The organism is Mammaliicoccus sp. F-M27, assembly GCF_022387115.1.
Lineage (GTDB): Bacteria > Bacillota > Bacilli > Staphylococcales > Staphylococcaceae > Mammaliicoccus > Mammaliicoccus vitulinus.
Genome location: NZ_JAJNIE010000002.1, coordinates 173014 through 230684 on the forward strand (window position 1 = coordinate 173014; position 57671 = coordinate 230684).

Consider the following 57671-nt stretch of genomic DNA (forward strand, 5'->3'; position numbering starts at 1 on the left):
CTATAATTTTAGTGATTATGTGTGAATTTGGCTTTTATAGCCGTTGTTTAATATAACATATCTTATAACGTTCATCAAGTATTTTATTTATTTAAACCTAATTCTTCTAGGAAACGTTCTTTTTTAATTCTAATGAATGTTCCTTTCATACCTAAAGAACGAGATTCGATAACGCCAGCACTTTCTAATTTTCTTAATGCATTTACAATTACAGATCTAGTAATACCAACTCTATCAGCAACTTTAGATGCTACTAATAAACCTTCTGATGCACCAAGTTCTTCGAAAATATGTTCGATCGCTTCTCTCTCTGAATAAGAAAGTGAGTTAATAGCCATTGTAATAGCCGCTTTATCTCTAGCTTCTTGTTCAATTTCATTATGTTTTTCTCTTAAAATTTCCATGCCAATTACAGTTGCTGCATATTCACCTAATACAAGATCATTATCATTGAAATCTTGAGTAACACGACCTACTACTAGCGTTCCTAAACGTTCACCGCCACCTAATATTGGGAAAATTGTCGTTCGGCTATCTACGAATAACTCTTTATTTTCTGGTGGAAATACAGTTAAAATATCCTCAATACTAATGTTAGATTGAGTTTGTTGAACATGCATTAATTGATCTGTATATTCTCTTGGAATATGTCTGTCTTCTAGCATTTTAATAATTCGGTCGTTACTCAATAATTCGTTTAAGCTTGAACCTAAAATTTTACCTCTTCTTGACACTATGAATACGTTCGTTACAGTTACATCACTGATTGTTTTCGCCATATCTTTAAAGTCTACAGCTATACCTTTATGTTTTTGTAGTAATGTATTTAGTTCTCTCGTCTTTGTTAATAAACTCATTTAATTGTTCTCCTTTTTTTATAAAATAAACGCACTTAAATCTTTATTTGTAGCAATTGATTCTAATTTTTGATTAACGTATTCTGGTGTAATGTCCACTACTGCATTTGGCATATTTGAAGCTTCGAATGAAAGGTCTTCAAGCATTTTTTCAAGTATAGTATGCAGCCTTCTCGCACCAATATTGTCTGTTTCTTGATTCACTTGAAATGCGATTTCAGCTAATCTATTGATAGCTTCGTCAGTAAAGTTAATTGTGACCATTTCAGTTTCAAGGAGTGCTTTATATTGATCAAGAAGTGATTGTTTTGGTTCTTTTAATATTTTGACAAAATCTTCAGTTGTTAAACTATCTAATTCAACACGAATTGGAAATCTTCCTTGTAATTCAGGAATCAAGTCGCTTGGCTTAGACATATGGAATGCACCTGCACCGATAAATAAAATGTGCTCAGTGTTAATAGAACCATATTTAGTTTGTACAACACTGCCTTCTACAATTGGAAGAATATCTCTTTGAACACCTTGACGTGAAACATCTTGTCCACTGTTACTATTACTAGCAGCTATTTTATCTATTTCATCGATAAATACCATACCCATTTGTTCTGTAAGTTGTATCGCTTCTTCGTTTACAGACTCTTGATCAATTAATTCATTTGCTATTTGATCTGTCAAAATTTTTCTTGCAGTTTTGACTGGAAGGCTTCGTTCTAGTTTTTTCTTCGGCATCATTTGACTCAACATATCTTGCATTTGAGGATTGTTTTCCATGCCCATCATACCTAATGATTGTTGCTCTTGTTCTACTTTAATTTTAACGATTTCTTCTTCTAGCTCACCATTCATTAATTGTTTCTTAATATCTTCACGTTTTGTTTTAATTTCTTCAGTCGGTGATTCTTCCACTTCATCCTGTTGGTTAAAGTTTGGGAATTGACCTCCAAATAAAGACTCTAATGGGTTATTCCCATTGCTTTGAGCTTTTTTCTTCATACTTGGGACTAACAATTTAACTAACTTTTCATTTGCTTTCTGACTCGCGTCATCATGCACAAATTTTTTCTTTTCTTCCTTTACGATTCGACGACCTACTTCAACTAAGTCACGAATCATACTTTCAACATCTCTACCTACATATCCAACTTCTGTGAATTTTGTCGCTTCTACTTTAACAAAAGGTGCACCTACTAATTTCGCCATTCTTCTAGCTATTTCAGTCTTACCGACACCTGTAGGTCCAATCATAAGAATATTTTTAGGAATAATTTCATTTCTAAGTTGATCATCTAATTGACTTCTTCTATATCGGTTTCTAAGTGCAATAGCTACTTTACGTTTAGCATCTTGCTGACCGATAATATGATCATTTAATCGATCAACAATGTCATGCGGTGTCATTTTTAATTGATTTTGTGACAACCTTGAACCCTCCATTTATATTTCTTCAACTTTTATTTCGTGATTTGTGAACACACAAATATCTGCAGCAGTATTCAATGAAGCTTCCGCTATCTCTTTAGCTGATAAATGTGGTGCATATGACTTAAGCGCTCTTCCAGCACTCAATGCATAATTACCACCAGAACCAATCGCAATTATACCATCGTCTGGTTCAATAACTTCACCTGTACCACTTATAACGAGTAAATCCGCTTCATTCATAACAATTAACATCGCTTCAAGTTGACGTAACATTTTATCTCCACGCCATTCTTGAGCAAGTTCTACGGCAGCTCTCGTCAAATTACCACTATATTCTTGTAATTTAACTTCAAATTTTTCAAATAATGTGAACGCGTCTGCAACGCTACCAGCAAAACCAGCTATAACTTTATCATGATAAAGTCTTCTCACTTTTCTAGCTGTTTGTTTCATGATGACTTGTTCACCTAGTGTAACTTGGCCATCACCCGCCATTGCAGAATGGCCATTATGTTTTATAGCAAATATTGTTGTTGCGTGTAATGATGAACTCATTATCAATTCTCCTTTACGCACGTGGATGTGCGGATAAATATACTTTTCTTAACTGATCTTTTGTTACGTGTGTATATTGACTTGTTGTTGATAAACTTTCATGTCCTAATAAACTTTGAACACTTCTCAAATCAGCACCTTGATTCAATAAATGAGTAGCAAATGTATGTCTCAATTTATGGGGATGAATATGATATACCCCTTGAGTTCTCTTTACTATCTCATTTAGTGCATAACGTACACCACGTTCTGTGATCGGTTGACCTCTCATATTTACAATTAAATAGTCATGGTCTATTTTCAATTGACTTCTGAAGCTTTCGATATAATCCGTTATAGCACTTTGGCAATATTCTCCAAAAGGAACAATCCTCTCTTTATTACCTTTACCTAAAACTTTAACAAATGAGTAAGTTAAATCTATATCATTCATTTTTATATGAACTAATTCTGAAACACGTATGCCTGTTGCATAAAGCAACTCCAAAATAACGCGATCTCGAATATTCGTTCGCTTACCATCGTCTAGCGTTTCAAATAATTTTTCCATCTCTTCTTCATAGAAAAAACTCGGTAAATGATGTTCTTTTTTAGGATGAACAAGTTGAATAAATGGATTTTGAATATCACCATCTATGCTCATCCAATATTGATATAAAGATCTTAATGTCGAAATTTTGCGTGATACACTTGTTCGCTTATGTCCTTTATCATACAAAAACGCAAGGTATCTTCTTGCATCTTTATATTCAAAGGATTCTAAAGATAAATGTTCTGATTGTAAAAATGCATTAAATTCATTTAAATCAAGTTGATATGCATTTAATGTATGGGTGGAAAAATGTTTTTCATACGTTAACATATCAACAAATTGCTGCTCAACTGTATGTACCATTACTCATTCCTCCCAATTTATCTGAATTGTATCACAATTCTAATAAATCTTAAAATAATTTACTATAACATGACTTTAAATGAATTTAAGTGTTTAAGTGCACGATTTGCTAGTTTCTCAAATCGTTCTTTTTTATCTTTAATTCGTTTTTCTAATGTAGGTACTAATCCAAAGTTAGCATTCATTGGTTGGAAATTTTTATGATTGGCATGTGTTATATAATAAGCCATACTTCCAATAATCGTTTCTCTAGGGAATACGATAGGTTCTAAACCAGAAACTAATTTACTCGCATTTATACCAGCAATTAAACCACTAGCAGCACTTTCTACATAGCCTTCAACACCTGTCATTTGGCCAGCAAAAAATAAATCATCTCTTGATTTTAATTGATACGTTTCTTTTAATGCATTTGGTGAATTGATAAATGTGTTTCTATGCATAACACCATAACGAACAATATCAACATTTTCTAGACCAGGGATAAGTGAAATCACTTCTTTTTGAGCACCCCATTTTAAATGCGTTTGGAACCCAACAATATTATATAAAGTGCCCGCCGCATCATCTTGTCGTAATTGAACAACTGCATATGGTCTTTCACCAGTTTTCGGATCTTCTAAACCTACAGGCTTCATTGGTCCGAATAATAACGTTTTCTTCCCTCTTTCAGCCATTACTTCAAATGGCATACACCCTTCAAAATAAATCTCTTTTTCGAATTCTTTTAAAGGCACAACTTCTGCTTTAATTAAAGCATCATAAAATGTATTGAATTCTTCTTCAGTCATAGGACAGTTCAAATATGCTGCATCACCTTTATCATAACGTGATTTTAAATATACTTTATCCATATTTATGGATTCTTTTTCAATAATTGGTGCTGCTGCATCATAAAAGTATAATTGCTCTTCACCAGTTATATCCATTATTTGCTTAGTTAAACTTTCTGTTGTTAATGGACCAGTCGCTATAATTGTAGGTCCATCTGGTATTTCAGTAATTTCTTCATTTTTCACTGTTATATTTGGATGATTCTTTAAAGTGTCCGTAATATATCCCGCAAAATCATGTCTATCTACTGCAAGTGCCCCTCCCGCAGGAACACGAGCATTATCTGCAGCTCGAATAATGAGTGAATCAAGTTGTCTCATTTCTTCTTTTAAAACACCTACTGCATTTGTTAACTGATCTCCTCTTAAAGAATTCGAACATACGAGCTCAGCAAATTTATCTGTATGGTGTGCTGGCGTTTGTTTAACCGGTCTCATTTCATATAAATTAACATGTAATCCTCTCTTGGCTATTTGATACGCCGCTTCGGATCCTGCTAATCCAGCACCTATAACATTAATTGAAGTCATTTAATATGCCTCCTTAACTTTTCCAAATTTCACTCCACATTGAATTGTATAACAAATCTGAATTTAATCAAATGATAAAGTGATGTTAATTTTTAAAAATTAGTGACGTTTTACTTTTAAATCATGAAATCAAAAAACAAGTGCAAAAAGTTATCTACTAAAATAACTTTTTGCACTTTATATTTTTATTTTTGTTCTTGCTCTTTATAATCACAATTTGGACATATAACTTGAGCAGATTTTCCTTTTTTACGTTCAACTAGTACAGTCTCACATTTCGGACAAGAACGATCTAACGGTTTATCCCATGATGTGTAATCACATTCAGGATATTGTGAACAACCATAGAAAATTCTATTTTTCTTAGATTTACGTTCTACAACTTCGCCTTCTTTACATTTAGGACACTTAACACCAATTGTTTTAATGATAGCTTTTGTATTTCTACAGTCAGGGAAGTTTGAACAAGCCATAAACTTACCATATCGGCCCATTTTATAAACCATTGGCGAACCACATAGTTCACAGTCTTCACCAGCTGGTTCATCTTTAATTTCAATTTTTTCCATTTCTTCTTCTGCTCTTGCTACATCGATTTTGAAATTCTCATAAAACATGTCTATTACTTTTTTCCACTCAATTTCACCATCAGCAACTCTATCTAACAGTGTTTCCATGTTAACTGTAAAATCAACATCTATAATTTCAGGGAAATATTCTTTAACAGACTCATGTACGATTTCACCTAATTCAGTAGGTACAAATCTCTTTTGGTCCACTTTTACATAGTTTCTTTTTTGAATTGTATCGATTGTTGGTGCATAAGTTGATGGTCTACCAATTTTAAGTTCTTCTAAAGTCTTAACTAAACGCGCCTCAGTATATCGTGGAGGTGGTTGCGTATAGTGTTGCTTTGGATCAATTTTTTCTGCAGTGACAACGTCACCTTCTTCTAAAGGAGGCAATTTACCTTCTTTTTCTTCATCTGTATCATCTTTAGCTTCAACATAAACTTTCATGAAACCTTTAAATTTGATTGTTTGACCATTTGCTCTAAATTTCAAATCACCTTGAGTGATATCAGCCGCAACTGTGTCTGCGATTGCTGGAGCCATTTGACTCGCCATGAAACGTTCCCAAATCAGTTTATATAAACGATATTGATCTCTAGATAAAAATGCTTTCATTTGATCCGGTGTACGATCAACACTAGTTGGTCTAACGGCTTCATGGGCATCTTGTGCACCTTGTTTACCTTTTGCTTCTTTAGCTTTCGATAAATATTCTTTACCATATTGATTTTCAATAAACGTTGCTGCTTCAGCTTTAGCACTATCTGCAATACGAGTAGAGTCTGTTCTCATATAAGTAATTAAACCGACTGTACCTTGTCTTTTTAAATCAATACCTTCGTATAATTGTTGTGCAAGCATCATTGTTTTTCTCGCTTTAAAGTTCAACTTACGAGAAGCTTCTTGTTGTAATGAAGAAGTTGTAAATGATTTAGCCGGATGTCTAAGTTTTTCTTTTTTGGTAACTTGAGTAACCTCAAATTTGTCTCCGTCTAATTGTGTTGTTATTTTTTGCACATCATTCTCTGTTTTCAATTTAACTGGCTTGCTTTTTTCATGTAAAAACTTCGCATTGAATGATTTCGTTTTATGTTTAAACAAACCTTCAATTGTCCAGTATTCTTCTGGTTTAAAATCATTAATTTCATTTTCACGGTCTATAACTAACCTTAACGCTACTGATTGAACACGTCCTGCTGATAAGCCTTTTTTAACTTTTTTCCATAAAACAGGAGAAATGTTATATCCGACTAGTCTATCTAATATACGACGTGCCTGTTGAGCATCTACTAACTCATGTTCAATTTCTCTAGGATGCTTAAAACTATCTTTCACTGCATCTTTTGTAATTTCATTAAATACTACTCTTGTTTTTTTAGTTTTATCTATATCTAATATATGTGCTAAATGCCACGCAATTGCTTCGCCTTCGCGGTCTGGGTCACTTGCAAGATAAACGTTTGTTGCTTTTTTAGCATAACGTTTTAAATCTTTAACGACTGGTCCTTTTCCACGAATAGTTATATATCTAGGTTCATAATTATTTTCAACATCAACGCCCATTTGACTACGAGGTAAATCTCTTACATGCCCCATAGAAGCAACGACTTTATATTTTTTTCCTAAATATTTTTCAATGGTTTTAGCTTTTGCAGGCGATTCAACTATGACAAGATTTTCTGCCAAAGTAAGTCCCCCTTGCTTATTCTATTGATTACAAGTGTAAATGATAAACCGACAAATTCAGCTTTGTCAATTAAAACATTTTATAAAATTCTTTTTTCACATACTAACTGTATCATAATCCTCTATAATATCTTGCGCGTTTTGCACAAGCTTTGCACCTTCTTTAATTCTTTTATTTCCACCCTTACTTAACGTTTGAAAAATTGTCCCAGGACAACAATAAACATTTCGATTTTGTTCCAAAGCTAAATCAATTGTAATTAAAGAGCCACTACGTTCATCAGCTTCTGTAACAAGAACACCTTGAGATAATCCGCTAATAAGCCGATTTCTTTCAGGAAAATGCCACTTTTGTACTTTAGTAGTTGGATAATATTCTGATATGACAAGATGATTTTCCCTCATTAATTCATTGATATATCTCGTAGCTTTAGGGTAATGGTAATCTAGTCCAAAAGCAGCCACACCAATCGTTAAACCACCATGCTCTATCGTTTTTAAATGTGCAAAATAATCAGCGCCCATAGCCATACCTGAAACAACAACTATATTTTCATTTATAAGCTTTGGTATGATCGCATGACAAATTTGTTCAGAATACGTTGTAGCCTTCCTTGAACCGACTATAGCCAATTTTCTCTCATTATTCAATATTGACAAATCACCAATACCAAATAAAGCTAAAGGAAAATCATAAATTTCCTTTAAAAGCCTTGGATAAGCTTCATCATCGCTAAATAAAAGTTTTATATTTCTATGATGTAATGCTGCAAGAATTTTATCAATATCACTACATTCATATTTACTATACATTTCTACCATATTGTTATAATTAAATCCACTTTTATAGATAAACTCAAGAAATTCATTACGAGAATCGACAAAATGTAATGTTTGATCATACCTTAACATTTTATGCATGTGATTTGTCGTATAACCCGCATAGACTAGCCTTAATACAGTTTGTTGATAATGATTCATTAAAATACACTCCCTTATAGTGTAGATTTTCGGTGATAAATAAGCATGATAAATGACTTGTTGTAGATGTTATGAATATAAAGGGCAGTAACGAATGCTTTTAATTTTTCTGATGCGCAATAAACATAATTCGTACTAATTTCTTCATTATTATATTGTACTTTCTTCAAATAATATGACTGTTCTTTATATGTCATTTATACAAATTAATATCTTATTTGGATTGAATTGGGATTATTTTAGAAGTTTATGTGATTTTGATTTAATAAGAGGTTTTAAAGGTGTTGAATTTGAGGTTCTTTTGGAAAAAATTAAGAGTTGCAGTATATCTCTCGCTCTTAATTGTAAATATTTTACAATTATTATAAAGCATAAATGTAATTTAGTCTATAAAAAACCACTAACAAATCATTATATTTGTTAGTGGTAAAAATAAAATTGAAACGACAAATAAGCACAGTGTCTTCAACTCGTAAAAACACTGTACTTATTCTTATAAATGATTTTATTTAATTGTTAAGCATTTTTCATATAAACCGTCTTCTTTTTTAATACGGTTAATTAATGTTTCAGCAATAACAGATGGTGTATCTGCTGTTTCTACGCCACAATCATTAAGTGTTTTAATTTTTTCAGATGCAGTACCTTTACCGCCTGAAATAATTGCACCAGCATGACCCATACGTTTTCCTGGAGGCGCTGTTTGACCACCAATGAAACCAATTACAGGTTTAGTCATATTAGCTTTGATCCATTCAGCAGCTTCTTCTTCTGCTGTACCACCAATTTCACCAATCATAACAACTGCATAAGTGTCTTCATCTTCATTGAATTCTTTTAATACATCAATAAAGTCAGTTCCGTTTACAGGGTCTCCGCCAATACCAACTGCTGTTGTTTGACCAATACCTGCTTGCGTTAATTGATGAACCGCTTCATAAGTCAATGTACCAGAACGTGAAACGACACCGACATGACCTTTTTTATGGATGTAACCAGGCATAATACCGATTTTACACTCATCAGCAGTTATAACACCTGGACAGTTTGGTCCTACTAAACGTGTCTTTTTGCCTTCTAAATATCTTTTAACTTTAATCATATCAATAACTGGAATATGTTCTGTAATACAAATTGCTAAATCTAATTCAGCATCTGCACATTCAACAATTGCATCTGCAGCAAATGGTGCTGGAACATAAATTACTGATACAGTTGCGCCAGTTTCAGCAACTGCTTCTTCTATTGTATTAAATACTGGTACGCCTTCTACTACTTGGCCACCTTTACCAGGTGTTACCCCAGCAACGATTTGAGTACCATATTCTAACATTTGTTTCGTATGGAAAAGTGCTGTTGCACCAGTAATACCTTGAACTAATACTTTTGTATTTTTATCGATGTATACACTCACGTAAGTCTCCGCCTTTCTTATCGTTCTTGAACTAATTTAACAATTTTTTGAGCACCATCAGCCATGATTGATGCTGGTTCGATTGCTAAACCAGATTCTTTTAAGATTTGTTTACCTTTTTCAACATTAGTACCTTCTAGTCTAACAACTAAAGGCATATCTAATGAAACTTCTTTAACAGCTGCTACAATACCTTCTGCAATAACATCACATTTCATGATTCCACCGAAGATATTTACAAAAATACCTTCTACTTGTGAATCACCTAAAATGATTTTGAATGCTTCAGTAACTTTTTCTTTTGTAGCACCGCCCCCTACGTCAAGGAAGTTAGCCGGATTTCCGCCGAAGTGATTAATCGTATCCATCGTAGCCATAGCTAAACCAGCTCCGTTTACCATACAACCAATATTTCCATCTAAAGCGATATATGATAAGTCATATTTAGATGCTTCGATTTCTTTTTCATCTTCTTCTTCTAAGTCACGCATTTCAACGATATCTTTATGTCTAAATAAAGCATTATCATCAAAGTTCACTTTTGCATCAAGTGCTAAAACTTCACCTGCACTCGTTGTAACAAGTGGATTGATTTCAACAATTGAACAATCTTTTTCTACAAACACATTATATAAAGACATCATTAATTTAACAGCTTTATTTACTGATTCTTTAGGGATGTTAATATTAAATGCAATTCTTCTAGCTTGATAAGGCATTAATCCTGTTACAGGATCAATTACTTCTTTGAAGATTTTTTCTGGTGTTGCTGCTGCAACTTCTTCAATTTCAGTTCCGCCTTCTTCTGAAGCCATTAAAGTAATTCTGTCTGTTGCTCTATCAATTACAAACCCAATGTAATATTCTTTTTGAATATCGCATCCTTCTTCAATTAAAAGACGTTTAATTTCTTTACCTTCTGGACCAGTTTGGTGTGTAACAAGTACTTTGCCCAATAATTCTTTAGCGTACTCACGAACTTCATCAATTGATTTAGCAATTTTAACTCCGCCAGCTTTACCACGGCCACCAGCATGGATTTGTGCTTTAACTACATATACATTTGAATCTAATTCTTTTGCTTTTTCTACTGCTTCAGCAGGTGAAAAAGCCACTGAACCATTAGGTACAGCTACGCCCATAGAGCGAAAAATCTCTTTACCTTGATACTCATGGATATTCATTCTCCATCCTCCTATTACATACAATAATGTTTGCTTACTTCTTAATTATAGAAAATGAAAGCGTTATTGTAAACAAGTAGAGTCCAATTTCCAGAATTGTTAGACTAATATTTCACTTTTGATTTGATTGGCTCGAAAGATTTTCGATGAATTGGTGTAATTCCACAATTTTCAATACCTTCAAGATGGGTTTTAGTACCATATCCTTTATTTTTGTCGAAATCGTATCCAGGATACTCTAAATTAAATTCAGTCATCAGTTTATCTCGATATTCTTTAGCAATAACACTTGCCGCTGCTATTGAAACACTGTTCAAATCACCTTTAATAATTGAAGTCTGCGGTATATCGTTTGAAAGTCTCATCGCATCGATTAATAAATGATCAGGTTTATAATTCAATTGATCTATCGCTCTTTGCATAGCCACTTTAGTCGCTTCATAAATATTTAATTCATCAATTTCTTCAACTGATGCAATACCTATTCCTACAGACAACGCTTTATTATAAATTTCCTGTTCGAAAAACGAACGTTTACTTTGTGATAAAGCTTTGGAATCGGTAATGCCTAAATAATGATGGCCACATTCCAATATTACTGCACTCGCTACAACTGGACCAGCTAACGGTCCTCTACCTACTTCATCTATTCCACAAATAAGTGCATCTTGATTTTCACTTAATATTCGATTCTCATATTGGTTCATTTTTTCGTATTTCAAATTCAGTTCTTCTATCTTTTCTAACTGTTTTATCCTTTTACTTAAAGCGCTTTGAACGCCTTTTCTTTCATCTTCGTTATAGATTGAGCCATTTATTGCATCAATAGTTGCATATTGTTGAATCTCAGATGTTATTTCTTTAATGCTCTTTTGTTTCATATAGGCCATCCTTCATTTCATCATAAACATCAAAACAATAATTACCTATTTTTGCATTTCTTAAATCTCTAATAATCAGTTCTGTTACAGCTTCATAATCGATTTCATTTCCTCGTTTCAACATACCTCTTCTTTTGCCAATTTGATCAAACAAATCGATAACTTCATCTTCTTCATTTAATTCTATTTGATAAAATTGTTTTAATTTATCAGGATCATGATCTAAAAGGAAATTCAAGCCATATATCGCAACTTCATCTAAATGAACGATGCTATCTTTTATTGCTCCAGTTAAACTTAGTTTTTTACCGATCGCTTGATCTTCAAATTTCGGCCATAAAATACCTGGTGTATCTAAAAGTTCTAACTCTTTACCAACTTTAATCCATTGTTGTTTTTTTGTTACACCTGGTGTATTTCCTGTTTTAGCAATCGCTTTTTTGGCTAATTTATTAATAAGGGTAGATTTTCCAACATTAGGAATACCTACTATCATAGCTCTAATAGCACGCGGACGTAGTCCTTTACTCTTTTCTCTATCAAATTTTTCTTTAGTTGCAGCTTGTGCCGCTTTCATAAGTTCGCCTAAATGTTTACCATGTTTTGAATCTATTTGTACTGGATAGAAACCTTGATTTCTAAAGTATTGCGTCCATTTATCTGTTTCACTTTGTTTCGACATATCTTTTTTATTTAGTATAACCACACGCGGTTTTTGTTTGATAATGTCATCAATCATTGGATTTCTAGAAGATAGAGGTAAACGAGCATCTACAAGCTCAAAAACTACATCTACCATTTTTAATTGTTCAGTTACTTCTCTTCTCGCTTTGGCCATATGACCAGGGAACCATTGAATTGTCATTTATATTTATCCTTTCTTATCTAAAACTTATGAAATATGATATATTTACCATATCTATATAGGAGGTTTGTTATGCTCATATCAATAATAGTTCCTCTTTATAATGAGGAAACTAACATCTCTATTTTACATGAAAAAGTATCGAACGTCTTTTTAAATTTATCACATCAATTTGAAATAATTTTTATTAACGATGGATCGACTGATCAATCACTTAATGTTTTAAAATCTTTATCAGAAAGAGATGAGCATGTTAAATACATTTCCTTTTCTAATAACTTCGGCAAAGAGTCGGCCATGTATTGTGGTTTAGAATATTGTAATGGAGATGCTGTTATTATTATGGATTCAGATTTGCAGCATCCGCCTGAAATAATTCCTAAGATGATTCAACTACACGAAGATGGCTATAATCAAGTAGTCGCATTAAGAAATCGTCAGAATGAATCATTTATTAAAAAGATTCCTGCTAAAGTTTTTTATAAACTATCTCGATATATGATTGATGTAAAATTAAAAAGCGGTGAAGGAGACTTCCGATTAATTTCAAAAGAAGTCGTAAATTCCATTTTAAAAATGACAGAATATAACAGATTCTCTAAAGGAATTTTCGAATGGGTTGGTTTTAGTAAAACAACCATTACATTTGAACATCAAGAAAGAAATGATGGTCATTCAAAATTTTCTATTTTTAAATTAATTGATTATGCTATAGATGGCATCATTAGTTTTAATAATAAACCACTTCGATTATGCTTTTATTTTGGTGGGATTACGATGTTTGTATGCCTTTTATATATTTTTATAACATTTATTAATATCCTTCTACACGGCATAACAGAACCTGGTTATTTTACGATTATTTCAGCTATTTTATTTTTAGGCGGACTACAATTATTTAGTCTTGGTGTGATCGGTGAATATATCGGTCGCATATATTATGAAACGAAAGATAGACCGAAATATATTATTGAACAAACAAATTTAAAAGCGCATAAATAATTAAATATTGATATAGGTGAAATAGATGATAAACAAATTTAAACAATACTTACATAACAAACATGCAATCAAATATATTTTCCTATTCCTTATTTTAGCTATCTTAGGTCATAGCTATGTTCTTTATAGATATCTTAAAGATGGCATTATTTTCACTGGCCCTAATGATGGTATTGAACAAATGCTACCTATACAAATGTATTTATACGAACATTGGACGAGTGGTTCATTTTTCTATTCAACTGATTTAGGTCTCGGTGGAGATATGTTTATGGATTTTTCATATTACTTCTCTACGAATATTTTATTTATTATGAACGTTATTTTAATTTGGATAGGGTCATTTATTTTTAATTTTAATACTGAGCATATGCTTTTTTGGGCTCAAAATGCAATTTTCATATCCATAGTAAAATCGTTTTTAATTATGATGTTTACATTTCTATTATTTAAAAAATTAGGATTAAATCAATTATCTTCAATTGTTGCAGCATTTTTATTTGCGGTTTCACCTATTTATTTCAGATTTACAGTATACTGGCCTTTTTTTAGTGATGTATTTATGCTTTTACCTCTTTTGCTGTTAAGTATTGAAAGGTTTTTAAAAGATAAAAAAATAGGCCTACTCATTATAATCGTGGCCATAACGTTCATTAATAATTTCTACTTTGCTTATTATCAGTTATTAACAGGTCTCATTTACTTTCTATATCGATTTATATTTACGCACAAAGATGATATTATCCCAAGAATGCAACAGTTAAAGGTTCTTGTAACTGCTAGTATACTTGGTTTAGGCAGTAGTTTATTTATATTTTTCCATTCTGCTCGTAGTTTTATTGGCAATAATAGAGAAATTTATCAAGGTAAAATTCCTTTACTGTCAGACTTTACGAAACATGATAATATTTTTTACGACAATTATTTAATCGTTGTGTTATTCATTACGATTCAAGCATTGCTTACATATAAATTATATAAACATTATTATTATAGGTTATTCAGCATATTGACGTTCGTATTAATTATTTCAAGCTTTATTCCTTATGTTGATAGTATATTTAATGGGTTTTCTGCACCTCAAAAGAGATGGCATTACTTATTGACCTTTTTCTCAAGTGGTTTAATCGCTTGTTATGTTTATTATTTTAAATCCATACCTGTTAAACAATACATCCTAACTTCATTACCTGCTTTTATCGTGATATTTACAAGTTATTTCATAACTAACGATTACGTGATATGGATTTGGATGGTTCCCCTTTTATTTGTAATGGGTCTGCTCGTTTTAACTTTAAAAGTCAACCGTTCAAAACTGCTCATTGCATCGTATGCTTTAATGATTTTATTTTTATCATTTTTTGTATCAAAAGAACATAGTAAAAACCAAATTTATCACGATGATCATGAACGTAGAGCAAACGACTTTTATATGCAGGCAAGTACTTTTGATAGCGGGCTTCAACGTAATCATGTATCCACTTTAAAAAATCAAACTGATGCTGACGAAAGAATTTCTTGGAGAGTGTTAACACAAGATAATACACCAATGTATCAACACTTTAAAGGCATGAGTTTATATTCCAGTATTTTTGATGGTCAATTAAATCAATATTTGTTTAAAGACGCTAAAGTCAATTTACAAAACGAGTCTTTAAGTAGATACAGCAATTTTCAAGGCAGATCGAACTTATACAGTTTATGGTCTACAAAATACATGATGAAAAAGAGTTATCAAAAAGAATCTCCGGCAAACTTCAAAATAAAAAGTGATGATGGTAAATATCAAATTTTAGAAAACGAACAAATGTTACCTGCTGTCAAAGTGACTGATCAATATTATGATGAACGCACCATCAACAATCCTTTAGATTTGGAACATGCAATGATTAAAGGCGTTGTATCTTCTGATCATTCAAAAGAATATTCGCGTATAAATAAGGCACTGAATTTATTAAACGAAACAACTATTACAGCACGAAACGCAAATTATCATAACGATACATTATCGGTGCCTAACAACGGTGACGGTATTACAATAACATTACCTAAAGAAATGACAAGCAAGTACGAGGACATGTATTTAATGATGCATTTAGAACGCGCATTACCTCAATCTAACTTTACGGTTCAAGTAAATGACTATGATAATCATCGCTTGTTTGAAGATTCTAAATATCGAATGAATCAAGACGATTTACTTTATCGTATACCTGTACCGAAAGACGGTAAAATATTTATCGCATTGACAAATGGTAAATACAAATTAAAATTACAAGGTTTGTACGGAGAAAATTATGATACTTTGAAACAAGCTGATAAACAGAAAGATTACACATATCAAGAAAAGAATGGCAAAATTGATATACATTTAAAAGCGCATAAAGCAGGAACTACTGTAATCAATATGCCTTATAGAGATGGTTTAAAAGCCAAAGTTGATGGCAAAAAAACGTCTGTTAACAAAGTCAATCATATTATGACTGGTATAGATGTAGATAAGCAGGATAAACATATAGAAATAACTTATAAACCACCCTATTTTGTAACGATGATCATCGTCTCAATTCTATTTATAAGTTTAAGCATTTTATTCACAAGAAAAATCAACAACAATCCACCCCATCTTGATTAAAATAAAATCATCCAATCCGCAAATGATTCCAACGGATTGGATGATTTATTTTAAGTTAGGATTTATACCCTAAACTCTTATTAATATACGCCTTATAAATGAATGTTAAAGTTTAACAATTTATGAGTTTGGGAATAAGTAAGTGTTTACATAACATACAAATACGAGGTATCGAATATGGCAAAGCAATTTAAACACATTTTTTATTTATTACTTCTATCGATAATCCTGTCAGTTTTATATTACATACCGACTATATATAGATTTATAAAATTTGGTGATTTATATACGAGTGTTGGAGATGGATTAAAACAAATGATCCCTTTTCAAATGTATCTTATCCAACATGCTAAACAATTTACGATGTTTTATGATATAGGATTTGGACTTGGTGGTGATTATTTTTCTAACTTAAGCTATTATTATTCAACTTCTCCATTTGCATGGATTAGCATTTGTTTTGTCTTAATCTATCAGTTTTTTGCTGGTTCTGATCAATTGTTTAATATAGTAGTCGCTAACCAAATTGTAATCGCTATATTCAAATGTACATGCATCTTAGTTGTGACTTATTTTTTATTTTTAAAATACAACATCAATAAATCGTACGCATTTATCGGAAGCATGCTCTATGCTTGCTCAACGGTTTATTATTACTTCACGTTTACTTGGTCCTTTTTTAGTGATGTCATGTTCTATTTACCACTTGCTTTATTAGGTATAGAACGTCTCTTTACTCAGAAGAAAATAACTGTGCTCATACTCGCAATTGCGATTACGATTACGTCTAATTTTTATTTTACATATTATGAATTTATTATTTTAGCTTGCTATGCTATTTATAGAATGATTTTTAACTATAAAGATGACTTGTTATCAATTAAACAAAAATTCTTTTATTTAATCGTTTGTATTTTTATTGGATTTTTAATTGGAAATTTTGGTTTCGTTCAAGGCGTCATGTCTTATATCGATAACGATAGAAGTTTGATTAATAATCACATTGATTCAGTTATCCCATTTAAAAAACAATATAACATGTTGTATGGTGGATTTTATATTACGATATCATTTTTATCCGTAGTTGCTTTATTTTTAAAACCATTATATACAAAGTATTACTTTAAATTATTTGCTACATTCACAATTCTATCTTTAATTGGATCTTTATCACCTTATATGGACTCATTTTTTAATGGTTTTTCAATGCCTGAAAGAAGATGGGTATATGCAATGGCATTAATAACTGCTGGCCTTACAGTGATGCTTATACAGCATATTCATATGGTCACAGTAAAACAGTTTATTATGGCATCGATATTACCGATATTATTTATAGCTATTTCAGCAATTTGGCAGCAATCTTTTTATAGTTGGGTGATTTTCATACCAATATTGTTTATTTTATTATTGTTTAAAATAAAATACCCAATTAAGCATTTGAATATCGCTATCTGTTGTGTCCTTATTGCTTATCAGTTTACGCTTATACAAAATTACCAAGATAAAGTGCTTAAAAAGTATACACCGAATATTAATACAGTTAAAAAATCCAATATTTATTCACAAAAATTAGCTTCGGAAATTGAAAATTTAAAAGAAAATCAAGTTGATGATTTACGCAGAATTGATATGTTAAGACCTATCTCTATTAATTCACCCATGTATTATCATTTTAATGGAACGAAGCTTTATAGCAGTATTTACAGTGCAGAAATATCGAAATTTTATGAAAAAGATTTACTTATTAGCATGCCAAGAAATAGCAATAGTTATTATGCGAGCTTATCGGAAAGAGCTAACTTAAACAGTTTATTCAATGTAGACTATACTATAAAATCTAAAGATGACTTACACTATCCAGCCCTTTCAAAAAGGATAGATTCTTTTAAAGATCAAGGCGAGTATTTCCATGTATACGAAAATACAGAGAAATTGCCTAGTGCTAGAGTCGTCAAAAATACTTATCACAATACACAATTAAACTCACCAATAGAAAAAGAACATGCCATGTTAAATGGCGTTATTACAAATGATCAAAAATCAAATCAGCAAGTGAAACCAGCTAAAGACATACTCAAGTCTGCTCATATTTCATACAATGATGCATCTTACAACGGCAAACAATTAACTGTTACTAAAAATGGCGGTGGCTTAACAATCGATTTACCGAACAATACAGCTGACAAATATCAAACACTATATTTAATGATGGACGCCAAAATCATTAAGCCTAAAGATGTGAATTACTATATTTCAACAAATGAAAATAAAATTTTTAGATACAGATTGAATTATCCTTATATAAGACCTCATCACACTACAACAGCTAATATAAAATCTGCAAACACAGTACATGTAAAGTTGAAAAAAGGATCGTATCGTTTTAATTTAAAACATATATATGGTGAAGACTATCAACCGCTGAAAAATGCAGTTAAGAGCGCTCAGTCACAAAATATTAAATTTCATAACAAACGCACACATTACGAAATAGATTTAAATAAGAATCCATCTGGAAATCTTGTGTTACCCATCATTTATAAAAAAGGGTTAAAAGCATCAATCGATGGTAAAGAAGTGGATATAAATAAAGTGAATTACATCATGTCTAGTATCAAAGTCGATAAACATGATAAAAAAGTAACTATAACTTATGAATCCCCATTCTTTAAAATCAGTATTTTAGGAATGATTATAGGACTCGTGTTACTTATATGGCTTAGAAAAAAATTATAAAACTTAGTATTTTATAATTTCATGCCTTTTCTCAAAATAAATCACCCAATCCGTTGGATTCATTTTCGGATTGGGTGATTTTTATATTTTTAATTTTGTACAAAAAAGAGCAGAAATTCAATTTTAACAATGAATTTCTACTCTTTTTAAGTTCAAAGGTCAATGACCTAAGTCTTATTTTATCTAATTTCTTTAATACGAGCAGCTTTACCACGTAAATTACGTAAGTAGTAAAGTTTCGCACGACGTACTTTACCGCGACGTTTAACTTCGATTTTCTCGATTTTTGGAGTGTGTACAGGGAATGTACGTTCAACACCAACACCGTAAGAAATTTTACGAACTGTAAACGTTTCAGAAATACCGCCACCATTACGTTTAATAACTACACCTTCGAATAACTGGATACGTTCGCGTGTTCCTTCAACGATACGCACGTGTACTACTAATGTGTCACCAGAACGGAAATTTGGAATGTCCGTACGTAATTGGTCTTTAGTTACTGCTTCGATTAACTTATGATTACTCATTATTTTCTCTCCTTCTGACTATGTTCTTGCCCAATTTATATAAAATAATTTAATGCTAGCAGCGGACCATAGTAATTTCGTGTTCACACACTTATAATAATATATCACATTGTGTAAATTGATTCAATCTATTTTTTATTGTCATTTAAGAATTTTTTATCTTTTTCAGATAGAGGATATTGATCTAATAGATCAGGTCTTCTCGACTGTGTTCTCAATAAGGATTGTTGATGTCTCCACTTATCAATGTTTGCATGATTACCTGATAATAATACATCTGGTACTTTTAATCCTTCATAATCAGCAGGACGTGTATATTGTGGATGTTCTAATAAACCAGATGAGAATGAATCGTCTTCATGAGAAACTTGATTACCAAGCACGCCAGGAATAAGTCTCACAATGGCGTCTGTCATGGTCATACTGGCCAGTTCGCCACCAGTCAATACATAATCACCTATTGATATTTCATCAGTTACACAATGTTCTCTGATGCGCTCATCATAACCTTCATAATGACCACAAATAAAAATGATATGTTCACTTTCTGATAAAGATTCAGCTTTTTGCTGTGTAAATGGCTCACCTTGAGGACACATTAAAATAACACGCGTCTTTTCAGTCTTATCTAATGCTTTGAGCGCGTTAAATATTGGCTCAGGTTTGAGTACCATACCTTGTCCACCACCATAAGGGTAGTCATCAACTTGTGAATGTTTATTATTTGCATAATCCCTAAAATTCACTGTATTAAATTGAACAAGTTCTTTATCTTGTGCTCTTTTCATTATGGAATGATTTAACACACCTTCGTACATCTCTGGAAACAATGTTAAGTAATCAATTTTCATTAGTCTAATAAACCTTCCATAGGTTCAATCTTAATTGTTTTATGATCAACGTCAACTTGTTTAACAACATCTTCTATATAAGGTATTAAATATTCTTTATCACCTTTAACGACCCATACATCGTTTGCACCTGTTTCCATAATATCAACTACTCTTCCTAGAGCGTCTTCTTGAACAAATACAGTACAACCTATAATATCTGCATAATAAAATTCATTTTCTTCAAGTTCAATCGATTCATTTTCTTCATCTTGAAAAATCTTGCAACCTTTTAAATATTCAATATCATTGATGTTATGAATACCTTCGAAAGTTATCAAATGAAATTTTTTGTGTATTCTATGTGATGCAATTGTAAAAGGTATTTCTTCATTTTTATGCTTCACTTTAATAAGTTGACCTTTTTGAAATCGTTCGTCAGTAAAATCTGAATCAGTAAGTACTTTAACTTCACCTTTAATACCATGTGTATTGACAATTTTGCCTATTTCAACATTCATTGAGCCAAGCCTCCTCAATTGTTTCTTTATTAACAATAAAAAAGAGCACCGCATAGGCACTCTTAATTAACTTCTACAAACACTTTCTTGCCATACTCGTTCATTGAACCAGACACAATTGTACGAATGGCTTTAATCATTCTGCCCTTCTTACCAATAATTCTGCCAATGTCTTCTTCATGAACGTCTATATTGAACGTAATGCTAGAATCTTGTTCATCTTTAGATATATTGATGTTCTCCGGATAATCTACGAGCGGTACTATAATTGTTTGTATTAATTTTTCCAATATAATCTACGCTTTACTTAGAAAGTTTAGAATTATGGAATTTCTCCATGATACCTTGAGTTGATAAGATATCACGAACTGTATCAGTAGGTTTTGCTCCATCAGCTAACCATTTTAAAGCTAATTCTTCATCAACTTTAATTTCTGCTTCAGGTTTAGCAACTGGATTGTAAGTACCGATTGGCTCGATAATACGACCATCACGTGGAGAACGTGCATCTGCTACTACTATACGATAAAATGGGTTTCTTTTTGAACCCTTACGTGTTAAACGAATTTTAACTGCCATTTTCAAAAAACTCCTTACTCATTTATAATTTCTTTTCTACAAGTAAATACTATAACAGGATATAAATTGTTTGTAAAGTGTTTTCTCTTTACCAATTTAAATTTCATTTAAAAAAGAAGAACGATGGCGATTATAAAACACGTTTATATCGCACATCGTTCACTGTAATCCTTTGTTAAAATGGTAAATTCATACCTTGGAATGGATTACTACCTTTTTTGCCTTTTTTACCTTTTTTGTTGCTACCTGTAAATTGTTTCATCATTTTTTTCATATCGCCAAATTGTTTAATCAATCTATTAACTTCTTGTAATGTTCTACCAGAACCTTTTGCAATACGACGTTTTCTAGATACGTTTAAAATTTCTGGATTATTTCTTTCTTCTAAAGTCATAGAACGAATAATCGCTTGAACATTGTCAATTTGTTTAGGGTCCATGTTAGCATTTTTCATGCCTTTCATTTTGTTAGCCCCAGGAATCATATTCATAAGATCATCTATTGAACCGAGTCCCTTTACTTGTTCCAATTGTTCTAAGAAATCATCAAAAGTAAATGAAGAAGTTCTCATTTTCTTTTCTAATTCTTTAGCTTTCGTTTCATCTACGCCTTGTTGCGCTTTTTCAATTAAACTTAAAACGTCACCCATACCTAAAATTCTTGATGCCATACGTTCTGGGTGGAATATTTCAAGGCCATCTAGTTTCTCACTCATACCTATAAACTTAATTGGCTTGTTCGTTACAGAACGAATTGAAAGTGCAGCACCACCACGAGTATCGCCATCTAATTTAGTAAGCGTAACACCAGACACATCTAACGTGTTATCAAATGATTCAGCTACATTTACTGCATCTTGACCAGTCATTGAGTCAACAACCAACATAATTTCGTCAGGATTAGATACTTCTTTAACATCTACAAGTTCATTCATAAGTGTTTCATCAATATGCAGGCGACCTGCTGTATCAATGATTACGAAATCTAAATGCTCTTCTTTAGCATACTTCAAAGCATTCTCGGTGATTTCTTTAGGACTCACTTGATCACCTTCTGTATAGACAGGTACATCAATTTGTTTACCAACTGTTTGTAATTGTTCAATAGCTGCTGGTCTATAAACATCACATGCTACAAGTAATGGCTTTTTGTTATATTGCTTTCTCATTAACAATGCAAGTTTACCTGCAGTAGTTGTTTTACCTGCACCTTGTAAACCTACCATCATGACTATTGTTGGCGGCTTACTGCTCATATTAATTTTACTGTTTTCTCCACCCATCAACGACGTTAATTCGTCTTGAACAATTTTGATAACTTGTTGACCTGGTGTTAAAGATTGCATGACATCTGCACCTAATGCACGTTCAGATACTGTGTTAACAAAAGTTTTAACGACTTTAAAGTTAACATCTGCCTCTAACAATGCTAATCGCACTTCGCGCATCATAGCTTTAATATCTTGTTCTGTAACTTTACCTTTACCTTTGATGCGTTGCATCGTGGCTTGAAGTCTTTCGGACAACCCTTCAAATGCCATAAATTTCTCCTCCTATTCAAGAATTTCTAAGCGTTCTATTGCTTGCTTAAGTTCTTGATTATCTCCTGACAACCTTTTTAATTCATCAATAATCGATTGTCTTTCTTTAAATTTATTAAAGAGTTGTAATTTCGTTTCATACTCTTCTAATAATTCATCTGTTCGCTTTATATTATCATATACTGCTTGTCGACTCACATGAAAAGTCTCTGCAATTTCACTAAGTGCGTAATCTTGTAAATAATACAACTCTAGATAATTGCGTTGTTTTTCTGTTAATAATCCTTGATAAAAATCAAATAAGTAATTCATTCTCATCGTTTTAACAAGTTCGTTATTTTCCGTCATTATGATCAACTTCTTCAGTAGTATTTTCAACAGACTCATTTGAATCAATCATGTCTGCGAATAATCCGTAAACATAACTTTCCGCATCAAATGGCTGTAAGTCATCTAATTTTTCACCTAGTCCAACAAATTTTACCGGAATCTGCAATTCATTACGTATCGCTAATACAATACCACCTTTAGCAGTACCGTCAAGTTTTGTTAGTACAATACCTGTAACTTGCGTAACTTCTTTAAATGATTTTGCTTGAGACAATGCGTTTTGTCCAGTTGTAGCATCTAAAGCTAATAATACTTCGTGTGGTGCACCAGGTATATTACGGTCAATAACTTTTCTTACCTTCTGCAATTCATTCATTAAGTTTGCTTTATTTTGCAATCTTCCTGCAGTATCACAGATTAATATATCAGCGCCTCTACTTTTGGCAGCATTCACAGCGTCATACATAACAGCTGCAGGATCAGAACCTTCTTTTTGGCTAATAACTTCAACGCCAACTCTATCTCCCCATACTTTCAGCTGCTCAATAGCTCCGGCACGGAATGTATCACCAGCTGCTAATACGACTTTCTTGCCTTCTAGCTTATAACGGTGTGCTAATTTACCTATCGTTGTTGTTTTTCCAACACCATTAACACCAACCATTAATATAACATTTAATCGATCATCTTCAATATTCATACGGTCCAATTCTTCATCATCTTGAACATAAATATCTACTATTTTTTCAACAATAACTTCTCTTAACTCTTCAGTTTCAGTAATATTTTGGCGTTTAGCTTCCATGCGTAGCTCGTCTACCAATTCCATAACTGTGTTAAAACCGACGTCGGCTTGTATTAACATTTCTTCTAATGCTTCAAAAAAATCTTCGTCAACTTTTCTATACGTTGCTAATAAATCATTTAATTTATTTTGGAAATTCTCTCTAGATTTTTCAAGACCTTGTTTAAATTTCGCACCAAGTTGTTCAGATTCCCATTCTTCAAATTCATCTAATGACATTAAGCCATCATCAAATTGTACAGCTTCAGGATTTTCTTTTTCATTTGATTCAGGTGGTAAATCTTGAACTGGTTTTTCTTCTTGTGTTTCTAGTTCGTTTTTCGTTTCATCACTCGGAGAAAATTTATTCTTTAATCGTTTAAAAAAACTCATGATTGTAATGCCTCCAATTCTTCATCTTTAATTGATTTTAAATTAACACTCACAAGTTTAGAAATGCCTGCTTCTTGCATCGTCACACCATATAAACTATCAGCATAGGACATCGTACCTTTTCTATGTGTTATTACGATAAATTGCGTTTCTGCTTTTAATTTATTTAAATATTCAGCATATCTAATTACATTTTGTTCATCAAGTGCCGCTTCCACTTCATCAAGTATAACAAACGGCGCAGTTCTTGCTTTTAATATCGCAAATAGTAAACTAATTGCCGATAAAGCTCGTTCCCCACCACTTAACAATGATAAATATTGTCTGTTTTTACCTGGAGGTTGAACGACAATTTCAACACCTGCATCTAAAACGTCTTTATCAGTAAGCTGTAATTCAGCTCTTCCACCATTAAATAGAGACTTAAATACATTGCCGAAATGATGATTAACTTCATCAAATGTTTCTTTAAACCTTGTTGATACTTCACTATCCATTTCTAAAATGACTTGTTCTAATGTTTCTTTAGCTTCTAACAAATCAGTTCTTTGATCACTTAAGAAAGTATATCTTTCATTGACTTCTTTAAATTGATCAATAGCATTCATGTTTACATGACCTAATTCATCAATAGACATCTTAGTTAATTTCACAGTTTTTCTAGCTTCTGAAATATCTTCAGGCATTTCATAGAGTGACTGTGCTTTTTCAAATGTAAGTTGATATGTTTCATTTAAATGCGTCAGTTGATGTTCAATCATAATATCAATTTTAGAATGTTTACTCACCATATCTTGTAATCCAGTTTCTATACCCGAAATACTTTGATGTAATGATTGTGTATCTTGCTCTAATTGTTCAATTTCTTTTTGAATCAATTTATACTTATCTTGTTGATCCATCATTTTAGTTTCTATTTCATGCTTATAAACAGTGGACTGTTGAATTTGATTTTCTACTTTTTCAAACTGTCCGCTACCCGTATATTCATCAGAATTAATCAATTCTATTTGATCTTTAATTTTCGTTAAAGTATGTTCATATTCTTTTAAATCTTCTTTCAGCCTTCTTTTATCTTGCTCTTTCAAGCGATTTCGTTCTTTTTCAACTGCAAGATTTGAACGCTTTTCATTCAATTCGTTCTGGATTGTCTTTTCACTATCTTTATTGTTAGATAACGAAGCATTTAATTGATTGATTTCTTCATCAATTGTTTCAAGATCATTCTTAATTGTGACAAGTTTATTTTTCTTTTCTTGTAATGTTTCTTGACCTTTCACGTAATTATATCCATCATTTTTCTCAAATTCAAAAGTCTCATTCTCATCTTTCAGACGCTTTTCTTTAGCTAATACAGCATCTAGTTGTAAAGTTACTTCATGTTCTCTAGCTCTCAGTTCTGTACCTCTTTCTTGTGTTTTTGAAAGAGATTCTTCCAACTGTTGAACTTCTTCTTTTAATGATTTTACTTTTGATTCAACTTGAGTCGTTTGTTGCATGAAGTTTTGATATTTATCTTCAGTGGTTTTAAGCTCATCCTTTTGAGATAGCAAACTTGCTTTCTTTTCTTTACCGCCACCAGTCATAGCTCCGCCTGGCGTAATAACATCTCCTTCAAGCGTAACAATTCTATGCTTAAATTGAATGGCTCTTGCAATTTCATTTGCTGTTTCTAAATCTTCAGCAATGATTGTACTACCAAGTAAATGTTCTATTATATTTCGGTATTTAGGATTAAATTGAACACTTTCTGAAGCAATAGAAACAAAACCGCGACTGCTACTAATTTGATCGACAATATTTTGAGGCACAAAACGTTTTTTCACAACATTCATTGGTAAAAATGTTGCTCTACCTAACTTTTTATCTTTTAAATATTTTATAGCTAATCGCGCGTCTTTTTCTTCTTGAACGATAATATGTTGAAGTGAAGCACCTAACGCAATTTCGATTGCTGTCGTCAGCTTTGATGGTGTATCAATAATTTCTGCTACAGCACCTTCTACACCTTTTAAAGATTTTTCTTTTAAGACATGCTTAACGCCAGAATAAAAACCAGAGTATTCATCTTGCATACTTTTTAAAGTATTAATACGCGTCTTCATTTGTTCTGTATATCGATAGGCTTGATACAGTTTTGACTCATTATCTTTATACTCTAACTCTTTATTTTTCAGTAATGTCTGATCTGATTTATACTTTTCAGTCGTACTTTTAAGTTCAGTTTCTATCTCATTCAATCTTTGAGTGTATGTTTCTTTTTCGTCCCAAACTTTTTGAAGTGCATCGTAAACTTCTTTTTGACGACCATCTAATCTTGATTGTTTTTCTTGATGTGATGCTAATTTATCTTCTAAAAATCGAATATCGTTATTGATATCAGATTGCTCTGTCATCAGCTGATAATAACGATCTTTAAGTTGCTCAATTCGTTCTTCAAATGTTCCTTCTTGGTTTGTAAGAAGTGCTTCCATTTGATTAATTTCTTGAACCATTGTTTGATAATTATTTTTAAAAGTAGCTAATTCTTTATCGATTTCTTGAATTTGTTCAGAAATCTTATTAATTCTTAATTGTGAAGCTTGTTTTTCCTCTTCAAGTCTTTCGTTTGTTGCATCACTATTTTTTTGACGTTCTTTTAAGACTTCAAGTTGACCAGTATAACGTTCTAGAGACTCAGTTGCTTCGACTAATGACTTATTAGATTCTTGAATTTGATAAGAAACATTATCTCTCGACTTTTTCTTTTCACTTAATTCAAAAGTCATAGCATCTAGTTCATTTGTTTTTTGATCTTTTTGATTTTGAAAATGCTCTATATCTTTCTCTAATTGTTTAAAATCTTCATTTAAACTTTCAATATCATATACAGTTACCGTAATATCACTTTTTTTCATTTCTTCTTTCAAAGCAATATATTCTTCAGCAATCGCAGCTTCTTCTCTTAAAGGTTCCACTCGCGCTTCTAAATCAAAAACTATATCTTCGACACGATTTAAATTTTGTTCAGTTTGTTCCAATTTATGTGTCGCTTCTTTTTTACGCTTTTTATATTTTAATACACCAGCAGCTTCTTCTATTAAATACCTTCTATCACTCGGTTTAGCATTTAATACTTCATCAACTTTACCTTGCGAGATGATACTAAATGCTTCTTTACCCAAACCTGAATCTAAAAATAAATCAAGGACGGACTTCAGACGTGTACGTTCGTTATTCAAATAGTATTCACTATCACCATTTCTATAAAGTCTGCGTTCAACAGTGATCGTATCTTCATCTATATTTAATTTTCTAGAATGATTATCTAGTGTTAACTTAACTTCTGCATATTGACATTTCTTGCGTTCTTTAGATCCATTGAATATAACATCTTCCATCTTTGAACCACGTAAACTTTTAGCAGATTGTTCACCTAGAACCCATTTGATAGCGTCCGTAATGTTACTTTTACCACTGCCATTCGGGCCAACAATAGCTGTTACACCATTATCAAAATCTACATGTGTATGTTCAGCAAAAGATTTAAACCCATATGCATCTATTGATTTTAAATAAACCATAAACTACCCCTTATTGACCTTTATTCAGCGCTTTTTTAGCAGCATTTTGCTCAGATTCTTTTTTCGTTCTACCTTGTCCATTTTCTAAAGGATCACCATTCAATAGAACTTGTGACGTGAACAACTTATGGTGAGCAGGACCACTTTCATCTAACAAATGATACGTTATAGTACCTTTATTGCGACGATGCATAAACTCTTGTAATTCCGTTTTATAGTCACGATTAGCAGTATAACTGTCATCTATCACATTAGGATATACAACTTTATTCAAAAATACTTCAACAGTATCAAGGCCTTTATCTAAATACAATGCACCTACAAATGATTCAAATGCATCAGCGATTAAAGAAGGTCTTTCACGTCCACCTGTTTTTTCTTCGCCTTTACCTAATAAAAGTAACTCGTTCATATTTAAACTCATTGCAAATGTTACAAGTGATGGTTCACATACAATTGATGCGCGCAGTTTAGTGAGCTTACCTTCTGGAAGTAATGGAAATTTCTTATACAAAAACTGTGACACCGTCAATTCTAACACCGCATCTCCTAAAAACTCTAAACGCTCATTGTGACTTAGTTTATCAAGTTTAAAATCATTAATAAAACTAGAATGTGAGAACGCCTGGACATATATATCATAATTTTCAAATTCGATATCGACTTCATTCATGAATTCATTGAATTTGGCTTTAAACTGGGTTATTATCTGTGATTTATTATTAAACATGCCTTTCCTCCTTAACATTATGTTTCCTATCTATTTTACGTTATATTTCGTAAAAAAAAAAGAATATTATCATAAACAACAATAACAGTTTAGAATCTATGTACAAATTACAAATAAAGGAGAAAAACTAAACATATAACACATTATTTTTTGAAATTGTCCTGGCTTTAATGCTACCAAAACAAGAAAAAATGGCAGCTCTATGAGCTACCAAAATTAATTAGGTCTTATAAACCACATTTCTGTTTCGTAATTATGTGTAATACGTTGTGCAACTTCAGTTTTATTCGTTCCACCACCGTACCAATTTTGATCTAAGCTTTGAAATTGCATGACGTTTCCATCAGCATTTCCATTTAACACAATTGCAGTGTGTCCTGCACCCGAACCAAAATTTCCATTAAATACGACGATATCTCCAGGTTGTGCGACAAATGAAGGTGTGTTTTTATAAACAGTTGCTTCACCACTAAAATTATTAGCTGTTGGAATATCTTTAGCATAATCGCCATGTAAACCGTGACCATATAAATAATTCCAATAGTAGTTTACAAGGTCAAAACATTGCCACCCGTAATATCCATCGAAGTCCCAACCTTTACCTTCTAACGAATAGACATAACTCATCGCAGTTGTTGAAGTTTTGGCTACTTCCTTCTGGACATCACTTGATTTCTTATCGTAATTTCTATGGTCTACCTCAACGTTCTGTATCTTAGGTGATTTGTCTTTAGATGTATCGTCTTCTTTAGCATCCGCTTGCATGCTCAAATTAAGTACGGTCAAACTTGTAAATGCGACTGCTAATATTAATTTAGACTTAATTTTCATACATCTCCCTTATAATTATGTATTTATATATTCTTGTTCAGAATATTAAAATATTTTACCATATATAAAGTATACTGAATAGGTTATAAAGATTAATTCTTGATTATAAAAAGATAACATATGTATATCTTTTCTAAAGCGCTTATAAGATCCGTTAAATCACAAAACAAAAAGCCCGTAACCTATAGTTACGAGCTTTTTAAATCAGAATTATTTATCTAATGATTCAATATATTTAACAGCGTCACCAACTGTGTTGATTTTTTCTGCTTCCTCATCAGGGATTTCCATATCAAATTCATCTTCTAATTCCATTACTAATTCAGCGATATCTAAAGAATCAGCACCTAAATCATCTTTAAATGAAGCTTCAGGCGTTACTTTTTCAGCGTCTACACCTAAACGATCTACAATAATATCTTTAACTTTATCGAAACTTGCCATTCCATTCACCTCCTTTAAATAATTGTATTATCTATATAATAAGAAATGCAATTTCTCTTACTATCAATTATGCCTACAACACAATTTTTATTGCATGTACATGCCACCATTAACATGTAATGTTTGACCAGTAATATAACTTGCTTTATCACTGGCAAGGAAAGCTACTGTATGTGCAATATCATCATCTTCTCCAAATCTACCTAATGGAATTTGTGTTTTCATTTGTTCTTTCAATTCATCAGATAGTTGATCTGTCATATCAGAAACAATAAATCCTGGTGCGACTGCGTTACAAGTTATGCCTCTTGATGCTAACTCTCTCGCGAAAGTTTTTGTCATACCTTCTACGCCAGCTTTAGTAGCAACATAGTTTACTTGACCAGGATTACCTAAAGCACCTACTACACTAGAAAGATTGATAATGCGGCCTGATTTTTGTTTTAACATTGGTCTTGTAACGGCTTGAACACAATTGAATACACCTTTTAGGTTAGTATTAATGACATCATCCCACTCATCTTGTTTCATTCTCATTAATAGATTATCTCTTGTAACACCTGCATTGTTTACAAGTACATCAATTGTTCCATATTGACTTATCGTTTCTTTAATCATAGCTTTTACTTCGTCAATTTCACTAACATTGGCTTGAATAGCAAAAGCATCTACGCCAAATTCTTTTATTTCAGCAACGACTTGTTCAGCTTTTTCTTTGTTACCTGCATAGTTTACAACTACGTTATAGCCTTCTTTACCAAGTTCTAATGCGATTTTTCTACCTATACCTCTAGAAGCTCCTGTGACGATTGCTGTTTTTGTCATTATTCATTCCATCCTTTAATATCATCAATTGTTTGAATTGATGTTATTTTAACATCTCGGCTAATCTTTTTAACTAAACCAGATAAAACTTTATTAGGACCTACTTCAACAAAATGATCTACACCTTGCTCTATTAAATACTCAATAGATTGACTGAATTCAACAGGTGAGAACAATTGTTTTACCATATTTTCTTTAATGATGCGATGATCTGTTTCAGGTTTAGCGTAAACATTTTGTACGATTGGATGTTCCGCATCTTTCCATTCAAATTGATTAATGTAATTTTCGAAATCTTCGGCAATTGTTTTCATCATCGATGAATGGAATGGACCAGAAACTTTTAGTGGCATGACACGTTTAGCACCTAATGATTTACCTTCTGCAGCTAATTTGTCTATTAATTCTGAATGTCCAGAAACGACAATTTGGCCAGGACAATTAATATTAGCTGGTTCAATCAATTTATCTTCGGTAGATAATTGCTCACAGATAGATTTTACTTCATCAATGTTTAAGCCTAGAACTGCAGCCATAGAACCTACACCTTGTGGAAAAGCTTCAGACATTAACGTACCACGTTTATGAACGATTTGAACAGCGTCTTCAAATTTTAATACACCTTCTGATACTAAAGCTGAATACTCTCCTAAACTATGTCCTAAAGCAAAGTCATAATTTAAATTTTCAAGTGCGTTCATAAGTGCTGAACTATGCGTCAATAAAGCGGGTTGCGTATATTCAGTTAATCCTAAAACGCCTTCTGAATCTTCAAACATTATTTCAAGTAAATCAAATGATAAAGATTCATTAGCTCTATCTAAAATTGATGTTGACTTAATTTCATGCTGATACAAGTCCTGAGCCATACCTACTTTTTGAGAACCTTGACCAGGAAACATAATGGCAACTTTACTCATTAATTTCACCTACTGCTTTCTTCATTTTATCTACTAGTTTAGTGTCTGCAGCTAGTTTAGCTTGTTTAATTGCGTTGTAAAATGCGCGTTCATTTGATGAACCATGAGCTTTTACTACGACACCATTTAATCCTAAAAGAACAGAACCACCGTATTCAGCAGAGTCCATTTTATTATTGATTTGCTTAAGATCTTTTTTCAAAGTAAGTGCAGCTAGTTTATTTTTTGGTGAAGCAGTCATTGCTTCTTTTAACATTTTGAATATACCAGTTGCTGTACCTTCGATTGTTTTTAATACCATGTTGCCGTTATATCCATCAGACACAACTACATCACAAGTATCTAACAGTAAAGATTTTGCTTCAATATTACCAATAAAATTATCGAATTTTTCTTCTTTTAATAATTCATACGTCCTTTTAGTTAAAGCATTACCTTTCGATTCTTCAGTTCCTATATTTAATAATGCAAGTGAAGGCTTTTCGATACTTCTAATTTGTTTAGCGTATATCTCACCCATCTTTGCATATTGAACAAGGTGTTCTGGCTTAGCATCAGAGTTTGCACCGATATCTAAAAACACAAATCCTTTACCTGTTACAGTAGGGAATGTAGCAACTAATGCTGGTCTTTCAATGCCTTTCATTCTACCTACAATAAATAAACCACTACTCATTAATGCGCCTGTGTTTCCAGCTGATACACATGCTTCAGCAGTGCCTTCTTTAACGGCATTTGCCATTAGCACCATAGATGCGTTTTTCTTTTTCTTAATAGACCTAACAGGCTCATCATCCATTGTTATGACTTCATCAGTATGATGGAAAATAACGCGCTCATGTTGGTAATTATATTGTTTTTCATCACCATACAACAATATTTCTAAATCCGGAAAATCATTAATTGCTTTCTTAATTGCTTCTATTACGATACCTGGTGCTTCGTCTCCACCCATCATATCTATCGCAATTTTAACCATTATTTTCACCCTCGTTCGAATAATACATTTCAAATTGTCCTTGGAAAACTGGCTCTCCATGAACAGTACTTGTTACTTCCACTTTAGCTATATGCTTAGATTTACTTTTAACAGTAGCTTTAGCTATAACTCTTTCGTTCAAAATTACAGATTTTTTGAATTGCACATTACTCTTAGTAGTTAATGCTAATTCGTCATTTATTAATGCTACGCATAATGAATTAGCTTGGGCAAATAAATAGTGACCTCTTGCTATCCCATTGCGTGTAAACACATGTTCTTCTTTAATATCTAAAATTGATATAGCTGATTTATCTAACTCAATATCAATAATTTCCCCTATGACATCTTCAATGGGTAATGATTTAATTTCATCATGATTTTGTGTTGCTACGTCTTTAATACGGCGTCTTAATTCAGGAATACCTAGCTCCATTCTATCTAGTCTAATAGTTTGGATGCTTACTTCAAAATATTCACTTAAAGTTTCGTCAGTTATGAAAGGCTCTGCTTTCAAACGATTTGTTAATTCCCTCTGGCGATCTGTTTTTGATAATTTCATTTCATCCATATCCATTCTATTATGTACTTATAGCTAAAATTAGCACCTGCTATCATGACCTACCTTATTTATACTAACACGGGTATAACACTATACTCAACAATTAATACAATAAAAAAGAGTGAAATTTACTTTTTCACTCTTTTAATGTAATTTATGATGTTTTTACCTCTACAGCAGTATATATCATGCGCTCTTCAAACAATAACGTTTCAGGGTTATAAGTATCACAAGTAATTAAGGTTAATTGATTAGGCTGGCCCTTATGTTCATTTAACACTTCAACTTGATTAGGCTTAACATTTTTAATGTTTTTAATTTTGTAAGTTTTAGTACCTTTAATTGTTATGAGCTTTACATCGTCGCCTACTTTAGCTCTATCCAAGTTATTAAACCGTATACCAGCACCCTCAACGCGATGGCCTGCAATTGCGACATTTTGCTCATTAAGTTGTTCATTTTCATCAACTAATGACAAGCCGTTTTTCAAGTTTTGCTCAGTTGCTGGCCCTTTGAATATAGGCTCTGATATGTCAGCAGATGGGACTTTTAAATAGCCTACCATATTATCATTAATTTTAAGTTGATCAGTTTCAGTCTTTGTAATCCATGATTCAACAGGATTGACTTCGACTTTATTATTTTGATTTTCATAAGATTGAATCACTTTATCGTTAACACGTTCCGTAAAGTAAGTTCTTATATCATTCCAAAAAAATATTGAAATAGCCGCAACGATGAGTATAATTCCGATAATCTTTAAAAACCATCTCATGTATCTTACCTACTCTCAAATTATGGTAATTCAAATTTATACAATCAATCTATTGATGTCAATCAAAATTTTGTTCTTCCATGGATTCTTGTACAAGCATTCTTAATTTATCATATTGCGGTTTAAAAAACTCACCAGACTGCACTAATTCACTCGCTTCATCTCGAGCAACTTCTAGCATACGATAATCTTCAACGATATTGGCAACTCTAAAATCTGGCAACCCACTTTGCTTCACACCGAAGAAATCACCAGGACCTCTCATTTCTAAGTCTCTTTCTGATAAATAAAACCCATCCGTTGATTCAGTCATAATGTGCATGCGTTCTACGCCGCTTTCTGTTTTCGGAGATGCAACTAAAGTACAATAACTTTGATGATGACTACGACCGACTCTCCCTCTTAATTGGTGAAGTGTAGATAAACCAAATCGATCTGCATCATATATAACCATAAATGTTGCGTTAGGGACGTTAACGCCTACTTCAACAACTGTTGTAGATACAAGTATCGCAATTTCATTGTTGCTAAAACGATTCATAATGTCATCTTTTTCATCTGCATGCATTTTCCCATGCACGAGGCCCACTTTTTCCGAACCAAATCTTAATTGTAATTGTTCATATATGGCTACGACATTTTGTACGTCTAACGCTTCACTTTCCTCAATCAATGGGCAAATGACATAAGCTTGTCGGCCTTTTACAATTTCACTATTAAGTTTGTTTAATACATTATCAATTTCATCGTGTTTAGCCCAAGATGTCATAATTTCTTTACGACCTTTAGGCATTTGCTTGATCGAAGTAACATCCATTTCTCCAAATGCTGAAATAGATAATGTTCTTGGAATAGGTGTTGCAGTCATAAACAACACGTTCGTATCGGCACCTTTTTCTCGTAATTTTTTTCGTTGATTAACACCGAAACGATGTTGTTCGTCTATAATAACTAAACCTATATTTTGGAAGGCAACATCATCTTGTATTAAAGCATGTGTGCCAACGATAATATCAATTTCTCCCGCTTCTAATTGCTCTAATAGTATTTTCCGTTTTTTACCTTTTACTGAACTGGTTAATAAAGCCACGTTCAACTTTCCACCGAATAATTCATCTAAACTGATAGCATGTTGTTCTGCAAGTATGGCTGTTGGAACCATTAATGCACTTTGTTTTCCTGCATTATACATAGCATATATCGCAATAGCTGCAACGACTGTTTTACCTGAACCTACATCACCTTGTAATAATCGATGCATTTTTATAGGCGCTTTTAAATCTCTAAAAATTTCATTCACGCTATTTTTTTGAGCATCTGTCAATTCAAATGGTAATGTATCAATAAAAGATTTGACGTCATTTACATCATATTTAAGTCCTTCGATTTTATTGGATTCTTTTTCTAATTTACTTAACCACTTCATTTTCAATTGAAATAAAAATAATTCATTAAATGAAAATGTACGACGAGCTAGTTTTAAATGCTCAAACTTTACTGGTTTATGTAATATAGGAATGACATCCTTCAAAGACATTAATTTATATTTTTGCATTAATTCTGGAGATAACCATTCATCTATACCGACTAGATTTAAGGATTGCTCGATATATTTATTGAGTTGTTTTTGCTTAAGCCCTTCTTTCAGCCTATAGATTGGCGTTAATGCGTTACCTCCGTCTTCTTTTTCAGCCATAACTTTTTGTCCTGTTATAACTTGTTTCTTCTGTTCCCATTTCCCTTTAACCGTTACTGTTTCACCCATCACAAGTCTTTTTTTCAAATACGGTTGGTTAAAAAAGGTTATTTTCACAGCTATATTATCAATCATCATATGACATGTTAATTTAGACTTATTTCTACCGAAAAATGCAACAGTTGGACTAGAATATACTTCTCCAGTTACTGTTACAACATCACCATCATTAGCCTCATTTAAATTGATAACGGATTCATCTTCATAACGAGTTGGTAAATACAATACAAGATCTTCTAATGTGTATATATTTAATTCGTTTAACAACTGAAGACTTTTAGGTCCAACACCTTTAAGCTCTTCCAACGTATGGTCTGTATAGATCAGATGTTGCTTTCTCATTTTTATCACCTATATTAATTAATACTCTAATTATAGAACAAATATTTACGATAAACCAATTGAATCTATTAGATCACCATTTGCACTATAAAAAAACGTTACATAATTAAAGAGACAAATCAGAAATGATGTTACACATTTCTGATTTGTCTCAATATTTTTAAATGCTATTTATTTTTAAATACGTTCTAATTACCAAATATTTCTTGTTTTAATCTTTCACCAGTTGGCGTACCTGCTAAACCACCACGCCCTGTTTCACGTAGAGCAGATGGCATTGTTTGACCAATTTTATACATTGCTTCTATTACTTCGTCAGTAGGAATTCTTGATTTTACGCCTGCTAACGCCATATCAGCTGAAATAATTGCATTTGAAGCACCTGCTGCATTTCTTTTCACACATGGTACTTCAACTAAACCTGCCACTGGATCACAAACAAGTCCAAGCATATTTTTCAAACTAATTGCAAATGCTTCTGCAGATTGTTGAGGTGAGCCTCCTGCCATTTCCACAGTTGCAGCTGCACTCATAGCTGCCGCAGAACCAACTTCTGCCTGACAACCACCTGCTGCACCTGAAATAGATGCATTATTTGCAACAACAAAGCCAAAAGCGCCAGTTGTAAATAAGAAATGAATCATATCTTCCCTAGACGGATTCAATCTTTTTTTAAGTGCAAATAATACGCCAGGTGCTACGCCAGCTGAACCTGCTGTTGGTGTTGCACATATTTTACCCATTGCAGCATTAACCTCGTTCGTCGCTACAGCTTTACTTACAGCATCAATCATTAAATCTCCTGAAAGTGATTGACCACTTTCTAAATATTTCTGTAACAATACAGCATCCATACCTGTTAACCCTGTCGTAGATGTAACACCGTTTATGCCACGCTCTATCGCTTTCTCCATTGTATCTAGATTACGTTCCATATTTTGATAAATTTCTTCTTTGGAGAGCTTAGAAACGCGCATTTCTTGCTCAATCATGACTTCGTAAATTTTTTTATTCTCTCGTTCACAAATTTCTATAAGTTCTTTCACACTTTGAAACATGATAACCCTCCTTTTATTAGTCCCCCATTAATGACACTGTTTGTACACCATCGATTTCTTTAATCTTCCCTAAAACTTCTTGCGGTATATCATCATCTAATTCACAAGTCATCAAAGCAAGTTCACCCTTCTCTTTACGAGCAACTTGCATGCTTCCAACATTAATTTGATAATCACCGAAAATATTTGTAACTTTTCCGATTGTGCCAAACGTATCTTTATGAAACACAAGTAACGCAGGATAATTCCCACTAATAGCTATTTGGAAACCGTTTATTGCAACGATTTCTACTTTACCGCCACCAATTGATATACCTTCTACGGAAATTTCCATTTCTTTATTTCTCATACTGATAATTGCAGTATTAGGATGTGATCTTTCCTCGAACATTTCGATAAAGTTTACATCTATGTCTCGTTGTTCTGCCTCTTGTAAGCTCGTCTTAATTCTGTCGTCGTCGGTATCATAACCTAATATGCCACCAACAAGTGCAACATCTGTCCCATGTCCTTTGTATGTTTCCATAAAAGAACCATACAAATAAATATCTATATGATCTGGTTTTCCATCAAATAGCCCTCTGGCTATCAATCCAATTCTAACTGCTCCAGCAGTATGTGATGAAGATGGTCCAACCATAACTGGACCTATAATGTCAAAGACACTTCTATATTTCATCATAATCACTCGCTTCTCTTTTAATTTCACCATACTATCATAACAACTATAACAAGTTTTGTAAGCGTTTTAAAATATAAAAAACAACAACGTGTTTAACATTGTTGTTTTTTATCATATAAGATTATTCTACAGAGAATAGAAATGAATAAATTGGTTGATCTCCTTGATGAACTTCTACTTCAACTTCTTCATAGTTTTCTTCAACGTATGATGCTAATTGAGCAACTTCTTCATCAGTCGCATCTTCACCTTTTATAATTGTAAGAATCTCACTATCTTCATCGATCATTTCATCGATTAATTTTTTACTTACTGTAAGGTGATCAGCGTCACTTACTTTAATACTACTTTCGTGTATACCCATGAATTCGCCTTTTTTAATTGTGATTCCATCAATATTTGTATCTCGGACCGCATAAGTTACAGAACCAGATTTAACAAAACTCATCGCTTCTTCCATTTGAGCTTTATTTTCTTCAATAGATTGTTCCAAGTTAAGATTCAGCATAGCTGAAAGTCCTTGTGAAACTGTTTTTGAAGTAACAACAGCTACTGGAATATCAACTAAATGTTCTACTTGCTCAGCTGCCATAATAATATTTTTATTATTTGGTAATATAATTGCATTTTTGCAACCAGATTGTTTAACAACTTTTACAATATCTTCTGTTGATGGGTTCATAGTTTGACCACCGCTTATTACATGTGTAGCTCCGAGTGATTTGAATAATTTAGTTATCCCTTCACCCATAGAAATTGTAATAATAGCAGTTTCTATATCTTCTTGCTGTTCTTGTTTTATTTTCTTGTCTGCGCTTTTTCTTAGTACTTCTCTATGTTGTTCGCGCATATTTTCAATTTTAATTTTAATAAGTTCACCGTATTGACTGCCATATGTAAGCACTTCTCCCGGTGTTTCTGAGTGAACATGAATTTTAACGATTTCATCATCTGAAATGACGAGCAATGAATCACCGAATTGGCTCATGTCTTCTCTAAATTGATCTTCATCGAAAGGCTTTTTATCTTTACCAAAACGAACCATAATTTCTGTACAATAACCATACACAATATCTTCAGTATCGATAACGCCACCAAAGTCATGATCATCGTTTATAAATTCGTCTGTATCAACTTTTTCTTTATTTGGTTCGATTTTTTCACCTTTTAAAGCTGCTAGGAATCCTTCGTATACAAACATCAAGCCTTGACCACCACTGTCAACTACGCCTACTTCTTTAAGAACAGGTAATTGATTTGGTGTATTCTCTAATGCTTTTTGTCCTTGTTCGATAACTGCTTCCATAATTGTCATGATATCGTCTGTAGTTTCAGAAGATTTCACTGCTGCTTCCCCAGCAACTCTTGCAACTGTTAAAATAGTACCTTCAACTGGTTTCATTACAGCTTTATAAGCAGTGTTTACACCTGATTGAAATGCTTTAGCGAATTGTTTAGCATCTATTTCATGCTCGTTCTCGATCGATTTTGAGAACCCTCTAAATAATTGAGATAAGATAACACCTGAGTTACCTCTCGCTCCCATTAATAAACCTTTAGAAAATACTTTACCTACTTCACCTATATGTGCGCTATTTTGAGATTTAATCTCCGCTGCACCAGATGACATAGATAAATTCATATTTGTTCCTGTATCTCCATCTGGAACTGGAAATACGTTTAAAGAATCTACAAAATCTGCATTGTTTGATAAACTGTCTGATCCTTGAACGATCATGTCAGCAAACAATTTGCCGTCAATCTTTTTCATACTCTAATTGCCTCCCTATGCTTCCTCATCATCATTAATAACTCTAACACCTTGGATATATATGTTTACTGCGTTGACTTTTAAATTTAATGATTGTTCTAAAGTATATTTAACAGCAGATTGGACATTGTTTGCTATTTCTGAGATTTTCGTACCATAACTCACAATTATATACATATCTACATCAAGAACACCTTCATTTTGAGATACTATAACACCTTTGGCATAATTGTCACGTCCTAGAATTTCAGCTATTCCATCTCTAACTTGGTGTTTACTTGCCATTCCTACGATACCATAACATTCTACGGCAGCACCGCCTGCAAGTGTTGCAATAACATCATTCGAAATATCGATACTTCCATACTCATTCGTAATTTCTAAAGTCATGATTACGTCCCTCCTACACATCTAAGTTTATAAATTATTATCTTTACTTTTATATGTTCTGTTTAATTATACTTAATATCACATTCACATCGCAAGAATTCATCATTTTAACCACGTTATTTTATATAACGTTTTCACAAGATATTATTATAACAAATAAATCCAACTTTAAAACACTTTTCACGAAATTTGTTATTATTTTTTCTGTTTTTTTTAAAATATACGTTGAATAAATCATAAGTGCATGGTATATTATTAAAGTGTGTAAACGTAAATAAATGTGTATTTATATTTCATTAAAGGAGGATATTTATGGCTAAAGAATGTTTCGTTACAGGTCGTAAAGCTAGAACGGGTAATAATCGTTCTCACGCATTAAATGCTAGCAAACGTCGTTGGAACGCTAACTTACAAAAAGTTAGAATTTTAGTTGACGGTAAGCCTAAACGTGTATGGGTTTCAGCTCGTGCGCTTAAATCAGGTAAAGTTACGCGCGTTTAATGAATATAAGTCACATATAGTAAAGAGAACCTTTGTGTGGAAGGTTCTCTTTTTTTATTTATCTTTACTTTGAATCATCAAAATATTTCCAAGCTCTACCGTTACTAAAGGTTGGTCGTACCCTTCTTTAAATTCATTACTAATTGTTAAAGTGGAACCTTGTTCCAAAGTAGTATACGGCAATTCATATTTGAATTCATCCAATTTTATACGGATATTGGTATTTAAAGGAATAAAAGAAACATATTTCATACCTTCAACTTGCGATATTCTATGACTACCAGGTTTCAACACAGTAATCTCATTTTGAGAATCAATCAGTGATATTTTAATATCCTCCGCTAAAAATTCTGGCTTAGTTAATATTTGAACAGCTCCCATAAAATGGTCCAATCGACCACCAGTTGCGCCATATATTCTAATTTCAGCATAACCTAATTCAACTGCAAGATTAACAGCTAATGCTAAGTCTGTATCATCTTTTTCTTTTTTGACTGGGTCAATTTCAATCTGTTTTTTGATTTGATGCAACTCTTCATTTGTAACTGAGTCAAAATCACCAACTGCCGCTATTGGCATTATTTGATGGTTTAATAGTTCTAATGTACCTCTATCTACGCCTATCCACTCATTTTGTTGTTCTTGAAGAACATCCTTATCTACATTACGTAAACTACATAATAAATTCACTTTCAATATTATTCACCCTTTAATTTACGAACTGGTTCATTATAATCATCATGATTGAAATAATATGATCCAGCTACTAAAATATCTGCGCCTTGATCTACGCATAATTTCCCTGTTTGATCGTTTATACCACCATCTACTTCTATTTCAAAGCTTAAGTTGTTATTTTTTCTGAAATGATCTAACCAAGTAATTTTATCTAATGTAGAATCGATAAATCCTTGTCCACCAAATCCAGGATTAACGGTCATAATAAGTACAAAGTCTACATCTTGTAGAATTTGAGATAATGACTCTACTGGTGTACCTGGATTAATAACAACGCCTGCTAATTTATTGTGAGACTTTATTTGTTGGATTGCTCTATGAATATGGTTTGTCGCTTCATAATGTACTGATACCATATTACTTCCAGCTTCACAGAATAAATCTATCATTTGTTCAGGATTTTCAATCATTAGATGCGTATCAATCGTCATGTCTGTTACTTTTCTTAATGATTCTAAAATGGGTAAACCTACAGAAATATTAGGGACGAATTGACCGTCCATTACATCAAAGTGTAATAAATCCGCTCCAGATTCACGCACACTCGTAACTTCTTCTTTTAATATTGCAAAATCACACGCTAAAAGTGAAGGTGCTATTTTTACCATTAATATCTTACCTTTCTATTTTGTATTTCTTCAAACAGTGTTAAATAATGTTTATATCTCAATTTATAAAATTCTTTTTCTTCTATTAATGCTTTCACAGCACATTTCGGTTCGTTAATGTGTGTGCAATTTCTAAATTTACATTCTGATTTAATCGATTCAAACTCTGGAAATAAATTAGCGAGTTCTTCTTTTTCTATATGAGAAAAATCTAACGCACTAAAACCAGGTGTATCCGCTAAATAACCGTCTTCCATTTCATATAGTTCAACATGCCTTGTCGTATGTTTCCCTCTATTAAGTGCTTTGGAAATTTTATTTGTTTCCAAATTCAAATCTTTAAATAGTCGATTCATAATTGTTGATTTACCGACACCAGATTGTCCACTTAATACAATAATGCCTTTAATTAATGGTTTTATAGATTGTGTTAAGTCATCTTCATTTCCAACAAATAATGTCTCATAACCTATAGTTTCGTAATCCTTTAATATTTCTTGAACTTTATTAATTTCAGAATCGTTAGCTAAGTCTTTTTTAGTCACACATATTATAGGTGTGATCTTGTATGAGTGAACGACGACTAAGAAACGATCTAACAATTGTTGACTAAATTCAGGTTCAATAGCACTTATTACGACAATAACTTTATCTATATTAGACACAGGAGGTCTTAACAACATATTTTCTCTTTCGTGTATATGATGAATGTAGCCTCCAGTTTCATTTTCAACTTGAAAATCTACCATATCTCCCACTACTGGAGATGTTTTCTTTTTACGAAATAAACCTCTCGCTTTCGTAATATAAACACCATCACTAGTCTGAACTGAGTAATCACCACTAATTGATTTAATTATACGACCAGTTTTCAATATAACACCTACCTCACTTTATTTTAATTATACCAAATGACAATCCATTTATACTACTTTACTCATCATGTTCGAATAATATTGTAACTTTCGTACCTTCATCAAACACGCTTTCAAAGAATATTTGAGCATTATGATGCTCGATAATAGAATCCACTATCGATAGGCCAAGACCATTGCTATCAACATGTACATTATGCGATTGATCACCTTTATAAAATCTATCTCTAATTTGGCTTAACTGCTTTTGCGTCATACCATATCCTTCATCTATGAATGATACGTTGATGAATCCATCTTGCTTAGAAACGTTAATTTGAATCATGCTATATTCAGGTGAATATTTAATAGCATTATTTAAAATGTTATAAAACGCCTGGTATAACAACTTATTGTTACCTTGAATCGTTATTTCTTCCATATCAAAGACGATTGAAATTTCTTTATCATCTAACAAGTAATTTAAATTTCTTACGACTTCTTTTATCACTTTATCCAACTCGATCGACTCATTAAATGTAAGATGATCACTATTATCTAATTCTGATAATAATAATAACTGTTTCGTCAAATTGCTTAAACGATATGCCCTGCCGTATATATCTTCAATAATTTGTACTCTTTTACTTTCGTTCTTTTCGTATTCATGTTCCCTTAGCAAACTTAAAATCGATTGTAATGGTGATTTTATTTCATGAGATACATTTTGTACAAAAGATTGTCTCATCGCCTCAAGTTGCTTTAATTCATCTCTCATTTTGATGAATCTATGTTGTAAAATACCAATTTCATCATCTCTTGTTACTTTAATATCTACATCGAAGTCACCTTTACCTAATGACTCTGTCGTGTTCATCAATCTTCTAATTGGATTAGCAAGTGAATGACTTGAAAACATAACTAATACTAAAGATATCACGACTAATAAAACAAGTAGAATCGCTAAAAATATTCTAAATTCACCAAGCATTGAACCTACGCTCGGTCTTAAAAATAATGCATATTCAGAACCTTGATGGTTTATTTTCATGCCTACAGTATTTCTCGTTTCATTATCAAAAAAGCCAGTTATAAATATATTAAATGGACGTTCTTTTATACCATGATATGTTTTGCCATTAAGTACTTTTTTAACGGACTTTTCATCTAAATTATATTTCCTAAAATGGTCACCATAATACGTTGATTCCATCTTATCATCATATATGATTGCTTGATAATGAAGTTCACTCAAATGCTCTAAATATGTATCTAAGTTCATTTCATGATCATGATCTATATACTTCTGAACTTTCTTTAAAGTTTCCATCACTTTATAGTCATTTTTTTCTTTTAAGTCGATATGATAATAAATATTTGTCAATACAAACCCTAATATAGAACTCACTGTCATAACGACAATCGTATATATTGTAATCCTTTGTGCTAAAGATTTAAACTTCATGCTCTAGCACCGCCTTGTATCCGACACCTCTCACAGTTTTAATCAAGACGTCACTTTCTAATTTTTCTAATCGTTTTCTTAAACGCTTTATATGGACATCAAGCGTTCGTTCATCGCCTTCAAAATCTATTCCCCATACAACTTCAATAATTTTATCTCTTTGCATGACTTTATCTTTGTTTCTCATTAAATAATCCAATAAGGCAAATTCCTTTTTAGGTAAAAGCATTGATTTATTGTTAATCGTAATTTCCATATCAAATGAATTTACAAGTGTATTGCCTATTTTTAATTCGCTAGAAGAATTAATTTTAAACCTTCTTAAGACCGCTTTAATTCTAAAAATCAGCTCTTTCATTTCAAACGGTTTCGTGACGTAATCATCTGTCCCAGATAAGAATGCATTTTCTTTATCACTTAGTTCATCTCTAGCAGTTAGCATGATAACAGGTATGTCAAAACTATCTTTAAGTGTTTTACACAATTCAAAGCCATTCATGCCAGGCATCATAATATCTACAACAGCAATATCTATATATTTATGTTCGACAACTTCCATTGCTTCTTCGCCGCTTAAACTTGTTACAACATGTATATTTTCACGTTCGATTTCTCTTTTTAAATCGTTTAATATAAATCGATCATCATCAACTACTAAGCAAGTTACCATGTTATCACCTCTTTCTATTATGATACCAAATTAGCGGTATATTTATTACAAAAAACTCAAATCTTCTACTCATCAATATAAAAAAGGCTGCCAACAAGTTATATTTTTGTTGGCAGCCCGTTTCATTTAACTATTAAAATAACATAAAATGATTAAACAGATTCTACGTTACGATTAACTAATGCATTAACATTTTCAATGATTGTACCACTTACAACACGACCAGGTAATTTATTCAAGTTAACTGATAAATCTTGGTCTTTTTTAACATCATATGAAATATTTCTTGCGAAGTATTTCATTGATTCTTCCATAATAATAAGCGTCATCCATTCACCAGCACAACGGTGGTTTGTATGATAATCTCCTCCACCTTGAGGAATTAAATCGAATGGACTACCATCCCAGTCACTGAAACGGTTAGGATAGAATCTTTCAGGATTTTCCCATAAACCTTCTCTGTGTAATGTTCCGTAAATATCTAATACTAAGAACGTATCTTTTTCGATTGTATATCCTTCAAATTCGATATCAACCGCCGCTTTACCAGGTAAGAATGGTACGAACGGATAGAATCTTCTTATTTCTTGTACAAATTTGTAAGCATAGTCATCTTCGTTATTGAAGACTTTTTCAGCTTCACCTGGATAATCATGTAGTGCTTTAACACCGAAACTAATAAAACGGTTAATCGCTACTAAAGGACGTACAACGTTCATTAAATCAATGGCACATAATCTAGAATCCATTAAGTTACCTTCGAAATCTTCCCAATGACTAAATTCATGTAAAGCTGTACCTTGCGGAGGTGTTAATTTACCTTCACGTACTGCAATAATTTGATTTTCAAGGAATGTTTCTACTCTAGCTCTAGCTTGTTTAGCTTCTCTATAACCTTTAAATACGGTACCGATATTTTTAAATGAATCAATCATTGTATCCATATCTTGCGCACAACTTTCGATTTCTTCTGGAGAAGCGATGATACCAGCCCATCTAAATCCTACTTTAGTTAATAGAATGATAGATTCTTTATAAACGTTTACTTCATCCATTCTTTCCATACGTTCAGTATTCATAAACCAAGTACTGCGTGTAAGTTCTCTTAAGTAATCTAAGTTTTCTTCAGTCATTAATGACATAAATAACGCTTTACGGTCTATATGTTTTTTACCACCTGTAGTATGTATAGCACCTTTACCAAATAAAGTGTTTACAACACGTTTAGGTAACGTTCCTTGTCTTTCAGTTAACTCATTGTTATAAAAAAGTTCTGCAGCTTCTTTACCACTTATAACTACTGTTCTTCTTCCGCCTAAAGCTCTTAATTCAAAAATGTTAGTATCGAATTTTTCTAGTCTATTTGGCACATATTTATAACCTTCTTTTAAAACCTTTAACGTACTATCAAGCCCACGATCTTTTGGTATTTGCTTACCCATAAAGTCATTGCCCCCTATAATTATTTTAAATTTCATATACTTATATATTATTTCATTTTCTAAGAAAATAATCAATCAACTACTATTATCAATTGAAAATTTTATATCTTTATCAACAATCGCATGTCTTTTTGACCATTCTATTAAAACCTCCGGGTATACTACTTCATCTTTAATTACTTTATTCACGTTTGCGATTGGAAACGTGAATACAAATCTCTGGTCAATCACTTCTTCTACTAAATTAAAAAATGATAGATTACCTTTAGTTGGACGTCCTACAAGATTAACAATTCCCGAATTTGCTACTTTATAAACGAGCCATTCAGCAGCATTTTCAGTATCTTTATCAATTAATACCGTTATATTTTCAAAGCGACTAAGACCGATAAAATCGATTTTATTTTCATCAAAATATTTCCAGTCGCCATATGGTTGATCAATTAAATTCTGATAGAATGCTTGCTCATTCATTTCTTCACATTGTTTAAACAAGCGTTCTAATTTATGCTTGTACAATGATTTATGACGCTCATGTTCAATTACAACATGCGTATCACGTGTCTGTATACATTCTTGAGTACCGATTTCATAAAAATAAGGCATCAGAAATTCTGCAATATTTAGTTTATCAAATTTTGCACCTCTAAAATCAAATGTTATTTTCTTTGATTCATGTTGAACTTTAGATAAATGATATAAAGCTTCAACAGCTTGTTCAAACGTAATATTGCCTACGAATTCTACAATAGGAACACCATCTCTCGTATATACATTCACAATATGATCAGAATTCAACGGATATTTTTTTAATTCAAAATGGTAATTTTGATTCCCTCTCTTAACATCTACTTCATTTTGAAATGTCAAAATATGCCCCCACTCTTCACGATGGTATGGCTCATCTCCTAATAAACGGTTATATCGTTTCCTACAAAAAGCAATAGGATCTCCTGATAAAGCTACAATTTCATCACCCACAACAAAACGAATATCATCCAATACTTCCGTTACGACTAAAGCATCTTTAGTCGCTCTTACTTTAATGCCAACTTGTTGTGCAGGTTCTTTTAAAGATTTTATATTTGTATTTAATAACCCAACTTCATAGAAATAATTGTTCATCACTTCAATAAACACTTGATCAGTTAATTGGGGTGAGGTAAAGATATTCTTATATTCATTATAGATACGATACTGCTCATCTACATTATCAATAGCATGTTCAATCTGTTTATGGACATATTCGTATAAAGACACATATGGAAGCATATACTCACCTCGTATTCATTTCCTAAATTTTACTAATAACAGCCCATTAAATCAACAAAAGTTATAAAAAATATAAAAAAAACACCCAATCCGAAAATGATTCCAACGGATTGGGTGTTTTATTTTATATTGGGATTTATGTCGCAAACTCTTTAAATTCATTAAAAATCATCGTAATCAATTGTATTACTTTCTATTTCTTTACCGTCTACTTCTACACGATATTCGGCTGATTTCCCTTTTGGAATCGTGAAATTGATACTTCTTGTTGTATCTTTTTTAATCGTAAATGAATCTGATACATCTTTAATATCATTAGATTTATCTTTTACGAATATTTCTACTTTTTGACCCTTTTTCTCATCTGAGCCTGTAAATGGTATATAAACAGATTGTGTGTAAGTTTTATCTCTTATACTATCGTTATCATCGTCGGACTTATCCTTCGATTTATCTTTATCTGTTTTAGACGCTTTGCCTTTAGAAACATCAAAATAAATAGTTGATTCTATTGGCAATTGATCATTTTTGTATGACTGTTTCACAATTGTATCTGCTGGTTCGTCACTATCGACATCTTTAGTTTCAACTTTAAAGCCTAATGATTCTAGTTCAGAGGTTGCTGTGCTAATGTCCTCACCAGTGTAATCTTTTACATACTCTTGTTGAACACCTATTGATTTCGTTAATATAATCATTGTATCTTTAGGTACAACCTTGCTGCCGGGCTCTATATTTTGGTTAATAATTGTCCCGTTCTCTGCTTTATCATATTGTTCTTTAATACGAACAGCTTCAAAACCTTGATTTTCTAACTGCTTTTTAGTTTTGTCAGCAGTTTTACCTACATAATCTTCTACTGTAAACGTCTTAACACCTTTAGAAATGACTAAGTCTACTTTAGACATTTCTTTTACTTTCGTACCAACTTTAGGCGTAACTTTCATGACTTCTCCTTCTTTGAAATTATTACTAAAGGCTTCGGTGATTTCACCTTTGCGCAATCCTTTTTCATCTAATATTGCGGTTGCTTCACCTCTAGATTTACCTAACAAGTTTGGCACATCTTCGTATTTTGGTGCAGTTATTGCAAATCCTATTGCACCGACCAACATACACATTAAAAGGATAGGTATAAAGACAATCAACCATTTATTCCTTTTACGCTTAGGTTTTTCGTTTCCATGCTGTACGTTGCTATTCGTTGCACTTTGACTAGCTACAGCTGCTGCAACTGGTACTGTTTTAGTTTGGTCTTCTGTTTCATTTGCATTAACAATGGGAATCGCCTTAGTTTCAGAACTTGTATCATATCTCGGCGTTTCATCTTTTCGTTCTTCATCTAACGCAGTTAGAAGATCATAGTACATTTCATTTGTATCACGATATCTCAATGTCTTTTCTTTTTGTGTTGCTTTCATGATGACATTTTCTATACTTTGAGGTATAGATGGTCTTTCTTTTCTAATAGATGGAAGTTCTTCTTGAATATGTTTAATAGCAACACTAACTGGCGTTTCTCCATTGAATGGTGGATGACCTGTTAACAGCTCATATAACACAATACCTATTGAGTATATATCTGAAGATTCATCTGTAGATTGACCTTTAGCTTGTTCAGGCGACAAATATTGAACTGACCCCATTACATGGTTCGTTTCCGTCAATGCCGTTTCACTTAAAGCTCTCGCAATACCAAAGTCTAATATTTTTAACGTATCGTTTTTAGTCATTAAAATATTTTGAGGTTTAATATCTCTATGAATAATTCTATGATGATGTGCGTGTCCGATGCCTTTTAATATTTGAAGCGTCATTTCAACTGCTTCTTCAGCTGATAATTTACCTTCTTTACATAAATACTCCTTTAAAGTAGGACCATCTATATATTCCATCACGAGGTAATAACAATTATCATCCTCTTCAACATCTAACACATTTACGATATTGCTATGACTTAAAATAGTTGTATTTTGAACTTCTCTTTCAAAACGTTCAACTGCTTTTTCTTTCTCATATGGCGGTATGTTGATGACTTTAATTGCTACGTCGCGATTTAAGATATTATCTTTCGCTAAATAGACATTACTCATTCCACCGCCACCTAAATATCTCACAAATTCATAGCGTCCGGCGATTATGCGACCTATCATATTTTCCCACCTTCAAATGGGCATAATACTAACGAAATATTATCTTTACCTTCAGCTTCAATCGTTTCTTCTATAAGTGTTTCACCTATATCATCCGTTGAACCTTTATGTGACATAATAATTTGTTGTACATCTTCTTCATGTAAATAGTCTGTTAATCCGTCAGAATTTAATAAAAGATAGTCATAAAATTTAGTATTATAATAAAAAACATCTGGTTTTACGCGTTTATCTGTACCCATTACTTTCGTTATAATATTTCTTTGAGGATGTGTAAAAGCCTCTTCTTTTGTAATTTCTCCAATCGTAACAAGATGATTAACAAATGTATGATCATTTGTTAATTGCATCATTTCACGACTATTAACCAAGTAAGCACGTGAATCACCTATATTAGCCACAACGATATCTTTTTCGTAAACTAATACACAAACACAAGTTGTGCCCATGCCTTTGTATGCTTCGTTGTCCATAGACTCGTTATATAATTGTCTATTAATATCAGCAAGGTTGGATTTTAACCAATCTTCTGCATGATCATATTCAATATAATTTTCCTCTTCGAATCTATCTTTAAGTGAATTATTCACAAATTGACTTGCAACTTCACCTGCAGCGTGTCCACCCATACCATCACAAATCACTAATAATACTTGTCCAGTTTGGTTAGTATAAATACCACCTGCATCTTCATTTTGTTCTCGAAATTGACCGACATCTGTAAAAAAACGTGCTTCCATGATTTCTTACCTCGTTTCTTCTTTTCGCTCTTTTGCTCTTAGTTGTCCACATGCAGCATCAATATCTGCACCTTGATTACGTCTTATTGTAGCATTTATGCCATTTCTTTTTAATTCTTTTTCGAATTTAAAGATATCTTCTTTTGGCGTTTTAACATAGTCACGTTCTGGTACATGGTTAACTGGAATTAAGTTAACGTGACAATTTAAATGTTTGATTAATTTAGCTAATGCTTTCGCGTGATGCACTTGGTCGTTCACGCCACCAAATAAACCATATTCAAAAGTGATTCTTCTGTTAGTTTTGTTGACATAATATTCTATAGCTTCCATTAATTTATCTAAATCATACGCTCTATTAATTGGCATTAATCTTGAACGTGTTTCATTATCTGCAGCATGTAAGCTCAATGCAAAATTAATCTGAAGTGATTCATCAGCGAAATCGTAAATTTTAGGAATAATACCTGATGTAGATACTGTAATATGACGTGCGCCAATATTCAACCCTTTATCATGATTGATAATCTTTAAGAAGCCCATCATTTCGTCATAATTTTCAAATGGCTCACCAATACCCATAATAACGACTTGACTTACACGTTCATCTGTTTCATCTAAAGCTTTTTGAACCGTTAATACTTGTGCAACAATTTCTCCTGCTTCAAGGTTACGTTTCAATCCTCCAATAGAAGATGCACAGAATGTACATCCAATTCTACAGCCTACTTGTGTTGTAACACATACTGAATTTCCGTATTCATGTCTCATTAAAACAGTTTCAATTGTATATCCATCTTGTAGTTCAAATAAGAATTTAATTGTACCGTCTTTACTTTCTTGTTTAACTGCTACTTCTAACGTCGTAATTTCAAATGAATTAACGAGTTTATCTCTTAATTCTTTTGATAAGTTAGTCATCTCACTAAAAGCATTTACTCTTTTAACGTATAACCAATCAAAAATTTGTTTAGCTCTAAATTTCGGTTCTAATTGTTCAATTAACCAATCTTCTAATTCTCCTAATTCTAAAGAGTATATAGAAGGTCTTTCGAAGTTTGGCATAAACTTATTGCGTTTTTTCTGTATCGCTGGCATATTATCTTTCCTTTCGCTTAATTTTAGTAATAAAGAAACCGTCTGAATTATAATCTTGTGGTAATAATTGTAATGTTTTTGTCTCTTGATTGGTTCTTGGATCATTAAATAGAGCAAACTCAAATTCCGGATTTGCTTTTAAGAATGAGTAAACGACATTTTCATTTTCCATTTGTTCAATCGTACATGTTGAGTAAACAAGCTCGCCACCCGGTGCTACCGATTTACTTGCATTTTCCAAAATTTTCAATTGTAAATGCCATAAAGATTCTACGTCTTTAGCAGTTTTGTCGTATTTTATTTCTGGCTTTCTTCTCATAACACCGAATCCACTACAAGGCGCATCAACAAGTACATAATCATATGTTTTATCAAAAGGTTGTGTTGCGTCATGAACATCTGTTGTAACATTATTCAATCTTAATTTTTTTACATTAAAATCAATTAAATCAATTTTATGTGGGTAAATATCATAAGCATCAACTTGACCAGTTTGATTCATCATTTCTGCTATATGACAAGTCTTCCCACCTGGAGCACTACATGTATCTAATACAGTACTGTTTTCTTTCGGATTTAAAATTTCTGCTACAAACATTGAACTCTTATCTTGGACGGATAATAATCCATCTTTGAATAATCGATCATTGACGATTGGTTCACCTTTAATGTGTAAACATCTTTCGATATCTTTATCCATTTGGACAGTATAACCATTACTTTCTAATCTTTCAACTGCATCCTCAATCGAGATTCTTGTCGTGTTCACTCTAACAGTCGTATCAGGTGGTGTTAAGCTTAATAAACACATTTCTCTCGTTTTCTCATAACCAAAGTGTGTAATCCAATGTTTTGTTAACCATAATGGTACACTTCCTTCGATAGATAATTTTTTATCATCGTGTTTAATCTCATCTAAAGTTCTGAGTGGAGATGACATGAAGTTTCTAAGTATTGCATTAATTGCTTTACTGTTATGCAAGTCACCACGGTCTTTTACAATATTAACCGCTTCGTTAATGATTGCATGATTAGGTACTTTATCTAAATACACAAATTGGTATGCGCTCATAATTAATAATCGTTTCATCCAACCTTTTAATTGCGTTTGAATAAAAGGTTCTATTAAGTATTCTAAAGTGATTTTTCTTTGTAACGTACCATATACTAGTTCAGTTAATAACCCAACATCTTTTTTAGAAATAGCTTCATTTTTAATCGCTTCATTAAGTTGTAGATTACTATATGCCTCACCTGTCAGCACATCATCTAGTATCGTTAATGCAACATATCTTACATTATTTTTCATCATATTAATTTAGTCCCATCAATTTTTGATTGCAATCCGCTTAAATAATCACGTGATTTAACACGTTTTTTACCAGCTAATTGTATTTCAGTTAAAGCAACACCATCTTCAGATCCAGTCGCAACAATAATCAAATCTTTTGTCGTTTCTACAATTTCTCCAGGTTCGCCTTTAACATTTTCAACGATTTCGCTTCTCCACAATTTCAAGTTCTTATCATTCATTGTTGTATAAGCAACCGGCCATGGAGATAATCCTCTTATATGATTGTGAATAGATTGTGCATCTTTAGTCCAATCAATTCTTTCATCTTCTCTTGAAATATTAGAAGCAAAACTTACTAAAGATTCATCTTGAGGTATGCTTTCGTTTGTTCCATTAAAAATAGTACGTAAAGTTCGTTTCAATAACTCTGTACCAAGTACTGCTAGTTGATCATGGACATCTCCTACTGTATCGTTCTCTTTAATATCAATCTCGTCTTGACTAATAATGTTACCGGCATCTAACTTTTCTGCCATATACATAATTGTGACACCTGTTTTCTTTTCGCCATTCATCACTGCATAATGAATCGGTGCACCACCTCTATATCGAGGCAGTAAAGAAGCATGGACGTTGACCGCTTTATATTTCGGCGCATCAAGTAATGACTTAGGCAACAATTGGCCAAACGCAGCAGTTACAATTAAATCAGGTTTCAAATTAATAATTTCTTCTAATTCAGAAGAGTGATTTAATTTTTCAGGTTGATAAACTGGGATATCATGTTTAATCGCTACTTCTTTTACAGGAGGAGGCGTCAAGACTTTCTTTCTGCCTACAGGACGATCTGGTTGAGTAACAACAGCAATGACATCATGCTCTTCGATAAGCATTTCTAAAACACCTGTAGAAAAATCAGGCGTACCCATAAATACAATCTTACTCATCCTTATACATCTCCTCTAGTTCGTCTTCACTAATTTCTCTCGTCATTTTGTCAGTAAACAACTCACCGTATAGATGATCAACCTCATGTAAAATGATTCTAGCAACGTCATCATATGCCGTTAGTTCAACTTCATTACCATTTAAATCGTTACTACTCACAACAATCATCTTACTTCTATTAACTTCTCCAAATACACCCGGAACACTTAAGCAACCCTCAACGTCCGCTTCAATTTCCTCAGATTGGGAAACAATCGTTGGATTGATAAGCTGCAAAATACCCTCTTGCTCCATATCAACAATCGCAACTTTAAGATCAACACCAATTTGAGGTGCTGCAATGCCGACACCATCATTTTCATACATTGTGTCTTCTAAATCAGAAATCAACGCTTTCAGTGATTCATCAAAAGTAACAACATCTTTAACTTCTCTATTTAACATTGGATTTGGTACCGTAACAAGTGGTTTTACAGCCATATCTATCGCTCCTTTTTAAAAACTCATCGTATAATTATAACGTAAATCAATATAAAAAGCGACAGAGAATATTTTATCCGTCGCTTTTTATATAAGGTTAATTTTTAGTTCTATATAATAATGCATTTGCTCATATATTAATAACCATCATTTTTTCAATGAACATCACACCTTTGACGTGAGGCCTATCTATAAATAAAAATTCCTAATTCAAAATGGTGATTCATTCTAGAAATAGATTATTGAATATTATAAAATCTATTTAGAATTACATATCATTCAAAACCAACATAGAAAGGACCATCATATGAAATCAAATGAATATATTGATTATATAACTGCTCTTGAAGGAAGAAGAATATTAAGTAAAGATGAAAGAACTGACTTGATGACTTACTATAATGGCAAAGAAGGTGAAGCGTATTTCAAGGCATTTTTAAATACTCTAGAAAACATATTATATATACATTCATTCGAGTTTGGTACAACGAACCATGTACAAATTGACTTTTTAGTTGCCACTCCTCATAAACTTTTTATTTTCGAAGTCAAACATTATAGAGATGAGTGGTACTTTGAAAATGGCACTTTAAAAAATAATTACGGTATAGTTACGAAATCTCCAATAACTCAAGTACAATATATGAGAAATGAGCTTCAAAAATTATTACACGATTATGGCATCTTTATAGAAATCAAATCTTTTATAGTTTTTACAAATCCTCAATTCATACCTGCTGGTAATTGGCCTCATGATCAAAACATACTATTCTTAAATCAGCTTAATAAAATAGTGGAAATATTATCATCTAAACTCCCTAATAATAACCACCAAATTTTAAACTTACTTTTAGAACATGAATCAAAGCATTCCACATATTATCAAAAAGACTTTTTAACTTACTATCATTTGAATTTAGCCGGATTAAAATGTCCATGCTGTAGAAAAATGCATACAATAAAAGTATTAGAACAAAAAGTACATTATAATTGCACATACTGTCATACAAGCATGACATGCGAAAAAATTGTATTATTCAATTTGAAAGAACTATATATTTTGAAAAGAGATAGTTTCACTTTAGAAGAAGCAATAACATGGTGTAGCCCAATCAGTAAATACAGAATCGCTCGTGTTTGCAACAAGCACTTTACATCTGGGACACGTAGAAACAGAAAGTTTTATTTAAAATAACAGATACGACTTTTTCATAAGTATTTCGAGCCACTCCTGCTAATAACCGTAGCCTTATTTGCACTTGCTCCTACTTTTGCTAATAACCGCTGCCTTATTTGCATTTGCTCCTACTTTTGCTTCTAACGCTATCCTTGTTTTCATCTGCTCGGTTTTATATAAAAATCACTATCTTATTTACTACTCATCTATTTAATGCTTATAGACATAATAAAACCCATGAAATTTTTGATTTCCATGGGTTTTTTCTCTATAAATTACTTTTTGGATTGTTCATTTATAAAATCACCGATAAATTTAGATGATTGGCCTTTTTCTATAGAACAAAACTTATTGTAAAATTGTTCGATTTTATCGCTATATTTCACTTTATGTTCATCTATTTTTTTTAATTCTTCGGCTAATTTGAATTCGTCAGTAATGATTTCACCTGGTAAGTCATTCTTATAATTCATATAGAATCCTCTTAAACCTTTATCATACTTTTCAATATCATAAGCAAAGAAAAATTGAGGTCTTTTAAGTATACCAAAATCAAACATAACTGATGAATAATCTGTGATTAACGCATCTGTGATTAAATATAATTCAGAGATATCACTATAGTTTGATACATCAATTGCAAAGTCTTCATATCCATTTAAATCTAAAGCATTCGAGATTAAATAGTGCATTCTTAATAGAATGATATATTCATCCCCAAGTTCTTTGTGTAGATTTTCTAAATTAATTTTTAGATCAAATAAATATTTTCCTTTTTTAACAAACTCATCATCTCGCCATGTAGGTGCATACATAATGACTTTTTTATCTTGTGGTAAGTTTAAATCTTTCTTAATTTGCTCAAGATATTCAACATCATTTTGTCTATTAATTAATACATCATTTCTTGGATAACCTATTTCCCACATTCTTTCTTCATCCATCCAAAATGCAGTTTTAAAAATATTTGAAGAATATCTATTTGGTGAAACTAAATAATCCCATCTCGATGTTTCTTCATAGAAATTTTTCTTATAGCTTGCAGTGGTAGTACTTGGCATTCTAACAACTTTCATATCATTTGCTAATCTCTTCAATGGAGTACCATGCCAAGTTTGAATATAAATTTGGTTTTCTTTTTTATTTAAATATTGCGGCAGTCTTGCGTTAGATACCCAAAACTTTGCTTTTGAATATGCTTCATAATATTCTTTTGAGCCCTTTTTAACTTTAGATGCATTGCCAGTTATTATATTTTGCTCAGGTTTAGTAAATACCCATATATAATTTAATGTTGGATAATGTTTCTGCATATACTCATATATATACTTAGGGCTATCACTATAATTTTTTCCACCAAATGATTCAAACACAACTGTATTTGAATCAACATTATCTTCTTTATCTGTAAGATAATATTTCGATCTATTTTTCAACTTAGTATTTTTCACAATATTTTTTACATGTCTAGAAACATTTCTTAAATTATTAATATATTTAGCATTTTCAACTGAATCCATCGCTAAAAATAACATTTCTAAGCTATAAAGTAGTTTTGCATCACTCAACAAATCCCATTTCAATGATTTAACTACTTTAACTAAAGTTTTTTCGTGCATATTATATCTAACTTCAATATCTTTTAATGATGGATCAAAACCAAATTTTATTTCGTTCTTCATTTTATAAACTAAGAATTTTTTCACTTTTTTATTATGCGTTCTGTTCATAGAATCAAAAAAGCTATTTGCATAATCTTCAAAAGTTAAAATAAAGTCTTGATTACTTAATGTATTGCCATTGAACGGATCATAAACTTCACCACGGAAGTAAAATGGAAAATCAAAAACCCTTACAAATCTCTCAACATAATTTATGTACTCTAATACTAATGAAGCATCCGTATATATTTTAAGTTCTTCGTTGAATCTTATATTATGAGCTTGAATGATAGCATTTTTAAAAACTATATTACATGCAGAGTTCTTTCTTAAAAATGAGTTTGGATTTGACTTTTGAGTTAAATATTCAAGTCTCACTT

52 protein-coding genes (1 of these 52 running past the window's edge) are annotated in these 57671 nt (G+C 32.2%); 5 read left to right on the top strand and 47 right to left on the bottom strand.

Features of this window, described 5'->3' with window-relative positions; genetic code table 11:
- Positions 1-83 precede the first annotated feature (83 nt).
- From codY to ylqF, 11 genes are all read right to left on the bottom strand, one after another.
- Complete coding sequence (gene codY / locus LQ598_RS03215; protein WP_107536695.1) at positions 84-857, bottom strand: GTP-sensing pleiotropic transcriptional regulator CodY; 774 nt, start codon at positions 855-857, stop codon at positions 84-86.
- An 18-nt stretch (positions 858-875) separates the two neighbouring features.
- Positions 876-2258 carry an ATP-dependent protease ATPase subunit HslU gene (gene hslU / locus LQ598_RS03220; protein WP_371868268.1) on the bottom strand — a complete coding sequence of 461 codons (1383 nt, stop codon included), beginning with the start codon at positions 2256-2258 and terminating at the stop codon, positions 876-878.
- Positions 2259-2294: 36 nt separating this feature from the next.
- A complete protein-coding gene (gene hslV / locus LQ598_RS03225; RefSeq protein WP_107536696.1) occupies positions 2295-2837 on the bottom strand; it encodes an ATP-dependent protease subunit HslV in 543 nt (180 codons plus the stop codon).
- A gap of 13 nt (positions 2838-2850) precedes the next feature.
- Positions 2851-3732, bottom strand: coding sequence for a tyrosine recombinase XerC (gene xerC / locus LQ598_RS03230; RefSeq protein ID WP_107536697.1), 882 nt, complete (start codon positions 3730-3732; stop codon positions 2851-2853).
- 62 nt (positions 3733-3794) lie between these two features.
- On the bottom strand, positions 3795-5096 hold the full coding sequence (trmFO, locus tag LQ598_RS03235; protein WP_107536698.1) for an FADH(2)-oxidizing methylenetetrahydrofolate--tRNA-(uracil(54)-C(5))-methyltransferase TrmFO: 1302 nt from the start codon (positions 5094-5096) through the stop codon (positions 3795-3797).
- A gap of 185 nt (positions 5097-5281) precedes the next feature.
- On the bottom strand, positions 5282-7354 hold the full coding sequence (gene topA / locus LQ598_RS03240; protein ID WP_107536699.1) for a type I DNA topoisomerase: 2073 nt from the start codon (positions 7352-7354) through the stop codon (positions 5282-5284).
- A 96-nt stretch (positions 7355-7450) separates the two neighbouring features.
- Positions 7451-8335, bottom strand: coding sequence for a DNA-processing protein DprA (dprA, locus tag LQ598_RS03245; protein ID WP_103323026.1), 885 nt, complete (start codon positions 8333-8335; stop codon positions 7451-7453).
- Positions 8336-8840: 505 nt separating this feature from the next.
- Complete coding sequence (gene sucD / locus LQ598_RS03250; protein ID WP_016910750.1) at positions 8841-9749, bottom strand: succinate--CoA ligase subunit alpha; 909 nt, start codon at positions 9747-9749, stop codon at positions 8841-8843.
- 17 nt (positions 9750-9766) lie between these two features.
- Complete coding sequence (sucC, locus tag LQ598_RS03255; RefSeq protein WP_103323025.1) at positions 9767-10933, bottom strand: ADP-forming succinate--CoA ligase subunit beta; 1167 nt, start codon at positions 10931-10933, stop codon at positions 9767-9769.
- 104 nt (positions 10934-11037) lie between these two features.
- On the bottom strand, positions 11038-11814 hold the full coding sequence (locus LQ598_RS03260; protein ID WP_107537330.1) for a ribonuclease HII: 777 nt from the start codon (positions 11812-11814) through the stop codon (positions 11038-11040).
- Entirely contained in the window at positions 11795-12679 is an 885-nt protein-coding gene (gene ylqF / locus LQ598_RS03265; RefSeq protein WP_107537331.1) for a ribosome biogenesis GTPase YlqF, read from the bottom strand. The genes LQ598_RS03260 and ylqF overlap by 20 nt, the downstream gene beginning before the upstream one ends.
- A 72-nt stretch (positions 12680-12751) precedes the next feature.
- On the opposite strand from ylqF, the gene LQ598_RS03270 reads away from it, so the two are divergent.
- From LQ598_RS03270 to LQ598_RS03280, 3 genes are all read left to right on the top strand, one after another.
- Complete coding sequence (locus LQ598_RS03270; protein ID WP_107537332.1) at positions 12752-13681, top strand: glycosyltransferase family 2 protein; 930 nt, start codon at positions 12752-12754, stop codon at positions 13679-13681.
- 25 nt (positions 13682-13706) lie between these two features.
- The gene (locus LQ598_RS03275; RefSeq protein ID WP_107592803.1) at positions 13707-16316 is read left to right on the top strand and encodes a YfhO family protein; all 2610 of its coding nucleotides are present in this window, start codon (positions 13707-13709) and stop codon (positions 16314-16316) included.
- A 177-nt stretch (positions 16317-16493) separates the two neighbouring features.
- The gene (locus LQ598_RS03280; RefSeq protein WP_107592804.1) at positions 16494-19055 is read left to right on the top strand and encodes a YfhO family protein; all 2562 of its coding nucleotides are present in this window, start codon (positions 16494-16496) and stop codon (positions 19053-19055) included.
- Positions 19056-19234: 179 nt separating this feature from the next.
- Here the strand turns inward: LQ598_RS03280 and rplS are convergent, their stop codons facing one another.
- From rplS to LQ598_RS03390, 22 genes are all read right to left on the bottom strand, one after another.
- Entirely contained in the window at positions 19235-19585 is a 351-nt protein-coding gene (gene rplS, locus LQ598_RS03285) for a 50S ribosomal protein L19 (protein ID WP_016910743.1), read from the bottom strand.
- A gap of 128 nt (positions 19586-19713) precedes the next feature.
- Positions 19714-20436: a tRNA (guanosine(37)-N1)-methyltransferase TrmD gene (trmD, locus tag LQ598_RS03290; RefSeq protein ID WP_103322967.1), complete on the bottom strand. Its 723-nt coding sequence runs from the start codon at positions 20434-20436 to the stop codon at positions 19714-19716.
- Positions 20436-20936: a ribosome maturation factor RimM gene (gene rimM / locus LQ598_RS03295; RefSeq protein ID WP_107536634.1), complete on the bottom strand. Its 501-nt coding sequence runs from the start codon at positions 20934-20936 to the stop codon at positions 20436-20438. Before rimM ends, trmD begins: the two co-directional genes overlap by 1 nt.
- Before the next feature lie 62 nt (positions 20937-20998).
- Complete coding sequence (locus LQ598_RS03300; RefSeq protein WP_016910740.1) at positions 20999-21226, bottom strand: KH domain-containing protein; 228 nt, start codon at positions 21224-21226, stop codon at positions 20999-21001.
- A gap of 13 nt (positions 21227-21239) precedes the next feature.
- A complete protein-coding gene (rpsP, locus tag LQ598_RS03305) occupies positions 21240-21515 on the bottom strand; it encodes a 30S ribosomal protein S16 (RefSeq protein ID WP_016910739.1) in 276 nt (91 codons plus the stop codon).
- Positions 21516-21690: 175 nt separating this feature from the next.
- Entirely contained in the window at positions 21691-23055 is a 1365-nt protein-coding gene (ffh, locus tag LQ598_RS03310) for a signal recognition particle protein (RefSeq protein ID WP_107559316.1), read from the bottom strand.
- Positions 23056-23067: 12 nt separating this feature from the next.
- Positions 23068-23403: a putative DNA-binding protein gene (locus tag LQ598_RS03315; RefSeq protein ID WP_016910737.1), complete on the bottom strand. Its 336-nt coding sequence runs from the start codon at positions 23401-23403 to the stop codon at positions 23068-23070.
- Positions 23390-24562 (bottom strand): signal recognition particle-docking protein FtsY, encoded by a 1173-nt coding sequence (gene ftsY / locus LQ598_RS03320; protein WP_016910736.1) that lies wholly within the window; start codon positions 24560-24562, stop codon positions 23390-23392. Before ftsY ends, LQ598_RS03315 begins: the two co-directional genes overlap by 14 nt.
- Positions 24559-28125 (bottom strand): chromosome segregation protein SMC, encoded by a 3567-nt coding sequence (gene smc, locus LQ598_RS03325; RefSeq protein ID WP_107592805.1) that lies wholly within the window; start codon positions 28123-28125, stop codon positions 24559-24561. Before smc ends, ftsY begins: the two co-directional genes overlap by 4 nt.
- 10 nt (positions 28126-28135) lie before the next feature.
- On the bottom strand, positions 28136-28855 hold the full coding sequence (rnc, locus tag LQ598_RS03330) for a ribonuclease III (protein WP_016910734.1): 720 nt from the start codon (positions 28853-28855) through the stop codon (positions 28136-28138).
- A gap of 216 nt (positions 28856-29071) precedes the next feature.
- The gene (locus LQ598_RS03335; RefSeq protein WP_107559318.1) at positions 29072-29686 is read right to left on the bottom strand and encodes a CHAP domain-containing protein; all 615 of its coding nucleotides are present in this window, start codon (positions 29684-29686) and stop codon (positions 29072-29074) included.
- Positions 29687-29896: 210 nt separating this feature from the next.
- Entirely contained in the window at positions 29897-30130 is a 234-nt protein-coding gene (locus tag LQ598_RS03340) for an acyl carrier protein (RefSeq protein ID WP_016911544.1), read from the bottom strand.
- Positions 30131-30217: 87 nt separating this feature from the next.
- The gene (gene fabG / locus LQ598_RS03345) at positions 30218-30955 is read right to left on the bottom strand and encodes a 3-oxoacyl-[acyl-carrier-protein] reductase (protein ID WP_107559319.1); all 738 of its coding nucleotides are present in this window, start codon (positions 30953-30955) and stop codon (positions 30218-30220) included.
- Positions 30955-31875, bottom strand: coding sequence for an ACP S-malonyltransferase (gene fabD / locus LQ598_RS03350; RefSeq protein WP_016911546.1), 921 nt, complete (start codon positions 31873-31875; stop codon positions 30955-30957). The genes fabG and fabD overlap by 1 nt, the downstream gene beginning before the upstream one ends.
- The gene (plsX, locus tag LQ598_RS03355) at positions 31868-32854 is read right to left on the bottom strand and encodes a phosphate acyltransferase PlsX (protein WP_107559320.1); all 987 of its coding nucleotides are present in this window, start codon (positions 32852-32854) and stop codon (positions 31868-31870) included. Before plsX ends, fabD begins: the two co-directional genes overlap by 8 nt.
- The gene (gene fapR / locus LQ598_RS03360) at positions 32847-33416 is read right to left on the bottom strand and encodes a transcription factor FapR (RefSeq protein WP_107559321.1); all 570 of its coding nucleotides are present in this window, start codon (positions 33414-33416) and stop codon (positions 32847-32849) included. The genes plsX and fapR overlap by 8 nt, the downstream gene beginning before the upstream one ends.
- 154 nt (positions 33417-33570) lie before the next feature.
- Positions 33571-34191 carry a class A sortase gene (locus tag LQ598_RS03365; protein ID WP_016911549.1) on the bottom strand — a complete coding sequence of 207 codons (621 nt, stop codon included), beginning with the start codon at positions 34189-34191 and terminating at the stop codon, positions 33571-33573.
- Between the two features lie 58 nt (positions 34192-34249).
- Complete coding sequence (gene recG / locus LQ598_RS03370) at positions 34250-36289, bottom strand: ATP-dependent DNA helicase RecG (protein ID WP_239745167.1); 2040 nt, start codon at positions 36287-36289, stop codon at positions 34250-34252.
- A 188-nt stretch (positions 36290-36477) separates the two neighbouring features.
- Positions 36478-37347: an L-serine ammonia-lyase, iron-sulfur-dependent, subunit alpha gene (gene sdaAA, locus LQ598_RS03375; protein ID WP_016911551.1), complete on the bottom strand. Its 870-nt coding sequence runs from the start codon at positions 37345-37347 to the stop codon at positions 36478-36480.
- Between the two features lie 16 nt (positions 37348-37363).
- Positions 37364-38026, bottom strand: a complete 663-nt coding sequence (gene sdaAB, locus LQ598_RS03380) for an L-serine ammonia-lyase, iron-sulfur-dependent subunit beta (protein WP_026023204.1) — start codon at positions 38024-38026, stop codon at positions 37364-37366.
- A 124-nt stretch (positions 38027-38150) separates the two neighbouring features.
- A complete protein-coding gene (gene fakA / locus LQ598_RS03385) occupies positions 38151-39800 on the bottom strand; it encodes a fatty acid kinase catalytic subunit FakA (RefSeq protein ID WP_119609265.1) in 1650 nt (549 codons plus the stop codon).
- A gap of 15 nt (positions 39801-39815) precedes the next feature.
- Positions 39816-40190: an Asp23/Gls24 family envelope stress response protein gene (locus LQ598_RS03390; protein ID WP_016911554.1), complete on the bottom strand. Its 375-nt coding sequence runs from the start codon at positions 40188-40190 to the stop codon at positions 39816-39818.
- A gap of 312 nt (positions 40191-40502) precedes the next feature.
- Between LQ598_RS03390 and rpmB the strand changes: the two genes are divergently transcribed.
- The gene (rpmB, locus tag LQ598_RS03395) at positions 40503-40691 is read left to right on the top strand and encodes a 50S ribosomal protein L28 (protein WP_016911555.1); all 189 of its coding nucleotides are present in this window, start codon (positions 40503-40505) and stop codon (positions 40689-40691) included.
- Between the two features lie 54 nt (positions 40692-40745).
- Here the strand turns inward: rpmB and LQ598_RS03400 are convergent, their stop codons facing one another.
- The 13 genes from LQ598_RS03400 to def form a co-directional block, all read right to left on the bottom strand.
- Positions 40746-41387 (bottom strand): thiamine diphosphokinase, encoded by a 642-nt coding sequence (locus LQ598_RS03400; RefSeq protein ID WP_107536629.1) that lies wholly within the window; start codon positions 41385-41387, stop codon positions 40746-40748.
- A gap of 2 nt (positions 41388-41389) precedes the next feature.
- Positions 41390-42037: a ribulose-phosphate 3-epimerase gene (gene rpe / locus LQ598_RS03405; RefSeq protein ID WP_239745169.1), complete on the bottom strand. Its 648-nt coding sequence runs from the start codon at positions 42035-42037 to the stop codon at positions 41390-41392.
- Positions 42037-42912, bottom strand: coding sequence for a ribosome small subunit-dependent GTPase A (rsgA, locus tag LQ598_RS03410; protein WP_016911558.1), 876 nt, complete (start codon positions 42910-42912; stop codon positions 42037-42039). Before rsgA ends, rpe begins: the two co-directional genes overlap by 1 nt.
- Before the next feature lie 58 nt (positions 42913-42970).
- Positions 42971-44356, bottom strand: coding sequence for a sensor histidine kinase (locus LQ598_RS03415; protein ID WP_239745170.1), 1386 nt, complete (start codon positions 44354-44356; stop codon positions 42971-42973).
- Entirely contained in the window at positions 44346-45026 is a 681-nt protein-coding gene (locus tag LQ598_RS03420) for a response regulator transcription factor (protein ID WP_016911560.1), read from the bottom strand. Before LQ598_RS03420 ends, LQ598_RS03415 begins: the two co-directional genes overlap by 11 nt.
- A 152-nt stretch (positions 45027-45178) precedes the next feature.
- The gene (locus LQ598_RS03425) at positions 45179-46468 is read right to left on the bottom strand and encodes a cytochrome P450 (RefSeq protein WP_016911561.1); all 1290 of its coding nucleotides are present in this window, start codon (positions 46466-46468) and stop codon (positions 45179-45181) included.
- A 75-nt stretch (positions 46469-46543) separates the two neighbouring features.
- Positions 46544-47740 carry a hypothetical protein gene (locus LQ598_RS03430; protein ID WP_119609322.1) on the bottom strand — a complete coding sequence of 399 codons (1197 nt, stop codon included), beginning with the start codon at positions 47738-47740 and terminating at the stop codon, positions 46544-46546.
- Between the two features lie 161 nt (positions 47741-47901).
- A complete protein-coding gene (pknB, locus tag LQ598_RS03435; RefSeq protein ID WP_119596113.1) occupies positions 47902-49893 on the bottom strand; it encodes a Stk1 family PASTA domain-containing Ser/Thr kinase in 1992 nt (663 codons plus the stop codon).
- Positions 49890-50636: a Stp1/IreP family PP2C-type Ser/Thr phosphatase gene (locus LQ598_RS03440; RefSeq protein ID WP_026023205.1), complete on the bottom strand. Its 747-nt coding sequence runs from the start codon at positions 50634-50636 to the stop codon at positions 49890-49892. Before LQ598_RS03440 ends, pknB begins: the two co-directional genes overlap by 4 nt.
- Before the next feature lie 3 nt (positions 50637-50639).
- Positions 50640-51731: a dual-specificity RNA methyltransferase RlmN gene (gene rlmN, locus LQ598_RS03445; protein ID WP_103323479.1), complete on the bottom strand. Its 1092-nt coding sequence runs from the start codon at positions 51729-51731 to the stop codon at positions 50640-50642.
- A gap of 1 nt (position 51732) precedes the next feature.
- Positions 51733-53043, bottom strand: coding sequence for a 16S rRNA (cytosine(967)-C(5))-methyltransferase RsmB (gene rsmB, locus LQ598_RS03450; protein ID WP_239745171.1), 1311 nt, complete (start codon positions 53041-53043; stop codon positions 51733-51735).
- Positions 53040-53972 (bottom strand): methionyl-tRNA formyltransferase, encoded by a 933-nt coding sequence (fmt, locus tag LQ598_RS03455; RefSeq protein WP_119609320.1) that lies wholly within the window; start codon positions 53970-53972, stop codon positions 53040-53042. Before fmt ends, rsmB begins: the two co-directional genes overlap by 4 nt.
- Positions 53965-54453 (bottom strand): peptide deformylase, encoded by a 489-nt coding sequence (def, locus tag LQ598_RS03460; protein ID WP_016911568.1) that lies wholly within the window; start codon positions 54451-54453, stop codon positions 53965-53967. Before def ends, fmt begins: the two co-directional genes overlap by 8 nt.
- Positions 54454-54760: 307 nt before the next feature.
- On the opposite strand from def, the gene LQ598_RS03465 reads away from it, so the two are divergent.
- On the top strand, positions 54761-55648 hold the full coding sequence (locus LQ598_RS03465) for a nuclease-related domain-containing protein (protein WP_239745172.1): 888 nt from the start codon (positions 54761-54763) through the stop codon (positions 55646-55648).
- Between the two features lie 257 nt (positions 55649-55905).
- Here the strand turns inward: LQ598_RS03465 and LQ598_RS03470 are convergent, their stop codons facing one another.
- A protein-coding gene (locus LQ598_RS03470) for a bifunctional glycosyltransferase/CDP-glycerol:glycerophosphate glycerophosphotransferase (RefSeq protein ID WP_239745173.1) crosses the window boundary here: on the bottom strand, positions 55906-57671 show its 3' portion. The gene runs 397 nt beyond the window's last position; only the last 1766 of its 2163 coding nucleotides appear in the window; its start codon lies beyond the right edge, outside the window — the gene reads right to left on this strand; the stop codon is at positions 55906-55908.

What these genes read in the sequence shown, in the direction of transcription:
- codY (WP_107536695.1), bottom strand. Translation starts at nt 857, where the DNA reads ATGAGTTTATTAACAAAGACGAGAGAACTAAATACATTACTACAAAAA.
- hslU (WP_371868268.1), bottom strand. Translation starts at nt 2,258, where the DNA reads ATGACACCGCATGACATTGTTGATCGATTAAATGATCATATTATCGGT.
- hslV (WP_107536696.1), bottom strand. Translation starts at nt 2,837, where the DNA reads ATGAGTTCATCATTACACGCAACAACAATATTTGCTATAAAACATAAT.
- xerC (WP_107536697.1), bottom strand. Translation starts at nt 3,732, where the DNA reads ATGGTACATACAGTTGAGCAGCAATTTGTTGATATGTTAACGTATGAA.
- trmFO (WP_107536698.1), bottom strand. Translation starts at nt 5,096, where the DNA reads ATGACTTCAATTAATGTTATAGGTGCTGGATTAGCAGGATCCGAAGCG.
- dprA (WP_103323026.1), bottom strand. Translation starts at nt 8,335, where the DNA reads ATGAATCATTATCAACAAACTGTATTAAGGCTAGTCTATGCGGGTTAT.
- sucC (WP_103323025.1), bottom strand. Translation starts at nt 10,933, where the DNA reads ATGAATATCCATGAGTATCAAGGTAAAGAGATTTTTCGCTCTATGGGC.
- LQ598_RS03260 (WP_107537330.1), bottom strand. Translation starts at nt 11,814, where the DNA reads ATGAAACAAAAGAGCATTAAAGAAATAACATCTGAGATTCAACAATAT.
- ylqF (WP_107537331.1), bottom strand. Translation starts at nt 12,679, where the DNA reads ATGACAATTCAATGGTTCCCTGGTCATATGGCCAAAGCGAGAAGAGAA.
- LQ598_RS03270 (WP_107537332.1), top strand. Translation starts at nt 12,752, where the DNA reads ATGCTCATATCAATAATAGTTCCTCTTTATAATGAGGAAACTAACATC.
- LQ598_RS03275 (WP_107592803.1), top strand. Translation starts at nt 13,707, where the DNA reads ATGATAAACAAATTTAAACAATACTTACATAACAAACATGCAATCAAA.
- LQ598_RS03280 (WP_107592804.1), top strand. Translation starts at nt 16,494, where the DNA reads ATGGCAAAGCAATTTAAACACATTTTTTATTTATTACTTCTATCGATA.
- rplS (WP_016910743.1), bottom strand. Translation starts at nt 19,585, where the DNA reads ATGAGTAATCATAAGTTAATCGAAGCAGTAACTAAAGACCAATTACGT.
- trmD (WP_103322967.1), bottom strand. Translation starts at nt 20,436, where the DNA reads ATGAAAATTGATTACTTAACATTGTTTCCAGAGATGTACGAAGGTGTG.
- rimM (WP_107536634.1), bottom strand. Translation starts at nt 20,936, where the DNA reads ATGAATGTTGAAATAGGCAAAATTGTCAATACACATGGTATTAAAGGT.
- rpsP (WP_016910739.1), bottom strand. Translation starts at nt 21,515, where the DNA reads ATGGCAGTTAAAATTCGTTTAACACGTAAGGGTTCAAAAAGAAACCCA.
- ffh (WP_107559316.1), bottom strand. Translation starts at nt 23,055, where the DNA reads ATGGCATTTGAAGGGTTGTCCGAAAGACTTCAAGCCACGATGCAACGC.
- LQ598_RS03315 (WP_016910737.1), bottom strand. Translation starts at nt 23,403, where the DNA reads ATGACGGAAAATAACGAACTTGTTAAAACGATGAGAATGAATTACTTA.
- ftsY (WP_016910736.1), bottom strand. Translation starts at nt 24,562, where the DNA reads ATGAGTTTTTTTAAACGATTAAAGAATAAATTTTCTCCGAGTGATGAA.
- smc (WP_107592805.1), bottom strand. Translation starts at nt 28,125, where the DNA reads ATGGTTTATTTAAAATCAATAGATGCATATGGGTTTAAATCTTTTGCT.
- rnc (WP_016910734.1), bottom strand. Translation starts at nt 28,855, where the DNA reads ATGTTTAATAATAAATCACAGATAATAACCCAGTTTAAAGCCAAATTC.
- LQ598_RS03335 (WP_107559318.1), bottom strand. Translation starts at nt 29,686, where the DNA reads ATGAAAATTAAGTCTAAATTAATATTAGCAGTCGCATTTACAAGTTTG.
- LQ598_RS03340 (WP_016911544.1), bottom strand. Translation starts at nt 30,130, where the DNA reads ATGGCAAGTTTCGATAAAGTTAAAGATATTATTGTAGATCGTTTAGGT.
- fabG (WP_107559319.1), bottom strand. Translation starts at nt 30,955, where the DNA reads ATGACAAAAACAGCAATCGTCACAGGAGCTTCTAGAGGTATAGGTAGA.
- fabD (WP_016911546.1), bottom strand. Translation starts at nt 31,875, where the DNA reads ATGAGTAAAGTTGCCATTATGTTTCCTGGTCAAGGTTCTCAAAAAGTA.
- plsX (WP_107559320.1), bottom strand. Translation starts at nt 32,854, where the DNA reads ATGGTTAAAATTGCGATAGATATGATGGGTGGAGACGAAGCACCAGGT.
- fapR (WP_107559321.1), bottom strand. Translation starts at nt 33,416, where the DNA reads ATGAAATTATCAAAAACAGATCGCCAGAGGGAATTAACAAATCGTTTG.
- LQ598_RS03365 (WP_016911549.1), bottom strand. Translation starts at nt 34,191, where the DNA reads ATGAGATGGTTTTTAAAGATTATCGGAATTATACTCATCGTTGCGGCT.
- recG (WP_239745167.1), bottom strand. Translation starts at nt 36,289, where the DNA reads ATGAGAAAGCAACATCTGATCTATACAGACCATACGTTGGAAGAGCTT.
- sdaAA (WP_016911551.1), bottom strand. Translation starts at nt 37,347, where the DNA reads ATGTTTCAAAGTGTGAAAGAACTTATAGAAATTTGTGAACGAGAGAAT.
- sdaAB (WP_026023204.1), bottom strand. Translation starts at nt 38,026, where the DNA reads ATGAAATATAGAAGTGTCTTTGACATTATAGGTCCAGTTATGGTTGGA.
- fakA (WP_119609265.1), bottom strand. Translation starts at nt 39,800, where the DNA reads ATGAAAAAGATTGACGGCAAATTGTTTGCTGACATGATCGTTCAAGGA.
- LQ598_RS03390 (WP_016911554.1), bottom strand. Translation starts at nt 40,190, where the DNA reads ATGACTTTAGAAATTACGAATGAGTATGGAAGTATCGATATTTCGAAT.
- rpmB (WP_016911555.1), top strand. Translation starts at nt 40,503, where the DNA reads ATGGCTAAAGAATGTTTCGTTACAGGTCGTAAAGCTAGAACGGGTAAT.
- rpe (WP_239745169.1), bottom strand. Translation starts at nt 42,037, where the DNA reads ATGGTAAAAATAGCACCTTCACTTTTAGCGTGTGATTTTGCAATATTA.
- LQ598_RS03415 (WP_239745170.1), bottom strand. Translation starts at nt 44,356, where the DNA reads ATGAAGTTTAAATCTTTAGCACAAAGGATTACAATATATACGATTGTC.
- LQ598_RS03420 (WP_016911560.1), bottom strand. Translation starts at nt 45,026, where the DNA reads ATGGTAACTTGCTTAGTAGTTGATGATGATCGATTTATATTAAACGAT.
- LQ598_RS03425 (WP_016911561.1), bottom strand. Translation starts at nt 46,468, where the DNA reads ATGGGTAAGCAAATACCAAAAGATCGTGGGCTTGATAGTACGTTAAAG.
- LQ598_RS03430 (WP_119609322.1), bottom strand. Translation starts at nt 47,740, where the DNA reads ATGCTTCCATATGTGTCTTTATACGAATATGTCCATAAACAGATTGAA.
- pknB (WP_119596113.1), bottom strand. Translation starts at nt 49,893, where the DNA reads ATGATAGGTCGCATAATCGCCGGACGCTATGAATTTGTGAGATATTTA.
- rlmN (WP_103323479.1), bottom strand. Translation starts at nt 51,731, where the DNA reads ATGCCAGCGATACAGAAAAAACGCAATAAGTTTATGCCAAACTTCGAA.
- rsmB (WP_239745171.1), bottom strand. Translation starts at nt 53,043, where the DNA reads ATGATGAAAAATAATGTAAGATATGTTGCATTAACGATACTAGATGAT.
- fmt (WP_119609320.1), bottom strand. Translation starts at nt 53,972, where the DNA reads ATGAGTAAGATTGTATTTATGGGTACGCCTGATTTTTCTACAGGTGTT.
- def (WP_016911568.1), bottom strand. Translation starts at nt 54,453, where the DNA reads ATGGCTGTAAAACCACTTGTTACGGTACCAAATCCAATGTTAAATAGA.
- LQ598_RS03465 (WP_239745172.1), top strand. Translation starts at nt 54,761, where the DNA reads ATGAAATCAAATGAATATATTGATTATATAACTGCTCTTGAAGGAAGA.